The organism is Dactylosporangium sp. NPDC051485, from assembly GCF_040682015.1.
Taxonomy (GTDB): Bacteria; Actinomycetota; Actinomycetes; order Mycobacteriales; family Micromonosporaceae; genus Dactylosporangium.
This window is the reverse complement of sequence record NZ_JBFAZW010000025.1, coordinates 1-57432: the sequence shown is the minus strand read 5'-3', so window position 1 is coordinate 57432 and position 57432 is coordinate 1. Positions and strand designations below refer to the sequence as shown.

The following is a 57432-nucleotide window of genomic DNA, read 5'->3' as shown; positions in this document are numbered from 1 at the left end:
AGCCCGCGGGCCTGGGGAATGCGGTTGTCACAGCGCAGGTGCAGCCCGGCCGGCCGCTCCCCGAGCGCGTCGAAGGCCCGCAGCATCGAGCGCACCACGAGGTGCGACTCGTCGCCGGGCAGTTCGCCCGCGCCCTCCCCGCTCACCTCGACCGTCACCCCGCCCACGGTGACGCGCCCTTCGACGGTGTCGTAGAGCGTCAGCGCGAGCCCCAGCGCGTCGAACCCGGGACCGAGGTTGGCGCTGGTGGCGGGCACGCGGACGACCGCGCGGTCGAGCAGCAAGGCCATGTGCACATCTCACCATGAGGATCGAGGTACTCAATCCTCGGGATCCTCCACCGGTACGTCAGAATCTCCTCGACGCACCTCGCGCCCCACCTGGCGAAGGGCCAGGCGGAGCGCGAACTCGATCTGGGCGTTCACGCTGCGCAGGTCGTCCCCCGCCCAGCGCGCTACGGCGTCGTACACCTGGGGATCGAGCCGCAGCAGCAGCTTCTTGCGCTCGGGCACAAGCGGTTCCCGTCAGGTCAGGCGTAGAGGGTTCCGGTGTTCACGACCGGCTGGACGTTGCGGTCGCCGCACAGCACGACCAGGAGGTTGGCCACCATCTGGGCCTTGCGCTCCTCGTCGAGCTCGACCACCTCGAGCTCGCCGAGCCGTTCCAGGGCGCTCTGCACCATGCCGACCGCGCCCTCCACGATCTTGTAACGGGCCCCGACGATGGCGCTGGCCTGCTGGCGGGCGAGCATCGCCTGGGCGATCTCCGGGGCGTAGGCGAGGTGGGTGATGCGCGACTCGAGCACCTCGACCCCGGCCAGCGCCACCCGCTCCCCCAGCTCGACGGTGAGCTCCTCGCTGACGATGTTGCCCTCGCGCAGGCTGGCCCGGCCGTCCTCGTGCGACTCGTACGGGTAACTCGTGGCCAGGTGCCGCACCGCGGTCTCGGCCTGCACCGCGACGTACGAAATGTGGTCGTCGACGCCGAAGGACGCCTTGAACGTGTCCACCACCCGCCAGACGACCACGGCGGCGATCTCGACCGGGTTGCCGTCGGCGTCGGAGACCTTGAGCCGCTCCGTCTCGAAGTTGCGCACCCGCCGGGAGAGCCGCCGCTTGGTGCTCAGCGGCACGGTCCAGTGGAAGCCGGCCTCGGCGACGGTGCCGACGTAGCGGCCGAAGAACTGGATGACCCGCGCCTCGTTGGGGTTGATCACGGTGAACCCGGTCAGCGCCAGGGCGAGCACGACCGTGCCGACGCCGGCGATCAGGCCGCGCACCGTGTCGTCGCTCGCGCCCTGGGCCACCACCGCCGCCGCGATCGCGAGCACGACCAGCACGCCGAGCATCACGAACCCGGCAACTCGAAACGCCCGTCGTTCCATGACAACTCCTTGAGGGCTATCGAAGTGATATCACTACGATAGCCGACCCGCGCAAGCCCTCCACCGCCGCCCACCGGCCGCCGCCCGGCGGCGGAACGAAGGGGGACCGGCCGCCGCGTGGGCGGGCCGGTCCCCCTGGAGTCGGCGAACGGCGGGTCAGTCCGGGACGTTCCACGCCTTCAGCGAGACGTTGACCGTGCCGTCGGCGGCCACGCCGGTGACGTGCAGGAGCACGATCTTCCACTTGATGCCCTGGTGCTGCGCCGCCTCGAACGACGTGTTGATGCACAGGGTGAGGTCGGCGGTCTTGACGTTGATCTGCGTGTCGGGCGCCAGCCGCGAGGTGTCGAACTTCGCCGCGCAGTCGCTGGGCTGCACGTTGGCGCTGTTCATGGTGACGACCTTGGCCCCGCGGTCGAAGGTGAAGAACTCGCCGTTGGAGACGTACAGCTGCATGTCCGCGGCGTCGCCGGACGAGCCGACCTCCGGCTTGTCGAGGTCGATGTTGCGCGAGCCGTAGTTCGGCGGGTGGATCTCCAGGTTGATGGTCGACGGGCTCCACGACTCGGTGAAGTCCGCCTTCGGGTCCAGTTCGCCCGGCGAGGTGACGGGCCGCGGCGCCGTCGTGGTGGCCGCCGGGCGGGCGGTCGTCGGCGCCGCTGTCGGCTGGTTGTTGCCGCCCTGGTTGCCGTTGTTGGCGGTGTTCGGCTGGTTGTTGGCGGCCGGGGCCGCCTGCTGGGCTGAGCCCGCCGCGTCCTTGGCGTCGTTGGCCACGCCGAGCGCGTACACCGAGACCGCCACCGAGACCAGCGACACGAGCATCGCCACCAGGGTCACGCCGACCAGGAAGCCGCCGCGCCGGGGGGCGGGCGCCGCGGCGGTCACGGGCGCGCCGGTCACGGGCGGAACCGCACCGAAGCCACCGGCCACCGGGGGCGCGCTGAAGGGCGCCCCACCCGGGCCGGAAACCGGGGCGCCGGAGGAGGGCGGCGCGCTGAAGGGCTGCCCGCCCGGCCCGGACACCGGCGCACCGGGCGGCGGGACGAAGGGCACGGGCCCCGCGGGAACACCGGGCGGCGGGGCGACGGGCGCCGGCCCCGCGGGAACACCGGGCGGCGGGCCGGAAGGGACGGCCGGCGGGATCGGGCCCCGCGGCACGTACGGCTGCGCGGCGTACGCCGGACCGCCGGCCGGCTGCGGAGGATACGGGCCGGCCGGGGGCGGGTTCTGCGAATCGCTGGGCGGGACAGTCAACGTGGCTCCTGCGTGTGCGGAAGAGGAGAGGACCGGCGCAGCGCGCGGACGCCCCGAGCGTAATGGCACGTGTCGAAGCGGGCAGGGGCCCCAATGGCGGATTCATTCCACCTGAAAGGCAGCACGGACCGCTGGACCGACGAATGGGACCCTTCGCACGGGTCGATACCATTCGGGGCGGGAGGGTAAGGCGACCATGGATGCCAAGGACACGACTGTGCACGACGACGGAAAGCGGTTCCGCGCAAACCTGCAGGTGGCCGGCACGATCGTCGGCATATTGGCGGCCGTGACGCCGGGCGTGATCTGGGCCGTCGACCACTTCGGCCACAAGGACCCGAAGCCGGGCGCGACCACGCAGGCCCAGAGCGCGGGCCAGAGCGGCGCGGGCAAGCAGCCGGCCCCGCCCCCGGCGACCACGGCCGCCGGGCCGACCACGGTGGCGACCATGCCGGTCGTGGCCGAGAACCGGGTGTACCTCGACTCGCTCGCCCCGGACACCGGCTCGACCAACCTGGCCGACCTGCCGCGGGCGCTGAAGGAACAGCCCGGCTACGAGCACCCGGTGACGATGCCCTGCGGCTCGAACAACTCCGGGGACACCAAGCGGCTGGTCAGCTACCTGCTGGAGAAGCGCTACGTGAACCTCACCGCCGACGTGCACTCCTACAAGGCGAACCCGGACGAGTACAAGGTCCAGCTGCGCTTCTACGCCGACAACGCCCAGCCGCAGGCGGTCATGCTGACCGGGAACCAGCAGCAGCAGTTCACGATGTCGGTCGACGGGGTGAAGAAGCTGACCCTGGAGCTCACCTGCGAACGCTCCGGCGCCCTGGTCACGCTGGCCAACGCCTGGTTCGATCGCGCCTGACCACAGGCTTTCGCCCGAAATGTCGGGCGCTGGCGCGCCACGACATTTCGTATTTATAACCTGACAGGGTATAAGTCCGATAAGTCGTGGCGCGCCAGCGCCCGACTTATCGTTTCGAGGCTTACGCCCCATTTGCCGAGTGCTAGTCGGCCGGAGACGTTGCCGGAGACGTTGCCGGGGACGGGCGGCGCAGAGCGAGCGCGGACCAACCGGCGGCGTAGAGGACGGTCACCGCGCCGCAGGCGGCCATCAGCAGGCGCGGGTTCGTGTGGTCGATGAAGGCGCCCACCGCGAGCTGGCTGGCCGCGACCGACAGCGTCGCCAGCATGAAGTCGGCGGCGAAGACGCGGCCGCGCAGGGCGTCGGGCACCTCGGCCTGCAGCACGAAGTTCGACATCATCCAGTTGCCGCCGGCGCCCAGGTGGGCCAGCACCACGCCGGCCAGGGCCAGCGGGAACCACGTCACCAGGCTCACCCCGATGTAGGCCAGGCCGTAGGCAGACATCGACAGGGCGAGGCCCGGCAGCAGCCAGGCGCGGTGGGCCAGCACCCGGCGCAGCAGGATCGGGCCGATCAGCGCGCCCAGGCCGCGGGCGGCGAAGAGCAGGCCGGTGCCCATCGGGCCGGCGCCCAGCGTGACGGCCAGGACCGGGAAGAGCGTGAGGACGCCGTTGCCCAGGCCGACCGCGGACTTCACGGTGACCAGCGAGGCGACGCGGGAGTTTCCGCGGATGTACCGCATGGCCTCCGCCACGGCCGCGAAGGGCCTCGCCGGGGTCGCCTCGCGGGCGGCCTGCAGCGGGCGGCGGACCCGGCCGACCTGGAACGCGGACAGGCACAGCAGCGCACAGGCGGCGACGAAGCACGGGTACGGCCCGAACGCCTCCGACGCGATGCCGCCCAGCGAGGCGCCGATGACCAGCATCGTGCCCCACGCCGAGCCGCTGAGCGCGTTGGCGGCGGTCAGGTCCTCGGGGTCCACGACGTTGGGCAGCGCGGCCTGGGCGGCCGGGGCGAAGAACGCCTTGGCCACCGCGATCGCGCCGACGGCGACGAGCGCCACCCAGGCCGTCGACGCCGTGCGCACCAGCAGCAGGGCGAGGGCGCAGGCGGCCATCGACAGGTCGGCGGCGATGAGAATGCGGCGGCGGTCGAGGCGGTCGGCGACCGTGCCGGTATACGGCAGCAGCAGGGCGGTCACGCCGGTGTCGACGGCGAGCACCAGGGCGCCCCACAGCCCGGTGCCGGTGAGCCGGGGCAGGAGCGTCAGCAGCGGGATCATCACGAACCAGTCGGCCCCGAGGCCGATCAGGTCAGCGGCGAACAGGTTGCGGAAGTCACGGTTGCGGGTAAGGACCGAGATGCTGGCTGGCACGTACGTACCGTAGGCCCTTGGCACCGCGGCCCTGGCAGGGAGGCCCGCCAGGGCCGGCCGGTTCGCCTGGCTCTCAGGCCAGGTCCAACGCCTTCGCTGCGGCGAGGATGTCGGCGGACACGGTCGTCGGCGCCGGGGCGATGGAGATGGCCCAGTCCGGGTCCTTCAGGCCGTGGCCGGTGACCGTGCACACGATCTTCTGCCCGGCGTCGATGCGGCCCTGCTTGTGGGCCTGCAGCAGGCCGGCGACGCTGGCCGCGCTGCCCAGCTCGACGAAGACGCCGACCGAGCGGGCCAGCAGCTTGTACGCGGCCAGGATGTCGCGGTCGGTCACGGCGTCGATGAGGCCGCCCGACTCGTCGCGGGCGTCGACCGCGCGGGTCCAGCTCGCCGGGTTGCCGATGCGGATCGCGGTGGCGATGGTGCTCGGCTCGCGGACCACGGCGTTGTTGACGATGGGGGCGGCGCCGGAGGCCTGGAAGCCGAACATGCGCGGGCGGCGGGTGGCGTTGCCGGCCGCGTGGTCCTCCTTGTAGCCCATCCAGTACGCCGTGATGTTGCCGGCGTTGCCGACCGGCAGGCAGTGGATGTCGGGCGCGTCGCCGAGGTCGCGCACGACCTCGAACGCGGCCGTCTTCTGGCCCTCGAGACGGTCCGGGTTGACCGAGTTGACCAGGGACACCGGGTAGTCCAGGGACAGCTTGGAGGCCAGCGCCAGGCAGTCGTCGAAGTTGCCGGTGACCTGCAGCAGGCGGGCGCCGTGCACGAGGGCCTGGGCCAGCTTGCCCAGGGCGATCTTGCCGGTCGGGACGAGCACGGCGCAGGTGATGCCGGCCCGGGCGGCGTACGCGGCGGCGGAGGCCGACGTGTTGCCGGTGGACGCGCAGATGATCGCCTTCGAGCCGGACTCGAGGGCCTTGGAGACGGCGACCGTCATGCCGCGGTCCTTGAAGGAGCCGGTCGGGTTGGACCCCTCCACCTTGAGGTACACGTCGCAGCCGGTGCGCGCGGAGAGCTCCGGGGCCGGCAGCAGGGGCGTGTTGCCCTCGTGCAGCGTCACCACCGGAGTCTGCGGCCCGACCGGCAGCCGGTCCCGGAATTCCTCGATCAGTCCACGCCACATGGTGGCTACTCCCCTTCGACCCGCAGGACGCTCGCCACGGCGCGAACGAAATCCAATGCCCGCAGCTCGGCGACGGTCGCGGCGAGGGCGCGGTCCGGCGCGGCGTGCGTGACGATGACGAGCACGGCCTGGTTGCCGCGGCCGGACTGGTTCACGGTCGCGATGCTCACCCCGTGCCTGGCGAAGACGCCCGCGACGGCGGCGAGGACGCCGGCCTTGTCGGAGACGTCGAGGCTGATGTGGTACCGCGTGAACACGTCCCCGATCGGCGAGACCGGGAGGTCGGCGTAGGCCGACTCCGACGCGCTGCGCACGCCGGCGAGACGGTTGCGGGCCACCGCGACGACGTCGCCGAGCACCGCGGAGGCGGTCGGGGCGCCGCCCGCGCCGCGGCCGTAGAACATGAGCTGGCCGGCCGCCTCGGCCTCGACGAAGACGGCGTTGAACGCGTCGCCGACGCCCGCGAGCGGGTGGGTCCGCGGGATCATCGCCGGGTGCACGCGCACCGACACGGCGCCGTTGGCCTTGGACGCAATGCACAGCAGCTTGATCGTGCAACCCATCGCCTTGGCGCTGGCCACGTCGGCCGCGGTGACCTCGGTGATGCCCTCGCGGTACACGTCGGCGGAGGTGACCCGGCTGTGGAAGGCCATCGAGGCGAGGATAGCGGCCTTGGCCGCGGCGTCGAAGCCCTCGATGTCGGCGGTCGGGTCGGCCTCGGCGTAGCCCAGGGCGGTCGCCTCCTCCAGCGCCTCGGCGAAGCCGGCGCCGGTAGCGTCCATCGAGGACAGGATGAAGTTCGTGGTGCCGTTGACGATGCCGGTCACCCTGGTGATCCGGTCGCCGTGCAGGGATTCGCGCAGCGGGCGCAGCAGCGGGATGGCGCCGGCGACGGAGGCCTCGTAGTACAGGTCGGCGCCGCAGTCGGCGGCCGCCTTGTGCAGCGTGGCGCCGTCCTCGCCGAGCAGGGCCTTGTTGGCGGTCACCACGCTCTTGCCGGCGTGCAGCGCCTCCAGCAGCCAGGAGCGGGCCGGCTCGATGCCGCCGACCACCTCGACCACGATGTCGACGTCCTCGCGCGTGACGAGGCCGAGCGCGTCGGTCGTGAACAGCGCCGGGTCGACCGGCAGCTCACGGGCCTTGTTCAGGCGGCGGACGGCGACACCCACCAGCTCCAGGGGCGCGCCGATGCGGGCCGTGAGGTCGTCCTCCTGCTCGTGCAGCAGGCGGACCACCTCGGAACCGACGGTTCCGCAGCCCAGCAGCGCTACCTTCACCGATTTCGGCATCAGTCACCCCACGTCCAGTCGCAGCAGATCGTCCACGGTCTCCCGGCGGACGATGACCCTTGACTCCCCGTCAACCACCGCCACGACCGGCGGGCGGGGGACGTGGTTGTAGTTGCTCGCCATGCTGCGGCAGTAGGCGCCGGTGCCCGGGACTGCAAGAAGATCTCCGGCCTTCACGTCCGCCGGCAGGAATTCATCCTTCACGACGATGTCCCCGGACTCGCAATGTTTTCCCACCACGCGGGCGAGAATCGGCGGTTCGGAGGATGCCCGGCCGGCCAAGGTGGCCGAGTAGGCGGCGTCGTAGAGGGCGGGGCGGATGTTGTCGCTCATCCCGCCGTCGACCGAGACGTAGGTCCGGATGCCGTCCACATCCTTGACCGTGCCCACCTCGTACAGCGTGAACATGGCCGGCCCGACGATCGCCCGGCCCGGCTCGACGGACAGGTGCGGCACGCTCAGGTGCAGCGCGGCACACTCCTGCTTGACGATGCGCAGCATGTCCCCGGCCAGGTCGCGCGGGTCGGCCGGCTCGTCCTGCGTCGTGTACGCGATGCCGAAGCCGCCGCCGAGGTCCATCTCGGGAAGTTCCCGCCCGTGTACCTCACTGACGCGCGCCTGCAGCGACAGCAGCCGCCGCGCGGCCACCTCGAAGCCCGACGCGTCGAAGATCTGCGAGCCGATGTGCGAGTGCAGGCCGCGCAACTCCAGCACGTCGTCGGCGAGGATCTTGTCGACCGCCTCCGCGGCGGCGCCCCCGGCCAGCGAGAAGCCGAACTTCTGGTCCTCGTGGGCGGTGGCGATGAACTCGTGCGTGTGGGCCTCGACGCCGACGGTCACCCGGACCATCACCTTCGGGCGCTTGCCCGTCCTGATGGCGATCTGCGTGAGCCGGTCGATCTCGTCGAGCGAGTCGACGATGATCCGGCCGACGCCGTGCTCGACGGCCGCCTCCAGCTCGCCGACCGACTTGTTGTTGCCGTGCAGGCCGATGCGCTCCGGGGGCATGCCGCCGCGCAGGGCCACGGCCAGCTCACCGCCGGTGCACACGTCGAGGGAGAGGCCCTCCTCGGCGAGGATCCGCACGATCGCGGTGGCGATGAACGCCTTGCCGGCGTAGTAGACCTCGGCGCCGCCGAAGGCCTCCTTGAACGCCTTGCACCGGGCGCGGAAGTCCGCCTCGTCGAAGACGTACGCGGGCGTGCCGTGCTCCGCGGCGATCCGCCGGACGTCGACACCGCCGACGACAAGGCTGCCGTGTTGTCCGCGAATGACCGTTTCGGGCCACAGGATCGGCACCAGTGCGTTGACGTCGTCCGGGGTGCGGAGCCAGGACGGCCCGTTGGAGCCCAGGTCGGCGTGCAGGGCACCCGCCTCGTGTGCGCGCATGTTCTCTCTACATCCGTTCCGGCGCCGAGACGCCGAGCAGGTCCAGACCGTTGACGATGACCTGGCGGGTGGCGTCGTTGAGCCAGAGCCGCGCCCGGTTCGTCTCCGTGAACGGCTCGTCTCCCATGGGCAGCACCCGGCAGTTGTCGTAGAACCGGTGGTATGCCGCGGCCAGGTCCTCCAAATAGCGTGCCACGCGATGCGGCTCGCGCAGCTCCGCCGCGGTGGCGACGACGCCGGGAAAGTCCCCGAGCGCCTTGAGAAGATCAAGTTCCTTCTCGTGTACCAGCTGTGCCGCGTCGTAGGCGTCGCCGCGCTCGTGGCCGAGGTCGGCGGCGTTGCGCGCGACCGATGCGGTGCGCGCCCCGACGTACTGCACGTAGAAGACCGGGTTGTCGTTCTTCTGCCGGGTGATGACCTCGATGTCCAGCGTCAGCGGCGAGTCGGTCGAGGAGCGGGCCAGGGAGTACCGCGCCGCGTCCACGCCGACCGCGTCGATCAGCTCGTCGAGCGTGATCAGCGTGCCGGCCCGCTTGCTCAGGCGCACCGGCTCGCCGCCGCGCAGCAGGCTGACCAGCTGGCCGATGAGCACCTCGATGTTGCGCTGGGGGTCGTCGCCGGCGCAGGCGGCGATCGCCTTGAGCCGGCCGATGTAGCCGTGGTGGTCGGCGCCGAGCATGTAGATGCAGCGCTCGAAGCCGCGCTCGCGCTTGTTGATGTAGTACGCGGCGTCGGCGGCGAAGTAGGTCTTCTCGCCGTTGGAGCGGATCAGCACCCGGTCCTTGTCGTCGCCGAAGTCCGTGGTGCGCAGCCACACGGCGCCCTCGGACTCGAAGACGTGGCCCAGCTTGCGCAGCTCGTCCAGGGCGTGCTCGACGGCGCCGCCCTCGTGCAGGGTCTTCTCGGAGAACCAGACGTCGAAGTGGACGCCGAAGCGCTCGAGACTGTCCTGCATCTCCTTGAGCATGGTCTCGTAGGCCTTTTGCAGGAACGCCGCCTGCTGCTGCTCTTCCGGCAGGTGCAGAATGTCCGGATGGGCGGCCTTGATGGCCTTGGCGATGTCCTGGACGTACTCGCCGGGGTAGCCCTCCGGCGGGGTCGGCTGCCCGTGGGCGGCGGCCATGACGGACTCGCCGAAGCGGTTCATCTGCACGCCGGCGTCGTTGATGTAGTGCTCGCGGGTCACGTCGGCGCCGGCGGCGGCCAGAATGCGCCCGAGGGCGTCGCCGACCGCGGCCCAGCGGGTGTGGCCGAGGTGGACGGGGCCGGTGGGGTTCGCCGAGACGAACTCCAGGTTGATCTTCTCCTTGGCCAGGGTCTCGCTGTGGCCGTACGCCGGCCCGGCCTTGACGACCAGTCCGGCCAGCCCGCCGGCGGCGGCCGCGGACAGCCGGATGTTCAGGAAGCCCGGCCCGGCGATCTCCACCGCATCGATGCCGGGAGTTTCCTGCAAGTTTTTCGCGACCGCCGCGGCCAGCTCGCGCGGATTCAGGCCGACCTTCTTGCCCAGTTGCAGGGCGATATTGGACGCATAGTCACCATGCTCCGGGTTCCGCGGTCGCTCCACGCTGGTCGTCGCCGGGAGAACGGACGCGTCGAGGTCACGCTCGGTGATGGCCGCGCGAGCGGCGGCGAGGACTGCTACGGCGAGTTCAGCGGGAGTCACCGACAAATGTTATCGGGGGTAGACTCCGGTACTTGGCGGCGGCCCGTTGTGCTGGTCACAATGCGGGACGGCTGGGACTGTACTTCCCCTGAAGACGGGACCCACGGGACCAGTTCCCCGCCGTGACCCCCGACCGTTGACCAGACGAGGCCCGATGAGCGAGCACAACGCCCAGCGTTGCGAGGCGACGAGATGAGCATGAGCACCCAGCACAGTGGCGGCAACCGCAAGCCGTCCACCAAGCCCGCTGCCGGCGCGAAGCCGAAGCAGGGCGGTGACGAGGACCTTTCATCCTCGGAGGTCGCCGACGAGCTCGACACCGAGCTCGACTCGGACGCTGAGGCCACCACCGACGCCGACGACTCGGACGATTCGGACAAGCCGGCCTCGGGCAAGCCCAAGGCCAACCCGCGCAAGTCGGCCCCGGCCCGCAAGACGGCGCCGGCCGGCGCCAAGCGGCCCGCCACCGCCGCCGCGGTCAAGAAGATCGCCCCGGTCAAGGTCAAGCAGGGCATGTCCTGGGGCCCGATCGCCCTGTTCACCACGGTGGGCGTGCTGGCGCTGGGCATCGTGGGCTTCGCCGGCTACCAGGTGTACGAGAATGGCCTGGGCTGGAAGGACCGCGCCGACCAGATCAGCGGCATCAAGGACTACTACAAGATCGACAAGGACCTGGTCGGCCAGCGCGAGCACGTCTGGGGCCCGCAGACGTACAAGCTGAGCCCCCCGGTCGCCGGCAACCACAACCCGAACTGGCAGCGCTGCCTGGGCGACGTGTACCCCGCCCAGGTCGCCAACGAGCACGCGCTGCACAGCCTCGAGCACGGCGCCGTGTGGATCACCTACAACCCGAGCCTCTCCACGGACCAGGTGGAGAAGCTGGCCAAGCGGGTCCGCGGCAACGACTTCATGCTGATGAGCCCGTACCCGAACCTGGACACGCCCATCTCCCTGCAGGCCTGGGGCTTCCAGCTGAAGGTCAACAACGCCGACGACTCGCGCATCGACGAGTTCATCAAGGCGCTGCGGCAGAACGCCACCCTGGAAGCCGGCACGCCGTGCTCCAACGGCTCCATCATCACCGAGACCGGCACCACGCCGCACGACCTGGGCAAGGACAGCGGCTCGACCCAGATGGGCAGCAAATAGCCCGTGTTCGGACAACTGTCCCGGCGGGCACGCCTCAGCTTTGGCGTGCTCGCCGCGGTCCTCCTGCTGGTAACCGGCACCGCCATCGGTTACCTGATCCCGACCCTGACCCGGCCGGGCGACGACTCGATCGACGCCGGCTTCGCCCGCGACATGAGCGTCCACCACGCACAGGCGGTGGAGATGGCCATGTTCGCGTACCGCCTGGGCTCCTCCGAGGACATCCGCACCCTGGGCTACGACATCGCCGCGAGCCAGCAGTGGCAGATCGGCCAGATGCAAACGTGGCTCACGGAGTGGCACCTCTCCCCCACGTCGTCAAACCGCAAGATGGCCTGGATGCCCGCCAGCATGAACACCCTGCAGGCCGACGGCCGCATGCCGGGCATGGCCTCGGACGACGAGCTGAAGAAGCTCAAGTCCTCCACAGGCAAGGACTTCGACACCCTGTGGTGCCAACTCATGCTGCGCCACCACCTGGGCGGCATCCACATGTCCGAGATCGCCGCCAAGGACGCCAAGACCGCCGAGGTCCGCGACGCCGCCGAGAAGATCCGCGTCGCCCAGTCCTACGACATCTCCCAGCTGACCGAAAAACTGAAGGACCTGGGCTCCCAGCCCCTGTCCTCCTGATCCGCTCCCCCGCCCCACACACCACAGGGGAACCACCGCGCGGGGCGGGGAGCGGCTCTGCTACTCTGTTCAAGGCCAAGCAAGGCCCCCGTAGCTCAGGGGATAGAGCACCGCCCTCCGGAGGCGGGGGCGCAGGTTCGAATCCTGCCGGGGGCACGTCACAGAACTGCAAGCGCGCACCGCAACCGGCCGATCACTGATCGTCGAAGCCAGTTTCGCGTTCGAGTAGACGATCGAGGATGCCCCGGGCCGAACGGCCGGGGCATCCTCGCGTTGACTCGATGTACGGCGCGGAACGCGCCCGGATCGCGGCATGAGCGTGCACCTGATCAAGGCTTGCCGCTGCATCAAAGCCGTCGCCCGGCCGTACTGAGGGGTGAAGGTCCGGGCGAAGGCTGAAAGGGACGTTCCGCGTGCTGACAGTGCAGTGAGGTTCGATCCGGCCGATTGTGATGTGGTCGAGCCGGACAGCGGTGGCGGCGGGCGTGCATCAGGGGCATCGTCGTGGTTATGCGATCTTCTCACCGCGTGCGGGTGGCGGCGCTGCTTGTCGGCCTTGGTCTCGGGTTGACGGCGTGCGGCGGCAACTCCGCGCCGCAGGCCTCGTGGTCGGGGGCGCCGTCGTCGGGCCAGCAGCCGGCCGGGGGCGCGTCGCCTTCGGTGTCGCCGGCGCCGAGCGGTAAGCCGGTGCACGTGCGGCTGTACGAGAAGGACGGGGCGACGTACGGCGTGGGCATGCCGATCATCGCGTACCTGTCGGCGTCGATCACCAGCGCCAAGGACTTCGCCGCGGCGACCCAGGTCACCGTCAACGGGGCGCCGGCCCAGGGCGCGTGGTACTTCCAGAAGTCCACGATCTACGCCGGCTACCCGATCGAGGCACACTACCGCCCGGCCGAGTTCTGGCCAGCGCACGCCGAGGTCGCCATGAACCTCGACACGAAGGGCAAGTCGGGCGGGGCCGGGCTGGTGTACGACAACAGCCTGACCCTCGACATGAAGACCGGGCCGGCGAACGTCGGCAAGGTCGACGGCAAGACCCTGCGGATGGTCGTGACCTCCGACGGCAAGCAGGTCTTCGACTTCCCGGTGTCGCTGGGCAAGGCGAGTACCCCCACGTTCAACGGCACCAAGGTCGTCATGGAGAAGAAGGCGGTCGAACACATGGTCGGCGACGGCTATGACGAGCAGGTGCCGTGGTCGGTACGGGTCACCAACTCCGGCGAGTACGTCCACTCGGCCAGCTGGAACGGCGGCAACATCGGCCAGCGCAGCACCTCCCACGGCTGCACCAACCTGACCGAGGCAAACGCCAAGGCGTACTTCGACTTCGCCCAGGTCGGCGACCCGATCACCTACACCAACACCGGAGGCCCGACGATGCCGACCTGGGACGGGTACGGCGACTGGAACGTGCCCTGGAACACCTGGCAGGCCGGCGGCGCGGTGCCGGCCAACTGACACACCTCCGGGCGAACGTCGACATCGCAGCCCGCAGACGGCCGCGACGCCTCCCAGCACGCGGGTCGCGGCTATGAGCGGGCGGCCTGGGTAAGGCAGGTCAGGCCTGCAGAATTGACGTTCGGTTGATGTCGGTGAGGTCGGGATTGTGGGCAACGAGGAGTTCCTCGAACGCCCGCCATCCGCGTGCGCGGACGTATGCGGCTTCAATATCGGTGATCGGCACCAGCCACGCGATCACCACGTTTTGCCCGGGTGCCCGGAAGATCTCAGACTCTTCCGGTAGGTACAGCGGCGCGGTGACGTAAAGCGCCGTGAGGTCGCCCTCTCCAAAAAGGGGCCCGGCCGGTCCCAGGACCTGCCCGCGTTGGAGCCCGCTGCCGCGTTCCACCATCATGCCGGCGACCTGGAAGAGGATTCCGGCCACCGCGGCGGATTCGTCAGCCAATGCCACGTGGAACAGCAGTTCCTGGTGCAAGCCGCTGCGGTCCGCGTCGCCGAGGTGATAGCGGTGCAGTCCGAGTGTGGCGAGGGTCGTTACGCCTGGATAGGGCCTGTCCGGGCCGAACCACACGACCTGCACGCCCGCGGGCGTCGTCTCGTCTCCGGTACTGCCCGCGGCGATCGGCCCCAGGAGCCTCTCAAGGTGCTCGACAAGACCGCTCATACGACGATCATCGCAGCCCGGCGTCCTGGACTAACCACGGCCGACTGTGCCGACCGGACAATCGGCGCGGCCGGGACAGATGCCGAGATCCGCGCTCGCTACGCGGCAGATGCGGAAACGTGATCAAGCGCCCTTGGCGCCGGTCAACCGCTGCTCTCTGGCGACGATCCATCCGGGATCCGCTGGGTTCGCGAGGTGACCGTGCGCAAGCCTCTCGAACGTCGCTTTCCGTACTACGACTCGTTCTCCGTGGGCCTGACGCCTACCGCGCGGTGCTCGCCGTCCTGGGCGCGCCGGACTGACCCGCCCGGACCCGGCGCGGTGGCGGACGGTGTGCGCGCCGGTACCCTCACCGGGTGACCCCCAATGATGATCCAGCCAACGGGCACGCCCGTTTCGACCAGCTCAGCGCCGCCGTGCGGGAGAGCAGGCCCGATGACGACCCGGCGCTGATCGCGACCCTGCTCGCCGAGCCCGACCGGCTCATGGCGGAGTCGGTGCTGACGTCCTTGGTGGACAGCCGGGCTGAGCTGCTGGGCTCGGCGGCGTCCGTTGCCGCGTGGGCAGAGCCGCTCCTGGACGCGGTGGGTGCCGACGGGTTCGTAGCGCGGCGGGTGCGCGAGTGGGGCCTGTTCAAGGCGCTGCAGTCCGGCGCGTCGGTGGACCGCGAGGCGTTGGCGGCCGCCTCCAACTGGCTTCAGCGCAAGGTGGTCGAGGAGGCCGACTCGGCCGTGGTACTGACGGTGCTGGGCGAGGTCGCCCGCACGAAGCGGGTCCGCAACCTCGCGAAGACCCGCGCCGGGCGCCTGCGATCCGCGGGCCGGTGACCGGCAGGCTCTGCCGCACCGGCCCACCCGGCCTAGCTGATGGCTGAACCTAGCGCCCGGGTCGCGGCAGATCAGGGCGGCAGGGAGATGGTCCGTGCTGGCCGGCGCAGCCGCCTCGTCCTCGCCCTCCTGGTCAATGTCGAACCTGTTCGAAGTGGAACTCGCGAATGAAGCAATCGCGTGGCTGCCCGACCGCGAACAGTACGCAGTCGACGACCGATCGAGCGGTGAGGTCGCCGTTTGCCTGCCGCGATCCGTCCTGAACGAAGTCCGGCGGGAACAGGGAAACCACCCGGATTCCTTCCGGCCTGAGCCGGTGCGAGAGGATCTCAGCGAGCCCGGCGTGGGCATGCTTAGCAGCGTAGAACGCGGGGTGCGCGCCAGAACGACGGTGCCCGATCTCGCCGCAGGCGGAGATGATGTTGATGATGTCGGGCCTCGGTGAGGCCCGCAGCAGCGGCAGTAGATGTTTGGTCAACAGTACGGTGCCGGTCCCGCCCGCAGCCATCACGCTCTCGATGTGCTCGTCCGAGGCGTCTCCAAGGTCATCACCTTCAATGTAGGCAGCACCGTTATTGATCAGAACATCGAGATGCTCTGTTCGATCGGCCAACGTTGCAGCGAACGCGCGCACCGAATCAGCCTCGCCCAGATCGCAGCGAAATGCCTCCGCCCGACCAGGCCCGCGCTGGCTGACCACGCTGGCAACGTGCTCGGCCGCTGCCAGACTCCGGGCCGAGAGGAACAGCTGTGCACCGTGCTCGGCAAAGGCTTCTGCCAGCAACCGTCCCGTATCACGTCCAGCGCCGGTGACAGCGACGCGCAGCCCGTCAAGATTCATGGTCGGCAGCGAAGCACCTCAACTTGGGTTGAAGTCAACAGGGCCACGCCACGATCGGACATCCGCTCTTCGGCAGGACAGGAAGTCCGAGACGTTGGAGTACGACGGTGGGCGGCCGGTCACCGCCTACGTACCGGCGGCCGCGGCCGAGGCGGTCGTCTTCGCTGGCGACGGGCAATTGATCACGTCGTGGGGAGAGGTTCTGGAGGCTGCCGATCTGCCACCCACGATGATCATCGGTGCCCACCGTATCGAGGACGAGACGCTGCGGCTGCACGAATACTCACCGGGCCGTAGCACGGCTGCGTTCGCCTTCGACCCGCAACGGTTCGCGGCCCATGAGAAGTTCTTCGTCGAGGATGTCCGGCGATGGGCGGCGAACCGCCTGGCCGTCAGGCTGCCAGCCGGCCGAACCGCGGTGTTCGGCGTGTCGGCCGGTGCGGAACTCGCGCTGGCCATGGGGCTGCGCCATCCCGACATCTACGGCGCGGTCTTCTGCGCCTCGCCCGGGGCAGGGTACCGGCCGCTCGCCGCGCTGCCCGGCCGACTTCCGCGTACCTACCTCGTCGCCGGCACCGAGGAACCGTTCTTTCTCACCAACGCGACCCGGTGGGCGGACGCGTTACGCGAGGCGGGTGGGGACGTTGTCATGGCCGAACGGTCCGGCTCGCACGGCGACGCCTTCTGGAAACTCGAGTTCCCTCTAATGGTGGCGTGGGCGTTCGGACACTGATCACGCGACATTCTCATCGGCTACTTATTTACTGGTAGCACGACCGCAGCCTGGCCAGGCTGGGTCGAGGTGATCGGCAGGGTGGCTCTCTCATCGGCTGCCCACTGCTGTTTGGTGTGGCTCTCATCTGGCATGCGTCCTGCCGGTCACCGTGGCGCGGAGAGATGCCCCGGCCGTTTGGCCGGGGCATCCTCGCGTTGACCCGATGTACGGTGCCGGACAAGCCCGGATCGCGGCAGATCCGGGCACCGAAGTGGCCTAGCATGATCGCCGTGTTCGAACTGTCAGACGATCTACTGCGACTGGCACCGGGCGAGATCTGTCTACCTTTCGCCGTTGCGATCGGGTCCGGCCGCCGGTACCTGGGCAATCTCGCTGCCGCTGATGCCGTTCTCCGCCGCAGATCGCTTCAACCCCAGCACCTTCCGTCCCGGCACTGACGCGACCGAGCTCATCAAGACTGCGATCAGGGGCGAGTTCATCGATCTGCCGGGTAGCGACCTAACCGCGCTGAGCGGGCGTACCTTTGAATTCCCGATTAACCCGCACCCGGGATACATCGACGCCACTATATATCTGCGCGGCGCGCACAATCCGGTTGACATCACGCGTATCGAGTTTGGCATGGCCCGCTCGCAGTACATCGACGCAGCGCTACATGCGGCGTTCGACTTCACGCAAGAAGGCGTCGAGATCATGAACCGATCAACCATTCTTCATGCCAACTTGCGGTACGAGTATGTCAACTGATGCCGACGACGAGCAGCGACGACGGTCCTCAATTCGCAAGATCGGGTACGCGCTCATCGGCTTGAGTGCGCAGTCGTTGCCGACACAACGAGAGCCATGCCCGCGAACCCCGAGGGAGCGTCCCGATCGCCAGCGAAGTGGGCCGGGTCCGGAAGCACCAACCTGCAACCGCTTCAGCAGGGCGAATCCCAGGTCAGGCCGAGCATCTGCCCAGCTAAACCCGAGTGCCGCCACGCTCAAGTTGTGCAGGTTTGTCTCTAGCCGGGGGCACCAAAAAGAACTGCGCCACCCCCCGGGGTGTGCTAATGATCGAAGCGACCTACCCCTTGCCGCCGCTACGGCAGTCCTGACCTGCGGCACGCAACCTTCCGGCTATGGGTGGTCCGACGAACCTGGGCCACCCATAGCCAGTCCCTCCGCCGTGGGCACTGAACCGACCGATCCGACCAACCGGCAGCCGATCATCCCGCCACGATCGTTCATGCGACGACGCACTCTTCTGCCGAGAAGAGTGCGTATGGGCCGACGTCGGAGGCCATCGACTACAGCCCCTTTGCCGCACCTACCGAGTCAGACGCTGGACTCTCCACAAGCAGTCCCATCCTGCCCGTGGCAACGCTGACAGCGCCGACCGGGCAGGCTACGGGGCCTGGGACGGAACCTGCAAAATCTTGCCGAGGTCGTGGCAGCGACGGCGCCACCACGGCCACGCCATAGGGGCGCAGGGATTCGGCAATGTCCGAGCCAGGAAGTCAGCATCGAGAGGCGCAACCACCCGGGCAAGGTCGCGGCCAGCCCGCCGACCCAGCGCGGTGATGGCCCGCTCGATGAGCTCCCGATCATCCCAGAGGTCAAGGCCCGGCAGGTGCGGCTCCGGAAGATACAGTGGCCAACCGACCGCACCGAGGAAGGCCCCCCAACGCCGCAAGGCGTCCTCGACCGCCAGAGGCGGCAGGCCACGGCTCGCTTCGAAGCGGGTGATCTGGTGCCGGGTACCGGCTGACAGCGCGCGGCCCATGCCGCTTCTTTCCTAGATCCTGAGTAGAGCCACCATCGTAACCATGCCTTGTCAGAGCGGTCGATGGTCAACCGACCGGGTGCCGAGCGGGCATGCACCGAACGGCCCGACCGCACTCTATTGCCGCGTGCAGGGCGTGCCTAACCTGCTTCGTTCACTTCGGCAGGGCGACGTGGTGCCTGCGGAAGAGACTGTCGAAGAAGGCCGTGACCAGCGGGCGCGCCTGGTCCTCGTCTTGGAGCTCGTTCGTGCCGAACCGATAAACCTCGTAGCCGGCGAGGGTGAGGTCACGGCTGGCGGCCACGGTGCGCGCGTACTCGTCGCCATCCGGGAGCCAGCGTCGCTGACCATCTGCGGCCTCCCGTTCGCTCGCGTAGTGCGTCTGGCCGTCGACCTCCAGCACGATTCGGGCGCCTGCCGGTGCTACAGATGAGCTGCTTGGGCCGGCCGGTCCTGGAACCGGTGGCCACCAGGTGGAAGGTCGGGTAGCCGTCGGTGTTGCCCGTCTCCCGCAGCTCCAGCCCGATACCGGCGAGCGGCGGATTGATCGCGTCGACCAACTGGCGTTGGGCGTCTCCATCCGGCACGGTGTCGCCGGACACCATGCCTTCGAGGAAGAGAGCGAATCTGCGGTCAGATGCCTGATCAACCGCACCGAGCTCGTCGAACAGCTGCTCGACAGTCCAGTCTTCGTTGCGGTAGAAGTGCCGATCGATCTGCCCGCTGAGGCTGGTGTCCTCGAAGCCGAAGAAGAGGTCGCCGCGGCCCAAATCAAACAGCGTGGCCAGCAGGGTGTGGAATCGCTGGGCGTGGTTGACCAGGATCCACCCCGGCAAGGCCCGGGCGAGGTCGCGACGTGTCCGCTTCGGGATCGGAGGAGGGTGCTCGTCGGCCCACACGAGGTCCTGGACCGTCATGCGGTCGATCATGTGGAGGCCGGTGTTCCGTTCCACCAGGCCGACGGCGACCTCCCAGAGCCGTTCGTCCGTGACCGCCGCGGCGCTGCTCTCACCACGCTGGGCTTTGGTCTCGCCGCCTGCCGACGGCGGGAGCCCAGCCCCAACCAGGTCCTCGTCGAGCTTCGCATGAGTGCTTCCGCCAACGATCGCGCAGGCAGCCCTGAACACGATTTCACGAAGCGTCGCGACACCCGCGCCGTCAACCATCGTGTCATTCTGGCAGGCATCGCACCAAAATCATCTTCGCTCCACGGTGACCAACGCTACGGCCACGCGGTCACGGAACCACACCGGTTTCTCTGCCTACGCCATCGCGCCGACCACTGGTTCCGAGATCAGGTGCACTGTCATGCCGCGATCCGCGTGGCTTACGGGACCAGCGACGGGGTGCGGGTCGGCGGCGACAGAGGCACGAACCTGCGCCACCTTGACGGCTCGTATGCGCAGGTCATGGTCTCGATTGCCGCAGCTCAGAAGGGTCAACGACCCCTTTGGCGGGCGCAGGTGTATCTCTGGCCGGGGGCACCAAAAAGAACTGCGCCACCCCCCGGGGTGTGCTAATGATCGAAGCGACCTACCCCTTGCCGCCGCTACGGCAGTCCTGACCTGCGGCACGCAACCTTCCGGCTATGGGTGGTCCGACGAACCTGGGCCACCCATAGCCAGTCCCTCCGCCGTGGGCACTGAACCGACCGATCCGACCAACCGGCAGCCGATCATCCCGCCACGATCGTTCATGCGACGACGCACTCTTCTAGCCGCGTACAGCGTGCGTTCATGCCGGTCTTGAGGTGTCGGCCGATTGACGTGCGGTTGCTAAAAGCCTTTGTGGAGCGTGTCAGGCGGGCTCAGGTCGATCGGGTTGGGGCCGGTCAGCACGCCACCCTCTACGGGTAGGGTGTGTCCGGTGATCCATGCGGCGTCGTCGGAGCCGAGGAACGCGACCGCTGCGGCGATGTCCTCTGGCTCGCCGACGCGGCCGAGCGGGTACATCGGCTTGAGCTTCTCCAGCGCGTCCCCCTGGGAGTCCCAATTCGGTGTCCGGACGGTGCCGGGGGCGACCACATTGAAGCGCACGCCGAGCGGGCCGTACCGGGCGGCGTAGTTCTGCGACATCGCGATCTGGCCGGCTTTCGCCGCTGCGTACTCCACGTTGCCGAAGGCCGCGATGCCGTTTACCGAGCTGATCGTGACTACGTTGCCGCGAGTCTTCACCAGGTGCGGGATAGCCGCCTGAATGCAACGGGCGGCGCCGACGAGGGTGAAGTCGAGCTGACGGTGCCAGTCCTCGGCTGAGGTGTCCTCGGGCATCGAGGTGACGATGCAGCCGCCCGCGTTGTTCACCACCAGATCGAGCCGGCCAAACCGCCCGACCGCCGCGGCGACCGCGGCGTCGACGTCGGCGCGTGAGGTGACATCGACCTTGACCCCGAGCGCGCGCTCCGCGCCGACCTCCTCGGCCAGCGCTGCGACCGCGTCCTCCAGCAGGTCCGTGACGACCACCGCACCGCCCTCGGCGGCGACCCGCCGTACGACGGCCTGCCCGATGCCCTGTGCCGCCGCCGTGACGAGCGCGACCTTGCCCTCGAATCGCCGCATCACCACTCCTCCAGAATCTTTGCCGCCATTCTCCCCGCGATCCAGCCCCGGCTTGGCGGCACCGAGACCGCGGCAGAGCACAATCAAACCACCGCCCGCGATCGCCCCGCCCACAACACCCAGGTCGATCGTCGTGAGCAGCCGATCGATGAACACCATCGCCGCGGCATCCGCTATGCCGCGATCCGCGCGCTTACGGTCAACTGAAGAGATCAGCCGTCCGGACGGTCCAACACCGCGACGAGGGGCGGCGGAGGGCAACAAGGGCACGAACCTGCGCCACTCCAGCGACATCATCGCGCAGGTTGGAGGCTCAATAGCCGCTGCTCACCGGTGGTGCCGGCCGTTTCGGCTGGCGCAGGGGTATCTCTAGCCGGGGGCACGTCACAGAATTGCAAAAAGCTCAACGCGACCCTCCGATCACTGATCGTGGAAGCCGGTTTCACGTTCGAATAGACGATCGAGGATGCCCCGGCCGAGCGGCCGGGGCATCGTCGCGTTCACCCGAGGTACCGTGCCGGACGCGCCCGGATCGCGGCATGACAGTGCAGCCGATCAAGGCATTGCGGTGCGTCGAGTGAGCGGAACTTCCACGTCCAAATCTGTCCATGTGCTTCGAAGGACAGTCGAAGGCTGCTGGCCTGCTCGGGCGGAACCGGCAGGTAGTTACTGACATAGCGCCAGGGGTGCCGCTCACCGCCGCCGGTTGCGCTCGCCAAGGTGTAGTGCGTGCCGATGTTGTCGGTGACCGTCTGCCGGATCTCCAGCAGGTGTATGGCTGGCCAGTCGGGGGGATCGGTTTGCGGGTTGGCGAGCCAGGTCTCGTGCGCCTGGCGGTAGGTCCGCAGCGCTCGGTCGGCTCCCGGCCCCCTTCCTTCCAGACGCAGCGTGACATGGTTAGCGATCTCCAGACCGACCAGCCAAGCCTCGACGTCTCCCATCTCGGCCACCACCTGAGGCGCGTGCAGCACTGCCGGCGCGGTACCGCCGTCACGGTCACGAGGAACACCTGCTCTGGCTCCCCGAAGTCGACATGCACGACACCATCGGCGATGAGCTCTTTGCTCATCTCGTTCGGCCGCAAGGGATGCCGGCCGCCTGCCATGACGAGGATTTGGGTCGCCTGACGCACGTCCACCATGCAACGGACCGTAGCAAGTGGTCGTAAGCAGTCGTAGGCGAACACGTTGTGCGACCGGCGCCGGTGCTGCAACCATTGCGACATGACGATCAGCCGAAAGGACCATGCCGCGTAAGCGACCGGGAACGATTCGTGCCGCACAACGAGCTGCCGGTCATGCCATCCGCCAGTGGGCGCATGAAGGCGGCCCTGTCGACCGGCTATCTCCCACGACGACCGCCGCAGTCCGCGTGGTCGAGCACAGCGGCTATCTCGACCGATGCGCGCAGGACTGGGCGTGCTACGACCCCGACCCGTTCCACGAGCACGTCCGTCCCGGACGTACCGCGGCTTTTTCTTCTCGACTACCGGAACTTCCTACGCCAACCTGGCCGGAAGCTGCGACTTGAGGCTTCGCTGTGCTCGGCCTGTCCCGGCTGTCAGTACGAGGACGTTGCGGTTGTGAGGGACGCGCTGGAGGCCGTCACCCGCCTCCTGCCGCCGTCGGCGCGCGCGGAGATGCGTCGATTGGTGACCCGACTTGACCACGAGTTCGGCGTCGCACTCTGCCCGATTCCAGCCCCAAGGCAAGGTGGTCAGGTGAACCGTTGCCCTGGTGGCATCGCCGGATCTACCGAAACTGACAATGCCTGAGACCCCGATGCCTGCGACCGTCAGCAAGGCGCCCGTGGCCAGGTTGTCGGGCGTGGAAACGGCGCAGGGCAGGGGCGCCCCTGCATCTCTGCATGATCAGGTGAACGCTCTTCGGCTACGAGCGCACCCGATCACGGCTGAATACGCGCGGCTTGTCGAGCAGGATGCGCGACTCGCGGAGCGGGACGCGGTGGTCGCGGCGTTGACCTCCCCCGGGTCGGTCCGCGCCGCCGTTTGGGGCGCGGCCTTGCTCATACTCCTGCGCTGCACGCGACAGCCTGCGGGTTCTTTCCAAAGATCATTTGACCCTGCTCGACGTAGATCTCCGCCTTGGACAGGTCCGCCTCGGCGGGGAACGGCACATCGAGAGAGACCGCGATGCCTTTGAGGGGCTGGGAGGTGCCGTACACAATGTGGCCCGTCTTGTCCCGGGCGATGATGTGCAAAGCCGGCTGGCACAGCGGGGCTTTCGGCAGGTCCGTCACGATCTCGAATGTCATCGGCACGTAGCCGCCAGTGCCGGGCGCGCCGTAGGTGACGTTCCGCGCGGTCACGCTCCTCGGCCACGCCGCAAAGACGCTGGCCGGCAGCAGCTTGTTGTCGCGGATCTCGAACGACAGCGAGGCCACCGTCTCGGGCCCCTGCAGCACGTGGATCAGGCCCCCGATGCCAAGCCGCTGCCCGGGCAGCAGGACCGGCAGGTTGGCCAGGCCGAGCTTCGGCTCACCCACCGGCGCTCCCGTCGCCGTCATCGGCTGCACGGTGACGTAGTTCTGCACCGCCGCCTGGTCGCATGGGTTCTCCACGATGAAGCCGTACCAGAAATCGGCACCATGCCGGTCGAAGCCGGACTCCAGGACGCGCGGGGAGCAGGCCGGCGCCGTGGCCGGGGCGCTCGATGATGCGCTTGTCGGCGGCGGCGACGGCTCGTCGTGGGGACCGGTCGTGCACGCCGAAACCATGGCGGAGAACAGGCTCAGGACGAGCATGCCCGCTGCCACCCGCGACCGGCGGCGAGTTCGCAGCGCCTCTCTCGGATTCGGCTCCTCGTCAGCCATTCCGCACGCCTTGCACGGCCTCGGTGCGGAACCACTTCGGCAGACCCATACCGAGTACCTCGTCCTGCAGCAGGGTCAACTGGGCTCGGTAATCGGCCAGCAAATCGCTTGTCGCCGCCCGCAGCGCGGCAAGAAACTCGGCCTCCGTCAGCGTGCGCAGCACGCCTTCATCGATATCGAAATCCCAGCTCACCAGAGCACGGCTCTGCACCCTGACCTCGCCTCGGTCGGATGCGCCACGGACAACGAGTTGCTCAAACCGCTCCCAGTAGATGCGCTCCTCGGGGCGCCCATAGCCGTCGTCTCGCAGTCCGCCAAGATGCGCGTCGAGCGCGTGCAGATACTCGCGGCGGAACTTGGCCCACAGCGCGACGGCGAGACGGGCGAGCTGATACGACAACGTTGACGCGGCGTAACGCCGGAAAGCACCACTCACGAACCAAACCCGGACGTAGTCATCAGCGCGTGCCTCTGCGCCGATACCGCCATCCGGCGACGAAGCCGTAACGCCGAGTTCCGCGAGTCGGCCCGCGAAGCGATCCATGATCGATGATCGTTACCTACGCCCGGGCCCGGCACTACCCGATGTCCAATTTCGAGGCGAATGAGCGATTTTGCGCGTCAGGTGGCAGCGCCGTCGAGCGTGTCGGATGGCAGCGCTTCCGCCAACTGAAGACACTTGTGCGCGTCCTGCCCCCAGTTCCCGCAGCCGCACAGCGAGCGCGTAGGCGTACTCCGCGGCGTCCTGGTGGTACCGCTCCTCGTCGTACTGCTTGCACAGTGGGCGCGGGCTCACGAGGGTGCTGGCAACTCATCTGCGGCTCAGACTGCCGTTACGAGGAACCCTGCCAGAGTGATCCGGTAGAGATCCGGATCGTCGTCGAACGGTTGGCCCTCGCGCACGAAGCCGAACCACGCGCGCAGAACGTCCTCAGCCAGTTCCAGGGGGTGGAACGGCAACGGATACGGCTCCTCGTCCTCCCAATCCGGATCCGGTTCGACCGGGCGCTCACCAGCCCAATACGGCGCCTCGAACGTGAACGGCACGCCGATGTTCTCGTGGATGCCGTGGTCCGGCGACAGACCCAGCGACCGCCAGAGCTCACCGTCGCCGGTCCACACCGCGAACGCAAGGTAGTCGACAACGCTGTGCATCGCATGCAGGTACAGGGTCCGGCCCTTCGCCTCGTCCAGGAAGCGCTGATCGAGCTTCGAGGGCCGGTCCAGCGCGACGTCGCCGGTGCACACGATCGACAGGCCGGGGAAGCAGCCGGCGTAGACGTACGCGTCGGCGGGGTTGGCGTTCCGGCCGAGCGTGCCATCCCCGATCTCGGTCAGGCGGTGCTCTGGATACAGCCGCTCGACGAGACTTCTGGTTGCCGCACGGTCGATCGGCGGCGCGGCCTTGAGCACCGAGCGCACGTCGCCCTCGCTGTAGAACAGCATCCAGTCCTTCGCGCCCATGCGCTTCCCCTCCGACTCACGACGGGCAGCAGCCTACCGACGGCATGCTGGGCTGGCGGCTGATCCACAACACAACCCCAGCCGCGAGGAAGACTGCGGTACGTAGGCAGAGCGCTCAGCAGGACGCCGGCGTTCCTTGGCCGTCCTGGAGGTTCGAGAGCATGTGGCGCACCAGGCGTTCCAGCTGCTGTACCTCGGCGGGGGTGAGCCCGGCGACGGTGACGCGTTCGAGGTCGCCCCAGAGGTTCTGGACGCGCTCGTAGATGGCGCGGCCCTCGGCAGTCAGGCTGACGAGGGTCACCCGCCGGTCGGTCTCCGACGGGACCCGCTCGACGATGCCCGCCTTCTCCATGCGCGAGAGCATCTTTGCCGTCGTGGGCGGCTCCACGCCCAGCCAGCGGGTGAGCTCGGCCTGGGACCGCGGGGGCGAATCGAACAGGCGCATGACGATCAGCTCCTGACCGGCGCTGAGCCCCGTATCCCGCAGCAGCTCCTGTGACATGGCTCGATGCGCCCGCGCCAGGGTGGGGATCAGCGGGCTGATCACCCCTTGGACCGCCGAGGTGAAGTCAGCCGGTTTCGCGTTCACGACTCTCCCCGGAAATAATAGTAAGCCGGCTTATGTTCTCCTCTAGTGTCCAGCTCAACGAAGGAGAACGTCATGAACACCAGTGTCACACCTTCCACCGGCTCGCGGCTGATCGCCGTCGTCGGGGCGACGGGCAAGCAGGGCGGCTCCGTCGTCGACGCGCTGCTGGAGCGGGGCGCGCGGGTGCGCGCCCTCGTGCGCGATCCCGGGGCGCCCGCCGCGCAGCACCTCGCCGACCGCGGTGTCGAACTGACGGCCGGCGACCTGGGCGATGCCGCATCGCTCGACACCCTCTTCGACGGCGTGGATGCCGCGTTCGCGATGACCACACCGATCCCCGCCGGCACCGGGCAGGAGACCGCCGACGGTACCGCGATCGCGGACGCCGCCGCACGCGCGCAGCTGCCGCATCTGGTGTTCAGCTCAGTCGGCGGCGCCGAGCGCGAAACCGGCGTTCCGCACTTCGAGAGCAAGCGCCGGGCCGAGGAGCACATCGCAGCGCTCGGCATCCACCACACCTTCCTGCGCCCCGTCTTCTTCATGGACAACTTCGCCGGCTTCTCGACCAGCGTCGAGCATGGCCAGGTTGTCGTACGGATGGCGATGCCCGGCGACATCCCGCTGCAGATGGTCGCCGTCAGCGACATCGGGAAAGCGGCGGCGGCGATCCTGCTCGGCGCGACCGCGGTCGAAGGCACCAGCGTGGAGATCGCCGGCGACAGCCTGACCGGCAAACAGATCGCGCAGGCGATCGGCGCCCACGCCGGCCTTCCCGCACGCTACGAGGCACTGCCGCTCGAGGCCATCGCCTCCTTCGGGGACACCGCCGCGATGTTCCGCTGGTTCACCGAGACCCCCGCCTACCAGGCCGACTTCGCCGCGACGCGCGCGCTCGTGCCCAGCGTCCTCGACTTCTCCTCCTGGCTCGCCTCGTCGGGCTGGAACCCCGCCGCATCGTAAACGGAGTACCGCATGACGGCCCGCCCGGTCGAGCACGGACAGCGGGATCACGATGCCGCCTCGACGGTCTGGTGGAAGCGTTCGCGGAGCGTCGCCTCGCGGTACTCGGTGCGGAACAGGCCCCGGCGTTGCAGCAGCGGTACGACGTGCTCGACGAACGCGGGCAGGCCGTCGGCGATGACGTCCGGCATGAGGGTGAACCCGTCGGCGGCGCGGGCCTCGAACCAGTGCTGGACGACGTCGGCGACCTGCTCGGGCGTACCGGCGGCGACGAGGTGACCGGAGCGCCACAGCCGCCGCAGGATGTCGCGGACGGTGCGGCCCTGCCGGGCCAGTCGCAGCGCGCCGGTGTGCAGCACGTGGACGTCGTCCGCGCCGGGCAGCAGCCGTTGCGGCACCGGCCGGTCCAGGTCGAGCGCGCCGGGGTCGACGCGCAGTTTCGCGGCCAGGCCGGGCAGGGCGCCGGGGTGCTGGGCGAGGTCGTCGAGGGCGGCTAGGCGGTCGAGGGCCTCCCGTTCGGTACCGCCGATCGTCGTCATCAGCCCCGGCAGGACCGCGACCGCCGCCGGGTCCCGGCCGTGACCCCGGGCCCGGGCGCGGATGTCGGCGGCGTACGCGGCGGCGTCGGGGACGGTGACCGCGCCGGAGAAGACCGCGTCGGCGGTGCGTGCGGCCAGGTCCCGGCCGGGGTCGGAGGCGCCGGCCTGCACGATGAGCGGGTAGCCCTGCGGCGACGGGGGCAGCGGCAGCGGTCCCCGGACCTGAAAGTTGGTCCCGCTGTGCTCGATGGGCCGCAGCAGCGCCGGGTCGGTGAAGCGGCCGGACGCGACGTCGGCGACGACCGCGCCGGCCGGGAAGCTGCGCCACAGGGCGAGCACGACGTCGACGAACTCGTTGGCGCGGGCGTAGCGGTCCTGCCGGGCGGCGATGCCGCTGCCGCCGAAGTTGCCGGCGACGACCGGCACGAACGTCGTCACCGCGTTCCAGCCCGCCCGGCCATTGCTGATGAGGTCGAGGCTCAGAAACCGCCGGGCGATGTTGTACGGCTCGTTGAACGTCGTCGACGCGGTCCCGATCAGCCCGATGCGTTCGGTGGCGCGGGCGATCGCGGTCAGCACGAGGGTCGGTTCGAGGTAGTAGGCGCCCTGCGGGTCGTGGGTGATGTCGCCCCACAGTCCCGGCACGTCGGACAGGAAGACGGCGTCGAGCAGGCCGCGTTCGGCGACCCGGGCCGCCTCGACCCAGCGGTCGACGTCGGCGTAGGTCGCCGGGTCCGCCGCGGGCCACCGCCACGCGCCCGGGTGCACGCCGAGGCCGGCGCCGACGAGGTGGACGTTGAGATGCAGCTGCCGTTGGCCTTCGCGCTGGGGGACGACGCGCTTCGTACCACTCACGAGGCCGCCCCCGCGCGCTGCGGCCGGCTCGGGATGAACCACGCGGCGGCGGCCAGCAGGGCGGCGAGCCCGGCGACGACCGCGGCGCCGAGAAACGCGTCCGCCACGCCGGCCCGGCCGGTGGCGACGCCGAGCAGGACCGCGAGTCCCAGGGCACCGCCGATGGCGAGCGTGGCCTGCAGGAGCCCCGACGTGACGCCCGCGTCGGCGGGATCGGTGCGGGTGAGGACGATGACGTTGAGCGGCACGATCGTCAGGCCGGCGGCGAGGCCGAGCAGCACCTCAGGGCCGGCGACCGCGGTCAGGTAGCCGCTGTCCGGACCGACCCGGGCGAGCAGCAGCAGCGCCCCGCCGCCCAGCAGCAGCCCGGTGACGGCGAGGAACTCGGGCCGCAACCGGCGAAACAGCGCGGGCGCGGTCCGCGCGCCGACCATGAGCGCCGCCCCGAACGGCAGGAACGCCAGGCCGGTGCGCAGCGGGTCGAGGCCCATGGCCCGCTGCAGCAGCAGGGTGAGGAAGAACAGGAACCCGGTCAGCACGAACGCCAGCAGCACCAGTACCGCGAACGCCCCCGCCTTGGCCCGGTCGGCGAACACCCGCGGCGGCAGCAGCGGCGACGCGACCCGCCGCTGCGTCACCGGCAGCGCGGCCAGGGCGGCGACGGCGCACGCCAGGACCGCGACGGCAACGGCGTCCCGCCAGCCCGCGTCGGCGACCCGCACGAGCCCGTACACCAGCGCCGTGGTGCCCGCCGCCGACAGCGCCGCACCGATGATGTCGAGCCGCCCGCGCCCGGCCGCACCCTCGACCGGGGCCGGCGGGCGGGGCAGGAGGCGGGCCGACAGGACGAGCACGAGCAGGCCGATCGGCACGTTGACCAGGATCGTCCACCGCCAGTCGCCCGCCCAGGTCAGCACCCCGCCGAGCAGCATGCCCGCGCCCGCGGCCAGCCCGGTCACCGTCGAGTAGACGCCCAGGGCGCGGTCGCGGCGCTCCCCCTCGAAGCTCAGCGACAGCAGCGCCAGCCCCGCCGGTCCGGCCAGGGCCGCCCCCGCGCCCTGCACGACCCGCCCCGCGGCGAGCCAGCCGATCGCCGGCGCGAGCCCCGCGGCCGCGGAGCCGAGCGCCAGCAGGGCGATGCCGGCCAGGAACGCGCGCCGGTGCCCGATGAGGTCGCCGACCCGCCCGGCAACGAGCAGCCCGCCGCCGAACGCCAGCAGGAACGCGTTGACGACCCAGGTCAGCTCGCCGGTTGCCAGGTGCAGGTCGCGCTGCAGGTCCGGCAGCGCCACGGCCACGATCGTCCCGTCGAGCTGGAGCATGAACTCCGCGCCGACCACCGCTACCAGCAGTAGCCCGCCCTTTTGTACGGTCATGACAATCATATTGAACTGATAAGTTCAAACTGGCAAGTTCAAGGAACTGGTCGTTGCGGTAGGCTCAACCCGTGGCGACGACGCAACCCGGCCGCGGCCGGCTCGACAAGCGCTCGGCGATCCTCCAGGCGGCCGGCACGGTCTTCACCGAGCAGGGCTTCACGTCCGCCAGCATCGACGCCATCGCGCAGCTCGCGGGCGTCGCCAAACCCACGGTGTACAACCACTTCCAGGACAAGGAATCCCTCTTCCGCACCGTCATGCGGGAGGGCGCGGACCGCACCGCCGCGCGGATCATCGCGGCGCTGGACACGATCGACGACGACGCCGACCTGACCGCCGAGCTGACCCGGGTCGCGCACCAGGTCATCGAGTGCCAGCTCAGCGACGAGGGGTGGGCGCTGCAGCGGCTGCTGTACGCGGAGGTGGCCCGCTTCGCCGACCTGTACGACGACGTGGTCAGCCAGGGCGGCGTCCCCATCCTCAACGCGCTGGCCGGCCGGCTCGCCCGCCTCGCCAACCGCGGCCGCCTCGACGTCGACGACGTCATGCTGGCCGCCGCGCAGTTCATGAGCCTCGTCGCCGGCAACCTGCCCGCCCTGTCCGCGCTCGGCACCCGCCCCGTCCCCGCGGGCGAGCTGGACCGCGCGGTCAACGCCGGCGTGCGGACCTTCCTGCGCGCCTTCGCCCCGGCCCGCACCTGAAGGCGCTATCGGCCGCGGAAGGCGACCTCGCCGTTCGTCGCGGTGAGTGGCAGCTCCACGCGCAGGCTGGTGCCCGCCCCGCGGGGGCTGTGCAGCACGATCCGGCCGCCGAGCGCCTCGACGCGGTCCTTGAGACCGACCAGGCCGGTGCCGCGGGCGAAGTCGGCGCCGCCGATGCCGTCGTCGCTGACCGCGAGGCGTAGCACGGTGTCGGCTTCGACGGTGACCGTGACGGCCGACGCCTGCGCGTGCTTGGCCGCGTTGGTCAGCGTCTCGGCGACGACGTAGTACGCGCTGACCTCGACCTGCTCGGGCAGCCGCCGTTTCGTGCGCATGTCGAGGTCGACCGGGATCGGCGAGCGGCGGGCAAGGGAACGCAGTGCCGGGCCGAGACCGCCTTCGGACAGGATGGCCGGGTGGATGCCGCGGGATATCTCGCGGAGCTCGTCCAGGGCGCTGGCTGCCCCGGTGACGGCGCGCTCGAGTTCGGTGGCGAGCGCGTCGAGCTCCGGCGGCAGCGCCTCCTGGGCCGCGCGCAGTTGTAGCGCCAGTGCGACCAGCCGCTGCTGGGCGCCGTCGTGCAGGTCCCGCTCGATGCGGCGGCGGATCTGATCGGCGGTGGCGACGAGCCGCGCGCGGGAGGTGGTGAGTTCGGCCTGGCTTTCGGCGTTGGCGATGGCGGTCGCGATGAGCTCGGTGAAGTCGGCCAGCCGTTGTTCGGTGTCCTGGGGGAGCCGTCCGCGGCGGGACCCGACGTCCATGGCGCCCCAGACCCGGCCCTCGACCAGGATCGGGCTGGCGACCGCGGAGCGCAGTCCCGGGAGAGCGGCGTCGGGCAGGCTCTGCGACTCCGGGTCGTCCACGTCGCGGCGAGCCGCGCGGCCGGTGGCCTGGACCGCCGCCATGGCCGAGTCGGGATGGGGCTTGCCGCGCACCCCGGGCTGGCTGCTGCCGAAACCGTAGTCTCCCAGCAGCGTCGCGTCCCCGTCGGGCTCGAACCGCACGATCGCCGTACCGTCGGCGTCGAAGAGCGTGGCGACCTCTTCGGCCACCGTGGCGAACACAGCATCCGGACCCACCCCGCGGGCGACCAGGGTCGCCACCCGCCGCAACGCCGCCTGCTCGTCGGCGATCCGGTGGAACTCGGCGTACAGCTGGGCGTTGTCGAGGGAGACGGCGAGCTGGCCGGCGATGAGCTTGACGCCGTCGAGCCGTTCGGTGGTGAAGGCGCCGCGGATGAGCCGGTTCTCCAGCAGCAGTATCGCCCGCAGCGTGCCGCGGCTGAGGATGGGCACGGCCAGCAGCGCGCAGCAGGTGACGCCGGTGAAGTAGGGGTCGCGGGCGAAGCGGTCGTCCTGGGTAGCGTCGGGCACGACGAGCAGTTCACGCATTCGCTGGGCGTATCGCAGCACGGACATCGGGACCGGGGGTTCGCTGGCCGTTGCGCAGAGCCGGGCGGTGCCACCGCTGCCCGGGGTCGGCAGCAGCCAGTGCTGCCGCTCGTCGCTCCACAGCGGCAGGTGTACGGCGGTGGCGCCGGTCATCGCGCTGAGCAACTGGGCCACGCGGGCGTGCAGCCGTTCGACGCTGGTCTCGGAGCTCAGCGCCTGCGACGCGGACAGAATGCCGAGCAGGTCGAGCGTTCCGGTGGTGACGGTGACCCGTTGGTGCCGCACGTCATCGGGCCGGCCGTCGCGCTGGTCGCCGCCCGGCGCGGTGGTCGCGTCGGATTGTGGCCGCAGGGTCGGGTAGGCCCAGTCGAGTTGGCGGACTTTCGCGGTCGCGCCCCAGGCGCGATACTCCTCGCGCGCCTGCATGAGCAGGCGGTAGCCGCCGTATTCGAGGCCATGGGCGAGATGGAAGCGGGCCGCGCGTTCGGTGATCAGGGCCCGGTGCCAGGGCCGCCGGTGCTGGGCGGCCTCGCGCCGGGCGGCGTCGAAGGCGAGGGCGGCGGCGCGGAAGTCGCCGACCGCCCAGGCCCGCTCGGCCTCGAGCAGCCGCAGCAGGGGCAGGAAGTTCGCCGGCGCGTCCGCGGCGTGGCCGGCCAGCCACCGCGTCGCCTCCTCCAGTTCGGACAGCAGATCGTCGCGTTCGTCACCGTGGCTGTCCCGGGCCTGTGCGGCGAGGGCCAGCCCGCGCAGGAGGTGGGCCAGGGCGGTCGGGTAGAGGCCCAGGGCCGTCGGCAGCAGCGGCATCGCCGCCGCGGTGTGCCGGGCCAGGGCGACCGGGTCATCGAGGACGGCGGCGGCGAGCGCATGGTTGACATGCGCGTGGAACAGCACGAACGGGTCCACGTGCCCCTCGGCCGCCACCTCGTCGGCCGCCGCCGCCGCACTTTCGCCGCGCAGCACACCGGCCAGCCATCGGTAGGTGTCCAGCCACTGACCAACCCGCTCGCTGCCGGTACGCCGCACGAAGGCCAGCCCTGTCTCCACCTCGGCGACGAAGCTGTCGAGCGTCGGCGTGCAGTCCAGCATGCCGACCGCGACCGTGTAGTAGGTATAACCGGCGCGGGCGAGGTCACCCGCCGCGATCAGCCCCTCCCGGGCACGCCGGCCTGCTCGGACAGCGTTTTCGACCGGCTCGAACCAGCCACAGGCGTACGCGAACCGGTAGCGTATCTGCGAAGCGTCGGGCTCGTAGCCACGGGCCTCGGCCAGCACCAGGCTCCGCCGCAACGCCCGATACGCGGCGGCATATTCGCCCAGCATCAGGACCTCGGAGGAGGCGTGGCTGGCGGTCGCGAGCAGGGTGGGGCACAGGCCGTGCTCGAGCCAGATCTCCAGCGCTTCCAGGCTCAGCCAGCGGCACGTCACGAAGTCGGGGGTGACGTAGGCCGCCGGCAGGATCGTATTGAGCAGACGGGCCGTGGCGATCAGCGTCGGGTCGGTGATGTCCGGGCCCATCCCGTCGGTGCTGTCGGTGTCGTCCAGCCACCGGCGCAGATGACGGTGCAGGCGATCGAACCGTTGGTCGAGTTCGGCCTGGAGCCGGTCCGCCGCCGGCACGGTGACGCCGAGCTCCCGCAGCGACTCGAGACCGAGCCCGATCGCCTCCGCGAGCCGGTTGCGGTGCGTCAGGCTGCGTATCTGCACCACCGTGGCGTCGACCCGGTCGATGACGTTGGCACACAACCCCGTGATCGTGTGGTACTCCTCGTCTGCCTCGTCCAGGCGGCCCAGGCCGTACAGCGCGGCGTGCCGGCCGGTGTGCACCTCGATCAGCGTGGCGGTCTCAGCCGGGTCGATGAGCTGCAGCGCCGCGGCCAGCAGCTCGTTCACCAGTGCGTGGTTGCCGACCAACGCCGCCTGATCGACGGCGCGCCGCAGCAGCAGCACCACCCGGCGCCGCTCCGCCGGGTCGTGGACCGCGTCGACCACCCGCAGGTACTGCTCCGCCGCGACCGCGAACCACTCCGGCACCTCGGCCAGCCGCCGCGCCATGGCCAGCTGCAGGCTGCGGCGCCGCTGCCGGTCCTGCCCGCGCAGAACCGCCTCGCGGATCCGGTCGTGGCGAAACCGCACCGCCTCCCGCGCTCCGGGCTCCACCAACAGCAGGCCCTCGTCGAGGGCGGGCGCCAGCCGCTGTTCCACCACGTTCGCCGGCACGGCGGTCGCGGTCCCCAGCAGGCGCAGCTCAGCTCGCCCGCCAAGACACGCCATCGCCTCCACCAGCGCCGGGACGGGCTCGACCCGCGCCCCCAGCGACCCGGCCACCTCCGGCCGGCCCAGGTAGGCGCACACGGCCGCCGCGTCCCACCACCATCTGCCGGCCGCCGCCGTCAGCGCGCCGTCGCGGCGCAGCGCATTGAGCAGCTGCACCGTCTCGTACGGGTTGCCGGACGTGTGCGGCCTGATCATCCCGGCCAGATCCGCCGCCGCGCTCTTGTCCACGTGCAGCATCTCGGCAACCATGGTGACGAGATGCGGCATCGGCAGGTTGTCCAGCCGCAGGTGCCGTACCGCCGGCTGTTCCCGCCACGGCGACAGCGCCGCCGCCAGTGCATTCCCCGTGTCCGCGCCGTTCTGGCGATAGGCGCCCACCAGCAACAGCCCTTCGATCGACTCCTCACTGAGCACCACATCGACGAAGCCCAGCGGTGTGCGTCCCGCCCACTGCAGGTCGTCGATGAACACCACCACCGGCCGGTGCGGCGAGGCGATCGCGCGCAGCACCTGCGTCGCCGTGCGCTGCGTGCGCACCTGCGCGGTCAGCGGATCGCCCGGATGTGGCGGCACCTCGAGCAGCGCCGCGAACTCCGGCACCAATGCGGTCAGCAGGCCCGCGTTCGGGCCGACCGCCGCCAGGATCCGCTCCCGGATGGCGGCCAGCTCCTGCTCCGGCTCGGCCAGCAACAGCCGGCCCAACGCGCGAAACGCCTGATGCACCGCGTCGAACTCCAGATCCCGCCGGTACTGGTCGAACTTGCCCACCAGGAACCAGCCGTCCCGGCCCGTCACCACCGGCCGCAGCTCATCGACCAGCGTCGTCTTGCCCACCCCCGCCGCTCCGGCGACGAGCACCCCGCGGCACCGGCCCGCCAGCGCGTCCTCGAACGCCGTACGCAGCGCCGCCACCTCCGCGTCGCGACCCACCAGCCGCGACGGCGGCGACAACCGCGGCGCAACGTCGCGCTCACCCACCCGCAGCTCGGCCGCCGCCCGCGGATCCGCGTCGCGCAGTCGCTCGAGGTCGTGGACCACGCCCTCGGCGGTCTGGTAGCGGTTGTCCGGCTCCTTCTCCAGCAGATGCATGATGATGTCGGACAACGGCCTCGGCACGGCCGGGTTGACCGCCGCCGGCGGCACCGGCACCCGAGCCAGGTGGTCGTGCGTGAGCCGCAGCGGGTCCGCGGAACCGAACGGCGGCGCGCCCGTCGCCAGCTCGTACAGCGTCGCGCCCAGCGAGTACAGGTCGGCCCGTTGGTCCACCGGCCGGCCGGTACGCCCGGTCTGCTCCGGCGCCAGGTACGCCAGCGTGCCGACGATCTCGGTGTGCAGGGTGAACTCGGGACGAATCTCGGCCAGCGACGTCGCCAACGCGAAGTCCACGAGGCACGGCACGCCGTCGCGGGAGATCACGACGTTCGCCGGGGCGATGTCCCGGTGCAACACACCCCGCCGGTGCATCCCCGCCACCGCTCGGGCCAGCGCGACCGCCAGCCCGATCAGATCACCGACCGGCAGCGGCTTCGCCAGCCCGGCGAGGTTCGTGTCACCGGCGTCCGCCAACACGATCGACCCCGGGTACCGCGGCGCCTCCACCAGCCGCGCCACCCCGTCGACGCCGCGCAACCGCTCGAGGATCGCCAGCTCGTGCCGCAGCCGGCGCGGAGCGCTCGGCCCCAACGGCTCCTTGCGCACGACGGCGGCCCCGGCCGAGACGAGGCGCGCGACACGTGTCTGTTCGCTCTCATGGACTATCTCGCCGCGCCACATCTCGCTCCGCCGGCTCTCATCAGGACAAGTCCGTATACGCTGCCGGATACGCCTCATGTCCCTACCTACACCTATTTGTGCGCAACGGCGAGGGACGCGGTCAGGCCGGGAGAAGTCGCACCTGCGGGCCCGGACAAATCCTGGTGTCACAGCTCCTGTCGTCCGATCTGCCAGGTGTACCGCCGCCTCCCAGAGCTGCGACGATAAGCTTCCCGATCAGCAGGGCGCCCGCGTCAGCCATCGCTCAGGGCCGGCCTGACGGGCGAAAACGCGGGCCGCAGGGATCGGCCGCGGCGCGGTGAAAGATTCTCCGGGGCCGTGTCGATCCGCTAGCCGCTCGTTCGACGTGTGGGTGCGAGGGCCGAGGGACGGCCCCGCCGGAGGAGAAGAACACGATGGCGAAGTACATGCTGATCATGCGGGGCACCGACGAGTCGAACGCGGCCCTGCTGGCCGGGTTCGAGGAGCTGGCGGCCTCGACCTACAAGTACATCGAGGACCTGGTCAAGGCCGGCGTGTTCGTCGCGGCCGAAGGACTGGACGATGCGCGCCAGGGCGTCGTGGTCGACTTCAGCGGCGAGACCCCGGTGGTCACGGACGGGCCGTACGGCGAGACCAAGGAACTGTTCGGGGGCTACTTCCTGCTCGACGTCGCTTCGAAGCAGGAAGCGGTCGAGTGGGCCAAGCGGATCCCGACGGTCACCGGGGCCAAGATCGAGGTCCGGCGGGTGGCCGGCGACGACGAGACGCCGCTGGAGACCGCGGGGTCCGGGCTCGAGAGCAACGGCCAGATCTGATGGGTACGGCCGACGTCGAGGCCGTCTGGCGGATCGAGTCGGCGCGGATCGTCGCCGCGCTGACCCGGTTCACCGGCGATTTCGGGCTGGCCGAAGACGCGGCCCAGGAGGCGGTGGCCGAGGCGCTGGTGTCGTGGCCGCTCGCCGCTCCGGCGAATCCCGCCGGCTGGCTGATGGCCACGGCCCGGCGGCGGGCGATCGACGCGATCCGCCGCCGGACCGCCCTCCAGGACCGTTACGCCCTGCTGGCGGCCGACGCGGCGGTCGACGAAGAACCCGACCCCGACCGGATCGACGACGACATCCTGGCGCTGATGTTCATCAGCTGCCACCCGGTGCTCTCGCCCGAGGCCCGGGTGGCGCTGACCCTGCGCGTGGTCGGCGGCCTGTCCAGCGAGGAGATCGCCCGCGCGTTCCTCGTGCCCGTGCCGACCGTGCAGGCCCGCATCACCCGGGGCAAGAAGACGATCGCGGCGGCCGGGGTACCGTTCGAGCTGCCGCCGGCCGCCGAGCGCCGGGAGCGGCTGGGTGGCGTGCTCAGCGTCATCTACGTGATCTTCAGCGAGGGGTCGACAGCCACGTCGGGCGACCGGCTGCTGCGCCCCGAGGTCGCGTACGAGGCGATCCGGCTGGCCCGCACGCTGGCCGCGCTGCAGCCGGCCGAGCCGGAGGTGCACGGCCTGCTCGCGCTGTGCGAGCTGACGGCCGCGCGCTTCCCGGCCCGGACCGCCGCGGACGGCTCGCCGGTCCTGCTCGAGGACCAGGACCGGCGGCGGTGGGACTTCTCGGCGATCCGCCGTGGGCTGGCGGCGCTGGCCAAGGCGTCGACTCGCGGCCTCGGCCCCTACGGCCTGCAGGCCGCGATCGCCGCCACCCACGCGTCGGCGCTCTCCGTCGAGGCAACCGACTGGGACCGGATCGTCGTGCTCTACGAGGCACTCGGCCGGGTCGCACCCTCGCCGGTGGTCGAGCTCAACCGGGCGGTCGCCGTTGCCATGGCCTCGGGCCCGGCGCAAGCGCTGGCCATCGTGGACGAGCTGATCGCCTCGGATCGGCTCCCCGGTTCGCACCTGGTGCCGACCGTCCGCGGTGAGCTGCTGGCCCGACTCGGACGGCGCCCGGAAGCGCGCGCCGAGCTGGAGCTGGCGGCCCGGCTGTGCGCCAACCAGCGCGAACGCTCAGTGCTGCTGCGCAAGGCGGCCACGCTGGGCTGACGTCTCCAGCTCGGCCGGCCGGGACTCGGGGGCGGCCCGTTCGAGTGGAGATCGAGATGCCCCGGGCCGACAGGTCCGGGGCATCTGCGCGTTCGCCTTCGACGCCGGTTGGATACGGGCGGCGTGGGGCGCTGCGAGTGGGCAAGCGAAGCTCAGGGCGAATCATCCGGCGCGGGGGCGAGTCGCGCGGTCCAGCGGTCTTCGACGCGGCCGAGTTTCCACACGGCGATCGCGACGGCCCAGGCGAGGACGAACAGCCCGACGATGGCGTAGCCGGCATAGTCCAGGGGGATGTCCGCGATCGCGGCAAGGGGGCCGTGGGTGATGCCGGCCTGGTCGGCGAGCACCCCGATGAGCTCGATCGTGCCGATGATCAGCGCCACCGCGACGGAGATCGACGTGATCGTGATGTTGTAGAAGACCTTCCGGACGGGCTTGGCGAACGCCCAGCCGTAGGCGGCGTTCATGAACACGCCGTCGATCGTGTCCATCAGGCACATCCCGGCGGCGAACAGGATCGGCAGCACGAGGATGGCGTAGAACGGCAGGTTGAACGCGGCGGCACCGCCGGCCAGGACGAGCAGCCCGACCTCGGTGGCCGTGTCGAAGCCCAGGCCGAAGAGCACGCCGATCGGGTAGATGTGCCACGGCTTGCGCACGGATCGGGTGAGGCCGCCGAGGATGCGGTTCATGAAGCCGCGCTTGTTGAGCTGGTCTTCGAGGGCCTGCTCGTCGTAGTCGCCGACCCGCATGCGGCGGAAGACGCGGATGATGCCGACCAGGACGACCAGGTTGAGCACGCCGAGAATCCACAGGAACACCCCGGACACGGAGGCGCCGATGACGCCGGTGACGGAGTGCAGCTCGGAGTCGTCGTTCTCGACCTGGCCGGCGAGGGTCTTCACGCCCACGGAGAGCAGGAAGGCCAGGCCGAACACGATGGTGGAATGGCCGAGGGAGAACCAGAACCCGACGGACAGCGGCTTGCGCGCGCCGGGGATGCCGGTGTTGTCGGCCATGAGTTTTCGGGTGGTGTTGTCGACCGCGGCGATGTGGTCGGCGTCGAAGGCGTGGCGCAGGCCGAACGTGTACGCCAGCAGGCCGACGCCGGCGGTGAAGACCGGATGGTCGCCACCGAGCTGGAAGTGCTCCGGCGCGACCAGCCCGAACAGCACGCCGAAGCCGACGACGTGCAGCAGGGCGATGAACGCGGCCATGCCGCTCAAGGACCGCCAGTCGGTGCGGTTGAGGCTGCGCCGGAACCGGGTCAGCCCGGAGCCGTCCTCGGCAATGGTGTCGGGGGAACCCATGGGGACCTACTTCACGAGTGAGGGACGAACACGAGCGGCCGGCCGGCGCTCCACTGTTGCAACTTACTGGCAAATACCGCACAGTGGCAGTGGTGAAGCGAGACGATCGCGGCGGAATCCTGGTCGAGGTGCTGATCGCGGCGTCGGTGGCTTCACTCGTGGACGCTCGGTAGGTGGCCGTGCGCCGGCCGGGCAGGGCGGCGCCCAGTGCGATGGTCCTCAGCCTGTCTGGGCGCCGCCACCGACGTCGATTCTGCACTCCGCGCCGTGGCGCCGCGCCGAGGAGCTCGGCGACAGCGGCCCTGCGGCCACGCCGGGCCGCGGTGCCTACTGCACGGCTTCGAGCTGGTAGCCGCCGGCCTGGGTGCGGAACAGGGCGGCGTAGGCGCCGTCCAGGGTCATCAGCGCGTCGTGGGTACCCTGCTCGGCGATGACGCCGCCGTCGAGCACCACGATGCGGTCGGCGGCGCGGACCGCGTTGAGGCGGTGCGAGATCAGCAGGCTGCTGCGGCCCTCGCGCAGCCGGCGCAGGCTCTGGTGGATCAGGTGCTCGGCGGCCGCGTCCAGGCCGGCCGACGGCTCGTCCAGGATGAGCAGGTCGGCGCCGCCGCGCAGGACCGCGCGGGCGATCGCGAGGCGCTGCCACTGGCCGCCGGAAAGCACCACGCCGGCCGTGGGGTCGTCGGTGGGCTCGTAGACGCGGCTCAGCATGGTCCGGTAGCCGCGCGGGAGGGCCGACAGGGTGTCGTCCAGGTCGACCTCGGCCGCGGCCGCGCGCAGGCGCGGCTCGTCGCCCAGCGCGCCGAGGTCGCCGAGCGCGATGTTCTCGGCGGCGCTCAGCTCGTAGCTCATGTAGTCCTGGAACACCACGCCGACGCGGCGGCGCAGCTGCGCCACATCGCAGGCGGCCAGGTCGACGCCGTCCCAGGTGATGGTGCCCCGGGTCGGCTCGTAGAGCCGGCAGATCAGCTTGACCAGGGTCGACTTCCCGGCGCCGTTGAGCCCGACGAGCGCCACCGACTCGCCGGCCGGGATGGTCAGGTCGACGCCGCGCAGCACCCAGTCGTGCTCGGGGTGGTAACGGAACCACACGTCGCGCAGCACGATCGCGCCGCGCAGCGCGGGCAGGTCGCCGGGGGCCGCGACGGCCGGCTCGGCGACGGTGGTGACGTGCCGGTAGTGGCCGAAGAGCAGCAGGAACTCGTTGACCGTGGCGATGTCGGTGACGATGCCGGCCAGCCCGCTCTGCACGCCGGCCAGCGCGGCGATCAGCACCGCCATGTCGCCCACGCTGCCGTGGCCGGCGGCGATCCGCCCGACGTGGACGAGCAGCGCCGCGGCCGAGACCGCGCCGGTCAGCAGGGACAGCAGGCCGTTGACGCCCAGGGTGGCCCGGTCCAGGCCGCGCTCGCCCGCCTGGGCCTGGGACAGTTCGCCGAGCATCCGGCCGCGCAGGAAGGCGCCGAGGCCGAAGAGGCGGATCTCCTTGGCCGCCCGGGTGTCCAGCAGCAGCATCGAGTAGAACATCTGTCGGCGCAGGTTCGGCGTGATCCGCAGGCTGGTGTCCACGCTGCGGCGGGACAGGCGCAGCTGGGCCCACAGCATCGGCAGGGCCGAGAACAGCACCAGGGCGGCGACGGCGGGAGCGGCGACGACCAGCGTGGCCAGGAAGGCGGCGACGAGCAGGCCGGACTGGGCCAGGCCGAAGAACGCGCCGACGAGCTGCTGCGGGCCGCCCTGGCCGACGCGCTGGGCCAGGCGCAGCCGATCCTGGAACTGCGGGTCCTCGAGCTCGGCCAGGCCGGGGCGGCGGGCCAGCGCGGTGAACAGGTCGGCCTGGGTGCGCAGGGTGACCCGGCGGGCGATTTCCTGGTCGGCGTACCGCGACACGTGCTGCAGTACCGCGAAGAGCGCCCCGCTGGCGGCCAGGCCAGCCGTGGCCAGCCAGGCGCCGGACGCGCGGTGGGCGACGAGCTGGTTGATCAGCTCGCGGGTGAGCCAGGCGCTCAGCACCGGGATCAGGCCCGCCGCGGCCGCCGTCGCCACCCGCAGCGCCAGCGGCCCCGGGGCGGCCCGCGCGTAGAGGCCGAGGGCGGGGCGCAGGTTCATCCCGCCACTCCTGCGGGCAGGACCGGATTGCGCAGCGCCTCCATGCCGTGGCCGCTCACCACGATGCTGCGGTCGGGGCTCACGACGTACACGGTCGGGAAGGTACTGGTGCCGAAGGCGGCGGCGAGCGCGCCCGGGCGCGGCTCGGTCACCACCCGGGACACGCCGGCCAGCGCGGCCGCCTTGACGGAGCCCTCGCCCTCCTCGCCGACGAGCACGGCCACCACCCGGGAGCGGCCACCGGGCAGCGAGGCGGCGTAGTCGACGAAGTCGGGCAGCATCTGCTCGCAGGGCGCGCACGTGGTGGAGAAGAAGCCGACGACCGTGCCGTCGGGGTCGTCCAAGGCGATCCGCTCGCCCGCGGTCGAGACGGCCTCGAAGGCCGGGACGGTGGCGCCGACCGGCAGGGCCCCGCCCCCGCCGCCCGCGCCCGCCGCGAGCAGCGCCAGCTGCTCGGTGTGCTCCCGCAGGCGGCGCACCACCCCGACGGTGAGCAGCAGGTCGAGCAGGCACAGCAGGCCAACGAGCGCTACGGCGGCAACGAGGAACGGCATGGGCGGCACGTTATGCGCGGTGGATACACCGGGCGCACGCGGCCGATATACCGGACCGGTCGCGGGTGTGCAGGAAAACACTCGTCGATGTACGCGCCGTGGCTACGGTCGCCGCGTCCCGTTTCCCTCAGCTGCAAGGAGACAGACCATGTCGATCACCTCGCTGGCCGACCGGATGCTCGCGAAGGTCGCGCCGAAGAAGACCGCCGCGGCCTGCGGCGGCTGCACCACCTCGGGGCCGTACTCCGGCCCGTGCCAGGGCGGCTACGGCTACTACCGCTGCTGCCAGTACTGGGTCGCCGCGGCCTGCAAGACCGTCTGCAACTTCGTCTGCTGAGGCAGGCACCGGCTTCTGAGGCAGGCACCGGCGCCGCGGCGGCTCCCTTCCCCAGGGACCGCCGCGGTCGTCGGGCGGCCACCAAACCAGGTCCCCTCGGGGCACCCCAGCGGTCGTCACGCGGCCGCAAACCAGGCCCCCTCGGGGCACCCCAGCGGTCGTCACGCGGCCGCAAACCAGGCCCCCTCGGGGCACCCGCAGCGGTCGTCACGCGGCCGCAAACCAGGCCCCCTCGGGGCCTCGCCGCGGTCGTCAGGCGGCCGCGGACCGGTACGAGATGCGCAGGTCGCCGCAGGCCAGCGCGCGCTGGTGGCGGCGCTCGTGCACCAGCTGCGCGGCGAGACGCTCCAGCGGTACCTCGGGCGCGCAGGCCAGCCGGGCCGCCACGATGCGCAGGGCGAGCGGCAGCCCGCCGCACAGGTCCACGAGGGTGCGCAGCGACTGCTCGGCGCCGTCGACGTCCGCGATGGTGGCCAGCAGCCGGGCCGCGTCGCGGTCGCTGAGCGGTGCCACCTCCACGTGCGCCGTGGCGTCGAGCGCGGCCAGCTTGCGCGCGCTGGTGATGATGACCGCGCTGCCGCTGCTGGCGCTCAGCAGCGGGCGCACCTGGGCCTCGTCGGCGGCGTTGTCGAGCAGGATGAGCAGCCGCCGGTCGGCCGAGGCCGAGCGGAAGCGGGCCGCCGCCTCGTCCACGCCGCTGGGCACCTGCCCCGCGGGCGTGCCCAGGGCGCGCAGGAACCGGCCGAGGATCCCCGCGATGCCGGTGGCCGGGTTGATCACGACGGCCGCGCGCACGTCGGCGTACAGCTGCCCGTCCGGGAACAGCGCAATGAGCTCCGTCGCGGCGCGGACGGCCACCGCCGAGGCGCCCACCCCGCCCGGCCCGTGGATCGCCACGACGGCCGGCACGCCGGCCGGGCCGCCGTCCTCCCCGCAGCGCGCCGCGACGGTGGCCACGACGGAGGCGACCTCGCGATCGCGGCCGATCAGGGCCGGCGCGGCGACCGGGAGCTCGCGCGGGGTCCACATGGCGGCCACCGGGCGCACGCTCGCCGCCGGGCGGCGCTCCGCGCGCGGGTAGGCGGCCGGGCGCCCCAGCGCGGGGTCGCGGGCCAGCACCGCCTGGTGCAGCCGGACCAGGTCGGGACCGGGCTCGACCCCGAGGTCCTCGATGAGCACCGTGCGGGCGCGCTGGAAGGCGGCGAGCGCCGCGCCGATATCGCCGACGCGGTACAGCGCCAGCACGAGATGGCCCCAGAGGCGCTCGCGCAGCGGATGGGTCTCGGTGAGCCGGCGCAGGTCGGCGATGAGGTCGGCGTCGTCGTGGGCCTGCTGCCGCGCGTTGATCCACTCCTCGACGACGGCGAGCCGCTGCTCGTCCAGGGCGGACAGGCGCCGGTCGAGGTACCGCGACCGCGGCACGTCCTCCCCCGCCGCGCCCTGCCACAGGTCCAGCGCCTCCCGGAAGTAGCGGGCCGCCCGGTCGGGCTGGCCGGCGGTGAGCGTGGTGTACCCGGCGCCGGTGAGGTTGGCGAACACGGCCGTGTCCAGCTCGTCCTCGTCGGCCTCGATGAGGTACCCCGGATTGCGCCCCAGCACCCGGGGCCGGCGCCACTCGTCGACGATCGTGCCGCGCAGCCGGGACGCGTAGGTGCGGATGTTGGAGACCGCCGAGTTGGGTGGCTCGCCGTCCCATAACGCCTCGAGCAGCCGCTCCATGGGCACCACGTGGCCGCGGTCGAGCAGCAGGGTGACCAGCAGCGACCGCTGCTTGCTCGGCCCCAGCGGCAGGCTCTCCTCGCCGCGACAGGCACCAACCGGTCCCAGCAGTCGAAATTTCACGATTGCTCCCCGTATGCCGACAGATATTGCAGCGAAAATTGCAAGCCGTCGTTCAACATCTGATGCAAAGCTCGCAAACGGGCGTGAGAATGTAAAGACCCCGCCACCGGCTGGAAACATCGGTCGGGCATTGACGCCGGGCGCTACCGGCCCGCGGCAAGCCGGCGCACCATCACGCCGATGACCTGCGTCCCGTCGGCGTAGCCGCGCTGGCGGGAGTCGGAGCTCTGCACGCCGTCGCCGACGATCACGAGCTTGCCGGCGGGCACGGTCGCCTCCGCCACGCCGGCCAGGGCGGGCACGCTCGCGCGGGGCACCGGGTCGCCCGGCACCGCCACCGCGCGCTTGATGATCCCGTCGGCGGCCCGGCCGGGCGCGCCGAGGACGACGATGTCGCCGGCCCGGACTTGGCCGAGGCCGGCCCGGCGGGCCAGCACCCGGTCGCCGCTGAGCAGGGTCGGCTCCATGCTCGGCCCGCGGACGGTCACGACGAGGTACCGCACCCGGACCCACGCGACGGCCGCGGCCACCGCGAAGGCCGGCACCGTGAGCGCGACGAGCAGCGCGGCCATCAGCGGGTGTACGCCGGGCCGGCGGCGAAGAGGTCCACGATGCCGTCGGCCCGCACCACCAGCAGCCCGCCGACCGGCACCGCGGCCGGCGACACGGGGACCGGCACCAGCCCCGCGAGGGAGCGCCGCACGCCCGCCCGGTCGCGCAGCTTCGCCACCCCCGCCACCGCGAAGGTCAGGCAGAGCAGGACCCGGGCCCCGAACGCGACGTACCCCATACCGCCGCAGGTTATGAGGGGGCGGCACACGGCACGCACATCGTCGATACATCACCGCCCGCGGTCGCGGCTCTGCGCCGGCGGCCGGTCTCCGGCCTCGACCGCCGCCCGGACGCGGCCGAGCGGGCCCGGCTGCGCGCCGAGCAGCGCGACGTGGTGCTGGCGACGATCCAGCGGTACAACCCGGGGGCGGTCGTCTGCGCGGGCGTCCCCTTCGGCCGCACCCGGCCGCAGTGGATCCTGCCGCACGGCGGGACGATCACCGTCGACGGCGCCGCGCGGCGGATCGTCGCCGACTACTCCTGACCTGGCACCACGCGGCGGGGTCGCGAGCGATTCGCAGTCCCGCTCAGCGGGCCCGCTCGTCCATGACGTGCTCGAAGTTCACGCCGTTGATGAGCACCGTGCCGCGCGACGGCAGGCTGCTGACCTGGGTGTGCTCGGCGCGGCGGTACTTGATGACGTACTCCAGCCCCTCCCGGTTGGCAAAGCCGCGCGGCACCCGCTTGGCGATCACCTCGGCCTCGCCCTGCAGGCCCCGCCCCTCCAGGCGGGACTTGCGGCCGCTGAGCTCGAAGCGGGCCTGCTCCAGCCCGGTGGTGGTGTCCAGGGCGAGCAGCGTGCCGGACTGCCTCGGCCGGCGGGTCGCGAACAGCACGCCCAGCACCACCAGCAGGACCAGCACCAGCCCGGCGGCCACGCCCTGCACGATCCAGGTGCCGACCGAGGCGGTGGCCTCGACCCGGGCCGGCTGGACGGCCGGGGCGGCGGGCACGTTCAGCGCGATGTCGGGGGCCAGCGGCGCGGCCCAGTCCGACGCGACCGCGCCCTGCAGGCTCAGCGTGGCCGTCGCCGAGCGCTCCCGGTGGTACGGCACCGGGCCGGCGCCGGGCGCCCAGTGCAGGCGCAGGTCGAACGACTTGCTCTCGCCCGGGCGCAGGTCCACCCGGTCGGGCACGTCCCCGGTGAGCGTCGGGCCGCCGTCGGCCCGCACGGCGAGGCCGGTGACGGTCAGCGGCATCTTCGCCGCGTCCGAGCGCAGGGTCAGCTTCACGGCCGCGTCGCCGGAGCCGAGGTCGGCCCCGGCCGGGGCGGTCCAGGTGGCGGTCACGCCCTTGCCGACGTCGCCGGCCAGGGCCAGCCGCGCCTTCTCCACCCGGGTGCGCTGCTTGCTGCGGTCGAGGTACTCCCCCATGTCGGCGATCTGGTTCGGGTCCAGCGTGTCGGTGGACTTGAACACGAGGCCCAGCAGCGCCGCGCCGGTGGTGGCGGTGCGGGTGAGCGGCAGCGCGTAGCCGTGCACGGAGCCGGCCTTGAGCTTGCCGGCCCGGTCGGTGAGCGCCTTCCACGAGGGCGCGTCGGTGCTCACCGGGTACAGCGAGCCGGCCGGCGGCTCGTGGGCGCCGTCGGTGATCAGCACGACGGAGGCGACCGGGGAGGCATCGGCGCGCTCGAGCTCGTCGAGGGACTTGGCGAGGGCGGCCCCGATGTCCGTCGAGTTCTGGCTGGGCGTGTCCGGCAACGCGCCGATGATCCGGTCGGGGTCCCCGCCGCGCCCGATGTAGCGCGCCGTCGGGGTGTTGTCGAAGGTGTACACCGCCACGTGGTCGGTCCGGGTCAGCCCGGCGACGAACGTGCGCAGCGTGCTCTTCACGTTGCCGTAGAGGTTGTTCGTCGTCATCGACCCGGAGGTGTCGACGAGTATCACGTAGTCGGCCGGTACCCGGTCGACCTCGAGAAGGCCGAATATCTCGTCGCGCCCGGGCGCGGCGGCGGCGGGCCGTGCAAGCCCCGCCGCCGCGCCGAGCCCGACGAGGACGGCGAGGACCGCCCGCAGCGGCCGCGACAATTGCTGGTTCATGCTTGCTCCTCGGGAGTTGTTCCTCGTTCCCCACTGCCGCGTGCGCCCCGCCCGCGTTCCCCGTCGTTGCCGTCCCCGTTCGCGCCGACGCGCGGCCCCGCAGCCTCGAAGAGCCAGCGCAACGACGAGCGCTGCCGGCGGCCGGGTGGCGGCCGCTCCGGCGCGACGGGCGGTGGCGCCGCCCGGCCGGGCGGGACGGACGCAGGTGCGGCCCGGTCCGCCGCGGCGAGCACCTGCTGCAGCAGCGGGGCCATCCACCGGACGGCGGCGATGAAGTCCGGCGCGAACTCCCGCAGCGGACCGGCCGGATCGATGGCGCGGGCCTGGAGCGCCTCGCCGAACGCCTTGTGCCCGGCCCCGGCGTTCGGCGAGAGCCGCAGGTAGCCGATCAGGTCGATGACGGCGCTCTCGCGGCCGGGCCGCAGCCACGGCCGCAGCGCCTCCAGCACCTGCTCGTGGTGCAGCTCCGGCTGCTCGAGCAGCGACCAGAGCGTCTTGAGCACCTCCCGCGGCGGGGCGGCCGGATCGGCGCACACGCGGGCCAGGTCGGTCAGGCCCGCGAGCCACGGATCGATGGCGGCGCGCCATTCGGGGCTCAGTTCGAGCGAGGCGCGCTGGTCCGGATTGGCGGTGAGGTAGGTGCCGATGAGGCCGGCCGCCCACGGCCGCAGCGACGGCTCGATCCGGTCGACGACGGCGACCAGGTCGCGGGCCTCGGCTTCGTCGCCGATCCGGGCCGCGCGGGTGGTGAGCGCCTCCCGCAGCCGCTCGACCAGCCGCTCCTTCGCCGGCCGCAGCGCAGGGAAGCGCCACGCCTGCTGCATCCCGTCGAGATAGGGCTCGGGCAGGCCGCGCAGGGACAGCAGGGTCTCCGGCCGCTGGTCGCTCAGCAGCGCCAGCACGTCCAGCCGGCCGATGGCGTCGAGGTCCTTCTTCGGCCGCAGCTGGGCTCGCAGCGTCGCCAGGTGCCCGCGCAGCAGCGCCCGGCGCCGCTCGTCCGCCTCGCCGCCGCCCAGCCGCGCCGCCAGCCCGGCGAAGTCGCGCCAGTGCAGGCGGAACAGCTCGGCCAGCCGCTCGTGCTGTTCGGCGACGGCCAGCAGCGTGAGCACCGCGTCCGCCCCGCCCCCGCGCAGCGCGGCGAGGTCGGGCGGCGCGACGGCGGCGAGGTCGCCGCCCACCACGGCCACGATCGGCCGGGCCCACCGCGTGTCGTCGGTGACGAGCGACTCCCACAGGGCGAGCACCGGCGCGACGGCGCCGGGCCGCTTCATCAGGTGGGCCACCAGCTGGACGCCCGCCTCCGGGCGGCTCAGGAACCGGCGGTGCAGGTCGGGGTCGCCGGCGACCTCCGGGTCGAGGTGGGCGAGCAGCCCGACGTAGGCGGCGATGCCGGCCGGGCGGGGCTGTTGCACGACCTCGTCGGTGAGCAGGCCCACGAGCGCCCGGGCGGCGCCGGGCCGGGCGCCGGCCACCTCGGCCAGCCGGCGCAGGCCCTCCTGGTCACCGTCGGACAGCAGCGCGCGGGCCCGCTCAGCGAGCGCCCGGGTCACGGGCGGCGACCACAGCTCGGCGAGCGCGCGCCCCGCCGGGTCCGCCTCCGGGCCGGGCCGGGCGGCCCGGTCGACCAGGAACCCGCAGTACACCTGGCGCATCTCGTCGTCGTCGAGCCCCTCCAGGCCGAGGCGGCGCAGCACGTCGAGCACGTCGCCGAGGCCGGCCCGCCCGGCGCGGATCGCCTGCAGCACCGCCGCCGGCAGGTCCAGCCGCTGCAGCAGGCCGGCCACGTCGGCCGCGTCCCGGTTGCGCTCGGGCTCGCGCTGCGTCATGAGGTACTGCACGAGCTGCTCGACGCTGCGGCCCCGGCGCAGCAGGGCGGCCAGCGTGCGCAGGTAGGCCTCCGCCGGCGCGGTGCGCGGCGCGGGCACGGCCCACGTGTCCAGCGAAACCTCGCGCTGGCCCTCCGCCGCCCGCTCGGCGAACGTCAGCGAGATCCGGTGCCGGGCCCGGTGCCCGGCCCAGGTGGCCGCGGTGAGCTGGGCCCGGTAGCCGTACGGCAGCAGCGCGCAGACCGCGTCGAACAGCCGGATCCGCTCGACCACCGACGGGTACTGGCCGGCGGACGAGGTCAGCACCACCTGCGCGCCGTCCAGCAACAGCGCCGCGATCCCGGCGACGAACTCGACGCCGAGGCTCTCGATGTCGCGGACCAGGGTCGCGACGTCGAGCGGCGGCGGGGCGAGGCGCATGCGGTTGTCGCCGACGCCGGGCGGGCCGGTGTGCACGTCGCGCCAGCCCAGGTCGAACAGCGCGGCCGCCAGCCCGGTGTAGGTCAGCGCGCCGCGGGCGGCCCCGTCGAAGTCGGCGATCAGCAGCCGGGCCGGGGTGATCGGCCGGCCGGTGCCGTCGAGCTCGTCGCTCCAGCCGAACTCCATGAGCCCGAGCACCGGCCGGTCGCCGAGCCGCCCGGTGAAGCCGTACCACGGCAGGGCCTCGGGCCGCCCGGGCGCCGGGCCGTCCGCGGTGCCGGCCAGCAGCGTGCGGACGCACCGCTCCGCCGCGCCCGGGTCCATGCTGGCCGCGCAGATCTCGCTGTCCATGGTCCGGCCGGGCACCTTGCTCAACAGCGCCCAGTCCGCGATCACCGTCGGGGTGCCGACCGTCATCGCCGCCCCTACCCGCGCCGGCGGCCGGCACGCCGCCCCGACTGCTCGCGCGTCACAGCTGCTCCTCGCCGCCGGTGGAGCCGCCGAAGAACCCGAACCTCTTCTTCTTGCCCTTCTTGGGCTGCGGCGGGACCTGGGGCAGGGCCTGGTGCGGTACACGGGCCTGCTGCGACCAGGGCCGGTCGGCCAGGGCGGGCTGGGCGGACGGGGGCTGGTACCGGTCGACGGAGCGCCGCACCTCCTCCAGCACGCGGGTCATCGCCCGCACCTCGTTGTTGAAGTGCGGCGCGAACTGCCGCAGCGGGCCGCCCGGATTGGTGAGGCTGTCCAGCAGCACCTGGCCGAACTCCTCCTGCTGGGCGTCCCCCGACCACCGGAACGCCCGGATCAGCTGGATGGCGTCGACCTCGCGCCCGGGCTGCAGCCACGGCCGCAGCGCGTCCAGCACCTGCGCGTAGTCCACAACGGGCTCGTCCATCAGCGTCCTCAGCACGCTGACGACCTGGTGCAGGGTGCTGCCGGGGTCCGCGCACACGCGGGCCAGGTCCACGATGCGCCGCAGCCAGGGATCGATGAGCGCGGCCCAGTCCAGGCTGAGCTCGAGGGCATTGCGCTGCTCGATGTTCGTGCCCAGGTAGGCGCTGATCAGGGCGGCCGCCCGCGGGCGCAGCGACGGCTCGACCCGATCGACGACGCCCACCACGTCGTACACGTCCTCGTTGTCGCGCAGCTGGCCGCCCCGGGCGACCAGCGCGGCCTCCAGCTGCTGGACCAGGTACGGGCGAACCTGGTCCAGCACCTTGTTCCGCCAGAGCTGGCCCATCGCCGAGAGGAAGGCGGTCGGCAGCCTGGTCAGGTTCAGCACGCCCCACGAGTCCATCCCGGCCAGCATCAGCACCACGTCCAGCCGGCCGTGATCCTTGAAGTCCGCCGCCCGCAACCGGCCGACATCCGTGTAGAGCGCCGTGCGCAGCTCGATCAGGCGGGCGCGGAACGTCGCCCTGGACTCCTCGCTGCCGGTCAGGCGCAGCCGCTGCCCCAGGGTGGCGAGGGCGCCCGAGTGCACCTGGAACAGCGGCACGAGCCGGTCGTTGCGCGACGCGAGGGTCATCACGGTGAGGGTGGCCTCCGGCAGCAGCTCGTTGAGCCAGACGAAGTCCTCGCCGCTGGTGCTCGTCATCTCGCCGCGCGCGGCCGCGATGATCGGGCGGGCCCACCGCGTCTCGTCGCCGGTGGCGAGCGGCTCCCACCGCGCGAGCACCTGCTCGAGCGCGCGTGCGGTGCCGAACAGGCACAGCGCCAGCTCGATGCCCGCGGGCGCGTTGAGCAGGAACGTCCGGTGCACCTCCTCGTCGTTGCCGACGTCCGAGCTGAGCTGGGCCAGCACGGCGGTGTGGGCGGCGATGTCCTCCGGGCGCGGGTGCGCCGCGACCGCCGCGGTCAGCCGCCGGACGACCTGCTTCGCCGCGTCCGGCGGCAGGCCGGCGAGCAGCGCCGCCAGCCGGTCGAGGGCCGCCCGGTCGCCCGCGGTCAGGGCGGCGTAGAGCCGGTCGGTCAGCGCCGCCGCCACGTACGGCGACCACGCGCCGGCCAGGACCGTCCACGCCGGCGCCGCGTCCGCGCCGTCACGCACGACCTTGTCGAGCAGGTATCCGCAGTACCGCTGCCGCATGTGCTCGTCGTCGAGGCCCTCGAAACGGAAGCGGTCCAGCACGGCGGCGACCTCGCCGAGGTCGGCCCGCCCGTCCTCGATCGCCCGCAGGACCAGGCCCGGCAGGTCCATCCGCTGCAGCAGGTCGACCGCGTCGGCCGGGCCGCGACACAGGTCGAGCTGGGTCTGCGCGGCGAGGTGCTGCGCGATCTGCGTGACGGTCTTGCCCTTCTTCAGCAGCCCGGCCAGCACCCGCGCGTAGGCCTGCGCCTCGTCGCTCTGCGGCTGCGGCATGGCCCGGCCGTCCAGCGGCACCTCGACCTGGCCGGTCGCCGCCCGCTCGGCGAACGTCAGGGAGATCCGGTGCCGGGCCCGGTGGCTGGCCCACGTGGCCGCGCTGAGGTAGTGCCGGTAGGCGTACGGCAGCAGGGCGTACACCGCGTCGAGGATCCGCAGCCGCTCGGCCACCGCCGGGTACTGGTGCTCGGCCGCCGTGAACACGATCTGCGCGCCGTCGAGCACGAGCGCGGCGACGGTGCCGACGAAGTCCACCCCGAGGCGCTCGACGTCGGCGGCCGGGGCGTCGGCCGCGCCGAGGATGAGCCGCATCGGGCGGTCCCCGATGCCGGGCGGGCCGGCGTGGATGTCACGCCAGCGAATCTCGAACAGCGCCGCGGCCAGCCGGGTGCACGTCAGCGACTCCCGGGCCGCGCCGGCGTGATCGGCCACCAGCAGCCGGGCGGGCGTGATCGGCTGCCCGGTGAAGTCGCGCTCCTCGCTCCAGCTCAGCTCCATGAGCGCGAAGGCCGGGCGGTCGCCGAGCCGCCCGGTGAAGCCGTACCACGGCAGCGCCTCCGGCCGGCCCTCGGCCCGGCCTTCCGGCGTGCCGGCCAGCACCGAGCGGATGCAGCGCTCGGCCAGAGCCGCGTCCATGCTGGCCGCGCGGATCTCGTAGTCCATCTTCCGGCCGGGCACCTTGCTGTACAGCGCCCAGTCCGTGACCACCGTGCCCCGGCGCTCGGCCGAGGCGAGGGGCATGTGTGACATGTGCGGACCTACCGGCGCCCGGCGCGGATGCGCTGCTCGAGGAAGATGAGCGGCTCGAGCACGTTGATCGGGCGCGGGCGGTCCCGGACCTCGTCGCGCTGGCCGGCCCGCTGCACGACGTTGCTGAAGTCACGGAAGTCGAAGATCTGGTTGTGGTTGAGCCGGAAGCCGACGGACGACGTGGCGAAGTACTGGATGCGGTCGGGCAGGAAGTGCGCCCGCAGCCCCTCCTGCACCATGCCCGCGGACCCGCCGAGCACCCGGGCGCAGACCCAGTCGAAGAACTCCTGCGAGCGCTCCTGCGGCACGCGCGGCAGCCGATGGCCGTCCGAGTCCTGGGTGACCAGGTCGGTCTGGGTCACCAGCCGGCGAAAGAAGTTCTCGTCGTCGAACTTGGTCACGCACACGGCGATGGCGTGCGGCAGGCGGCCCTTCACCAGCCGGCCCTCCGCGGCCATCCGGGCGGTGAGCAGCTGCAGGGCGCCGTAGAAGTACTGAAAGCTGTCGTCGCCGTCGCGCTTGCCCTCCATGACCGGGTCGACGAGGTAGATCAGCCCGTTGGAGTTGGCGAGGTGGTCCAGCGCCTCCGGGTCGACGTTGTTGGAGCGGTAGTACTGGCCCGGCGGGTCGTAGAGGTCCAGCGTGAAGCTCACGTCGGTCTGGCGCCGCACGCCGATGGAGCGCAGGATCGAGTTGAACCCGCCGGGCGGTGGCGTGCCGTGGAAGGTCCAGCTGATGCCGTCCATGCTCGTCGTGCTCGCCGGGAAGTGCCGGTCCCCCGCAAGCTGGCTCACGCTCGCGTTGAGGAACTGCGCGGCGACCTCGTTGGTGCCGGCCACGACCCACGTACCGTGACGGCCCTGCATCGCCGCCAGCGGCAGGGCGGCCAGGTAGGTGCTCTTGCCCGACCGGCCGGAGCCCCACAGCCCGATGCGGACCAGCGAGTCGCCGCGGGCACCACCCTGGCCGGGGATGGGCAGCGGCATCGGGTCGGCCATGCTCCGCGAAGGGATCGGTGCCGGGCTGTCCGACTGCAGGTTCGGCAGGCTGATCCGCAGCCCGTCGTTCGGCGGCGACTGGCGGGGCACCGAGGTGGCCGGCGGCGGCGTGTAGGAGGGCGGCACGGAGCTGGCGGGCGGCGCCGAGGTCACCGGCGGCACCGTGGCGGCCGGCGGGGTGGTGGCCGTGCGGGGGGTGCCGCCGTTGGCCGGCGGGGCCGTCGCGGCGGCGAACGGGTTCTGCCGGTCGGCGGAGGCGTTCGGGCGCGCCGCCGACTGGTTCGGGCGGTCCGCGGCCGCGGCGAAAGGGTTCTGGGTCGTCGGCTCCGGCGGGTCGTAGGACGGGCGCGGGTCGTCGGCGTATGGGTCCTGCGGCGTGGTCATCGACGCTCCTCGTATCTCGTTCGGTACTTCACGCGCCAAGGCTCTGGCGCATCACGGCGACGGCCACCTCGAGGCCGACCTTCTCGGCGACGTCGAGGATCCAGCGCCCCGCCCCCGCCAGGAAGCCGCGCACCCCGGCCTCGTCGCCGCGCTTCGCCGCTGCCGTTGCCTGACGGACGAGTTCGACGGACTCCAGCTCACGGGGGCTGCGGGGGCCGGCGCCGAGCACCTCCGCGAGGTCCTCGAGCTGGCGGGCCAGCACCCGCAGGTCAGTCCCGGCGGCCTGCGGCTGGTGCTGGACCTGGTGGACCGGGCCGACCCGGTTGTGGCTGCCCAGGGCGCCGGCGACGTTCACCGGGCCGTTGAAGTGGTTGGTGTCGCCCATCGTGGTCTCCCGTCGGTTCTCGGCTGCGGCGTTCGCGCTCGCGATGACTTGGATGTTGCTCAGCTGGCTGCGGTGCAGGGACTCGCGCAGGTCGTCGATCTCGGCGCGCAGGCGGCGGTCGCGCTCGAGGCGGCGCATGGCGCCCTGCAGCAGAAAGTCGTGGCTGGTGCTGTCGGGCCGCTGGGCCAGCACGCCGACGTGCAGGTTACGAAGGCCCAGGCGGGACATGGTGGCCCAGTGCTCCCGGGCGGTCCGGATGCCGGACACCGCCGCGTCCCAGTCGGCGCGGTCCATCGCGGTCTCGGCGCCGGCCAGGTGGACCCAGCCGCGCACGTACTCCAGCTCCATCTGCCGCAGCGCGACCATGTTGCGGTTGGGCCCGGCGGCGCGGGCGGCCAGGATCGAGGTCTCGAACGACTGCACGGCCGCGCGGCCGTTGTCGATCACCTCCAGGAACCGGCCGTCCTGGGCGGCCTGGAGCATGTCGTTGACCGCGCCGAGGGTGGTGACGTCGACCAGCGCCGAGGTCAGCTCGCGCACCACCTCGGCGAGGATGGTGCGAAACGGCTCCTCCGGCTCCTCGATTTCATGAGCGTCGGCGAGCAGCTCCTCGTAGACCACCCGCACCTCGTCCAGTGCGTCGTGCGCGCCGCGGTAGCTGCCGATGCGGCTCTCGGCGATGGCGGAGTACAGCGTGAGGTGGGCCAGACCGATGCGCCGGCGCAGCTCGCCGACCCCCGCCTGGGGCAGCTCGCTGTCGGCCAGGGCGCCGTAGTACTCCAGCGACTCCCTCATCAGCTGGGCCGCCCCGTCGAGGTCGCTGGCCAGCCGCCGGGCCTCGGCCAGGTTGATCAGCCGGGCGCCCTCCACGATGAGGATCAGGCCGTCGGCGAGGTCGCGCCACTGCGCCAGGTCGCGCGACTCCTCGCAGTCGTCGTCGTTGATCCGCAGCCGCTCCCGCTCGGCGATGCGCCGCAGCGTGCGGTTGAGCTCCAGCACCTGGTCGAGCAGGCCGACCGCCTCGTGGTGCTCGCAGTTGGCGGTCAGCGCCGCCGAGTGGCCCAGGAGCAGGTTCTCCAGCGTGGTCTCGGCCTCGGCGTAGGCGCGGAACTGCCCGGCGTCGAGCTCGTCGAGGCTCTCGAAGCGGGCGATCTCGGCGATGAGCAGCTGCGGGTCGGGCTCCTCCGGGGCGGTCACGGGTGCTCGCCTTCGCCGATTTCCCCGGGGTACCGCTGGATCCCGAACGGCGGCGAGGAAGCCGTGCGGTGCACGAGGATGCGCGTGCCCGGCCCGGGGGCGTTGGCCATGATCCAGCGGTTGAGCGGCACGCGGATCCACTGCTCCAGCAGCGGGTCGCGGATCGGGCGGGCGCCCAGGGCGGCGCCGCTGGTCATGACGTGCTCGACGATCGCGCGGTGGATCGCCGGGGCGTCGAAGACCAGCTCGTAGCCGCGCGCGGCGGCCGACGCGGTGATCTGGCCCAGGAACTTGTCGGTGATGCTGCGGATGACCTGCTCGCGCAGGATGTCGAAGACGACCACCCCGCTGCCGAGGCGGCCCAGCAGCTCGGGGCGCTGCAGGTCCTCGGTGAAGAAGCGGCCCACGGCCTGGTGGAAATGCTCCTGCACGAACTGGTACGGCGGCACCCCGCCCGGATGCGAGCGGTGCAGGGTGGCGGCGCCCTGGTTCGAGGTGAAGATGACGATCGAGTGGGAGAAGTACGCCGTGCGGCCGTGCCCGTCGGTCAGCCGGCCGTCGTCGATGATCTGCAGGAACTTGTCGAAGACCTTGCGGTGGGCCTTCTCGATCTCGTCGAACAGGATCACGCTGAACGGCCGCTCCCGCACCCAGTTGGTGAGCACGCCGCCCTGCTCATGGCCGACGAACCCGGGCGGCGCGCCGGTGAGCCGCTCGCTCGCGTGCTCCTGGCTGAACTCGCTCATGTCGAAGCGGCGCAGCGCCGACTCGTCGTCGAAGACCAGCTCGGCGATCGCCTTGGCCAGCTCCGTCTTGCCCACGCCGGTCGGGCCGACGAAGAAGAACACACCCTTGGGCCGGTTGCCGGTCTCCGCGTCGCCGGCCACGAAGTCGACCCCGACGCGGGCGTTGACCAGCACGTCGGCGACCGCGCGCACGGCCGCCGGCTGGCCCATGACCCGGGCGCCCAGCATCTGCTCGGCCTGCCGGACCTTGTCGATGTCCAGCTGCTCCCACGGGTCGTCGCGCACGCCGAAGCGGTGCCGGGCGACCAGCCGTCGCGGCGCGCCCGGGCCGATGCCGGTGAGCCGCGAGGTGACCTCCAGCGTCTGGATGTCCCGCACGGTCATGCCGTCGGTGAGGTTGGCCAGGGTGGCGACGGCCTGGTGCAGTACCGCCGCGGGGGCCTCGACGGCCCGGTGGAAACGCCCGATCTGCCCGGCCAGCACGTCGGCGCGCTCGGCCGGGCCGGGCCGCTCGGCGAGCACGGCCGCGACGTCCGGCCGCTCGGTGAGCCAGGCCGGCAGCTCGCCGAGGTCGCGCACCACCAGCACGACGACGTTGCGCAGGCCCGGGCCGCACGGCGCGACGGCCGCCTCGGTGAGCATGTGCCGCAGGTGCGCGACGTTGGCGCGGTGGTGCTCGTCGAGCTGCCCGGCGGCGCCGACGATGAGGTCGGCCGAGTCGATGACCATCGCCACCGGGGCCTCGGTCTGGGTCATCAAACGGCGGATCGCGCCCAGCGCGTCGGGCGTCGTGCGCGGCTGGGCCGGGGGCGCGGTGCGGATCGCCCGCTGCAGGCTCTCGTCGGCGCGCGCCACCCTGTCCGCCCTGCCTGCGTCCTCGCGGCCCGCGCCGGCCGGTGGGGCGGCCGCGAACGGGTTCCAGGCCTGACGCGACGACGACTGGGCCGGGACGGGCTCGGGCGCGGGCGGCACGGGCGCGGCGGTCAGCGGCTCGGCGGTGCCGCGCATGGCCTCGTCGCGGTACGTGATGCCGTCCACCAGGCTGTAGCGGCCCACGGCGCGGTAGCCGGTCATGGTGAGGAACTCGCCGAGCACCGCGGCCAGCGGCTCGTAGCGGTTGTTCCACCGCACCACGTCGTCGACGTTGCCGTGCACGATGAGATGGCGGTGGCGCTGCAGCTCCTGGTAGGCGCGCACCAGCCACGGGGCGGCGCGCAGGCCCTCGGCGGCGGCGGTCACGCGGCGCCCCGCGCGGTGCGGCCCTGTTGCCCGGTGTGGCCCTGTTGTCCTGGCGGCACGGCCCGGCCGGCCGGCGGCGGGCGGTCCGGGTCGTCGGCGTCGTCCCAGCGCACCGCGCCCGGCTCGAAGCCGTCGCCGCGGGTCTCCTCGCTGAGCCGCTCGATGATGTCCAGCAGCGGCGCGCACGAGCGCCCGGGCTCGCCCGCGGCGACCTCGCCGGCCATCGCGTCGGTGGTGTAGAGCACCTCGGTGCGCGCGTCGGGGTTGTCCCGCACGAGCACGGCGAAGGCCTGGCCGGCGTGGCCGTACGCGCGCAGCTCCAGGGCGCCGTCCGCGCCCTCGCGGTAGCTGGCCGGGTCGACCTGGAAGCCGGTGCCGGGCAGCGCGGCGACGATCGACTGCAGCACCTCGCGGCGCTCCACGATGCGGTCGCAGAGGTCGTCGAGGCCGCGCTCGGCCGCCTCCAGCGCCCCGTGGAGCGGCCCGGCCGCGGCCCGGACCGCCTCGAGCTCGCCCCGCCGCGCGGCCGCCTGCAGCCCCTCCACGGCCTGGCGGGCGTCCTC

48 protein-coding genes, 1 tRNA gene and 1 pseudogene (1 of these 50 only partly in view) are annotated in these 57432 nt (G+C 71.7%); 14 read left to right on the top strand and 36 right to left on the bottom strand.

Going from position 1 to position 57432, the window contains the following annotated elements:
* From thrB to AB0M46_RS16980, 4 genes are all read right to left on the bottom strand, one after another.
* A protein-coding gene (gene thrB / locus AB0M46_RS16995) for a homoserine kinase (protein WP_363336877.1) crosses the window boundary here: on the bottom strand, positions 1–290 show its 5' portion. Its footprint begins 631 nt before the window's first position; only the first 290 of its 921 coding nucleotides appear in the window; it begins with the start codon at positions 288–290; its stop codon lies beyond the left edge, outside the window.
* Between the two features lie 30 nt (positions 291–320).
* Positions 321–512 carry a hypothetical protein gene (locus AB0M46_RS16990; RefSeq protein WP_363336875.1) on the bottom strand — a complete coding sequence of 64 codons (192 nt, stop codon included), beginning with the start codon at positions 510–512 and terminating at the stop codon, positions 321–323.
* A 17-nt stretch (positions 513–529) separates the two neighbouring features.
* Positions 530–1384, bottom strand: a complete 855-nt coding sequence (locus tag AB0M46_RS16985) for an SPFH domain-containing protein (protein WP_363336873.1) — start codon at positions 1382–1384, stop codon at positions 530–532.
* Positions 1385–1540: 156 nt separating this feature from the next.
* Positions 1541–2284 (bottom strand): hypothetical protein, encoded by a 744-nt coding sequence (locus AB0M46_RS16980; protein ID WP_363336871.1) that lies wholly within the window; start codon positions 2282–2284, stop codon positions 1541–1543.
* Between the two features lie 571 nt (positions 2285–2855).
* Between AB0M46_RS16980 and AB0M46_RS16975 the strand changes: the two genes are divergently transcribed.
* Positions 2856–3509, top strand: coding sequence for a hypothetical protein (locus tag AB0M46_RS16975; RefSeq protein WP_363336869.1), 654 nt, complete (start codon positions 2856–2858; stop codon positions 3507–3509).
* 142 nt (positions 3510–3651) lie between these two features.
* Here AB0M46_RS16975 and AB0M46_RS16970 read toward each other — a convergent pair whose 3' ends face one another.
* The 5 genes from AB0M46_RS16970 to argS form a co-directional block, all read right to left on the bottom strand.
* Complete coding sequence (locus AB0M46_RS16970; RefSeq protein ID WP_363336867.1) at positions 3652–4884, bottom strand: MFS transporter; 1233 nt, start codon at positions 4882–4884, stop codon at positions 3652–3654.
* 73 nt (positions 4885–4957) lie between these two features.
* Positions 4958–6007, bottom strand: a complete 1050-nt coding sequence (thrC, locus tag AB0M46_RS16965) for a threonine synthase (RefSeq protein WP_363336865.1) — start codon at positions 6005–6007, stop codon at positions 4958–4960.
* A gap of 5 nt (positions 6008–6012) precedes the next feature.
* On the bottom strand, positions 6013–7284 hold the full coding sequence (locus tag AB0M46_RS16960) for a homoserine dehydrogenase (protein ID WP_363336959.1): 1272 nt from the start codon (positions 7282–7284) through the stop codon (positions 6013–6015).
* A gap of 15 nt (positions 7285–7299) precedes the next feature.
* Positions 7300–8685, bottom strand: coding sequence for a diaminopimelate decarboxylase (lysA, locus tag AB0M46_RS16955; protein ID WP_363336863.1), 1386 nt, complete (start codon positions 8683–8685; stop codon positions 7300–7302).
* Positions 8686–8692: 7 nt separating this feature from the next.
* Complete coding sequence (gene argS, locus AB0M46_RS16950; RefSeq protein WP_363336861.1) at positions 8693–10351, bottom strand: arginine--tRNA ligase; 1659 nt, start codon at positions 10349–10351, stop codon at positions 8693–8695.
* 198 nt (positions 10352–10549) lie between these two features.
* Here argS and AB0M46_RS16945 point away from each other — a divergent pair, with 198 nt between their 5' ends.
* The 4 genes from AB0M46_RS16945 to AB0M46_RS16930 all read left to right on the top strand — a co-directional run bounded on the left by AB0M46_RS16945 (position 10550) and on the right by AB0M46_RS16930 (position 13594).
* Positions 10550–11500 (top strand): DUF3105 domain-containing protein, encoded by a 951-nt coding sequence (locus tag AB0M46_RS16945; protein ID WP_363336860.1) that lies wholly within the window; start codon positions 10550–10552, stop codon positions 11498–11500.
* Positions 11501–11503: 3 nt separating this feature from the next.
* Complete coding sequence (locus tag AB0M46_RS16940) at positions 11504–12133, top strand: DUF305 domain-containing protein (RefSeq protein WP_363336858.1); 630 nt, start codon at positions 11504–11506, stop codon at positions 12131–12133.
* 84 nt (positions 12134–12217) lie between these two features.
* Positions 12218–12289, top strand: a tRNA-Arg gene (locus AB0M46_RS16935).
* A 354-nt stretch (positions 12290–12643) separates the two neighbouring features.
* Positions 12644–13594, top strand: a complete 951-nt coding sequence (locus AB0M46_RS16930) for a L,D-transpeptidase (protein ID WP_363336856.1) — start codon at positions 12644–12646, stop codon at positions 13592–13594.
* A gap of 100 nt (positions 13595–13694) precedes the next feature.
* Here AB0M46_RS16930 and AB0M46_RS16925 read toward each other — a convergent pair whose 3' ends face one another.
* Positions 13695–14261 (bottom strand): suppressor of fused domain protein, encoded by a 567-nt coding sequence (locus AB0M46_RS16925; RefSeq protein WP_363336854.1) that lies wholly within the window; start codon positions 14259–14261, stop codon positions 13695–13697.
* Between the two features lie 356 nt (positions 14262–14617).
* Between AB0M46_RS16925 and AB0M46_RS16920 the strand changes: the two genes are divergently transcribed.
* Positions 14618–15088 (top strand): hypothetical protein, encoded by a 471-nt coding sequence (locus tag AB0M46_RS16920; protein ID WP_363336853.1) that lies wholly within the window; start codon positions 14618–14620, stop codon positions 15086–15088.
* 133 nt (positions 15089–15221) lie between these two features.
* Here AB0M46_RS16920 and AB0M46_RS16915 read toward each other — a convergent pair whose 3' ends face one another.
* A complete protein-coding gene (locus tag AB0M46_RS16915; protein WP_363336851.1) occupies positions 15222–15929 on the bottom strand; it encodes an SDR family oxidoreductase in 708 nt (235 codons plus the stop codon).
* Positions 15930–16023: 94 nt separating this feature from the next.
* Here AB0M46_RS16915 and AB0M46_RS16910 point away from each other — a divergent pair, with 94 nt between their 5' ends.
* Both AB0M46_RS16910 and AB0M46_RS16905 read left to right on the top strand, forming a co-directional pair.
* Positions 16024–16662 carry an alpha/beta hydrolase-fold protein gene (locus tag AB0M46_RS16910; RefSeq protein WP_363336849.1) on the top strand — a complete coding sequence of 213 codons (639 nt, stop codon included), beginning with the start codon at positions 16024–16026 and terminating at the stop codon, positions 16660–16662.
* 336 nt (positions 16663–16998) lie between these two features.
* The gene (locus AB0M46_RS16905) at positions 16999–17412 is read left to right on the top strand and encodes a hypothetical protein (RefSeq protein ID WP_363336847.1); all 414 of its coding nucleotides are present in this window, start codon (positions 16999–17001) and stop codon (positions 17410–17412) included.
* Between the two features lie 640 nt (positions 17413–18052).
* On the opposite strand, the gene AB0M46_RS16900 is transcribed toward AB0M46_RS16905, so the two are convergent.
* The 9 genes from AB0M46_RS16900 to AB0M46_RS16860 all read right to left on the bottom strand — a co-directional run bounded on the left by AB0M46_RS16900 (position 18053) and on the right by AB0M46_RS16860 (position 25873).
* Positions 18053–18430, bottom strand: a complete 378-nt coding sequence (locus AB0M46_RS16900) for a hypothetical protein (RefSeq protein ID WP_363336846.1) — start codon at positions 18428–18430, stop codon at positions 18053–18055.
* Positions 18431–18584: 154 nt separating this feature from the next.
* Positions 18585–18734 carry a hypothetical protein gene (locus AB0M46_RS16895; protein WP_363336844.1) on the bottom strand — a complete coding sequence of 50 codons (150 nt, stop codon included), beginning with the start codon at positions 18732–18734 and terminating at the stop codon, positions 18585–18587.
* Positions 18718–19596 carry a hypothetical protein gene (locus AB0M46_RS16890; protein WP_363336842.1) on the bottom strand — a complete coding sequence of 293 codons (879 nt, stop codon included), beginning with the start codon at positions 19594–19596 and terminating at the stop codon, positions 18718–18720. The genes AB0M46_RS16895 and AB0M46_RS16890 overlap by 17 nt, the downstream gene beginning before the upstream one ends.
* A 609-nt stretch (positions 19597–20205) precedes the next feature.
* Positions 20206–21147, bottom strand: coding sequence for an SDR family NAD(P)-dependent oxidoreductase (locus AB0M46_RS16885; RefSeq protein ID WP_363336840.1), 942 nt, complete (start codon positions 21145–21147; stop codon positions 20206–20208).
* Positions 21148–21488: 341 nt separating this feature from the next.
* Positions 21489–21929 carry a hypothetical protein gene (locus tag AB0M46_RS16880; protein ID WP_363336838.1) on the bottom strand — a complete coding sequence of 147 codons (441 nt, stop codon included), beginning with the start codon at positions 21927–21929 and terminating at the stop codon, positions 21489–21491.
* 1084 nt (positions 21930–23013) lie between these two features.
* Positions 23014–23820 (bottom strand): hypothetical protein, encoded by an 807-nt coding sequence (locus AB0M46_RS16875; protein WP_363336836.1) that lies wholly within the window; start codon positions 23818–23820, stop codon positions 23014–23016.
* Positions 23813–24364: a hypothetical protein gene (locus AB0M46_RS16870; protein ID WP_363336834.1), complete on the bottom strand. Its 552-nt coding sequence runs from the start codon at positions 24362–24364 to the stop codon at positions 23813–23815. Before AB0M46_RS16870 ends, AB0M46_RS16875 begins: the two co-directional genes overlap by 8 nt.
* 278 nt (positions 24365–24642) lie before the next feature.
* On the bottom strand, positions 24643–25284 hold the full coding sequence (locus tag AB0M46_RS16865) for a hypothetical protein (RefSeq protein ID WP_363336832.1): 642 nt from the start codon (positions 25282–25284) through the stop codon (positions 24643–24645).
* Positions 25285–25399: 115 nt separating this feature from the next.
* Complete coding sequence (locus AB0M46_RS16860; RefSeq protein WP_363336830.1) at positions 25400–25873, bottom strand: MarR family winged helix-turn-helix transcriptional regulator; 474 nt, start codon at positions 25871–25873, stop codon at positions 25400–25402.
* 72 nt (positions 25874–25945) lie between these two features.
* Here AB0M46_RS16860 and AB0M46_RS16855 point away from each other — a divergent pair, with 72 nt between their 5' ends.
* Positions 25946–26833: an NmrA/HSCARG family protein gene (locus tag AB0M46_RS16855; RefSeq protein WP_363336828.1), complete on the top strand. Its 888-nt coding sequence runs from the start codon at positions 25946–25948 to the stop codon at positions 26831–26833.
* A 47-nt stretch (positions 26834–26880) separates the two neighbouring features.
* Here the strand turns inward: AB0M46_RS16855 and AB0M46_RS16850 are convergent, their stop codons facing one another.
* Entirely contained in the window at positions 26881–28227 is a 1347-nt protein-coding gene (locus tag AB0M46_RS16850) for an NtaA/DmoA family FMN-dependent monooxygenase (protein ID WP_363336826.1), read from the bottom strand.
* The gene (locus AB0M46_RS16845) at positions 28224–29603 is read right to left on the bottom strand and encodes an MFS transporter (protein WP_363336824.1); all 1380 of its coding nucleotides are present in this window, start codon (positions 29601–29603) and stop codon (positions 28224–28226) included. Before AB0M46_RS16845 ends, AB0M46_RS16850 begins: the two co-directional genes overlap by 4 nt.
* Positions 29604–29674: 71 nt before the next feature.
* Here AB0M46_RS16845 and AB0M46_RS16840 point away from each other — a divergent pair, with 71 nt between their 5' ends.
* The gene (locus AB0M46_RS16840; protein ID WP_363336822.1) at positions 29675–30307 is read left to right on the top strand and encodes a TetR/AcrR family transcriptional regulator; all 633 of its coding nucleotides are present in this window, start codon (positions 29675–29677) and stop codon (positions 30305–30307) included.
* Positions 30308–30312: 5 nt separating this feature from the next.
* Here the strand turns inward: AB0M46_RS16840 and AB0M46_RS16835 are convergent, their stop codons facing one another.
* Positions 30313–35655, bottom strand: a complete 5343-nt coding sequence (locus AB0M46_RS16835; RefSeq protein WP_363336820.1) for an AAA family ATPase — start codon at positions 35653–35655, stop codon at positions 30313–30315.
* 485 nt (positions 35656–36140) lie between these two features.
* Here AB0M46_RS16835 and AB0M46_RS16830 point away from each other — a divergent pair, with 485 nt between their 5' ends.
* Entirely contained in the window at positions 36141–36542 is a 402-nt protein-coding gene (locus AB0M46_RS16830; RefSeq protein WP_363336818.1) for a YciI family protein, read from the top strand.
* Entirely contained in the window at positions 36542–37756 is a 1215-nt protein-coding gene (locus AB0M46_RS16825; RefSeq protein ID WP_363336816.1) for a sigma-70 family RNA polymerase sigma factor, read from the top strand. Before AB0M46_RS16830 ends, AB0M46_RS16825 begins: the two co-directional genes overlap by 1 nt.
* A gap of 152 nt (positions 37757–37908) precedes the next feature.
* On the opposite strand, the gene AB0M46_RS16820 is transcribed toward AB0M46_RS16825, so the two are convergent.
* From AB0M46_RS16820 to AB0M46_RS16810, 3 genes are all read right to left on the bottom strand, one after another.
* Entirely contained in the window at positions 37909–39066 is a 1158-nt protein-coding gene (locus tag AB0M46_RS16820; protein WP_363336814.1) for a HoxN/HupN/NixA family nickel/cobalt transporter, read from the bottom strand.
* A 327-nt stretch (positions 39067–39393) separates the two neighbouring features.
* Positions 39394–41175 carry an ABC transporter ATP-binding protein gene (locus tag AB0M46_RS16815; protein WP_363336812.1) on the bottom strand — a complete coding sequence of 594 codons (1782 nt, stop codon included), beginning with the start codon at positions 41173–41175 and terminating at the stop codon, positions 39394–39396.
* Positions 41172–41729, bottom strand: coding sequence for a TlpA disulfide reductase family protein (locus AB0M46_RS16810; RefSeq protein WP_363336810.1), 558 nt, complete (start codon positions 41727–41729; stop codon positions 41172–41174). Before AB0M46_RS16810 ends, AB0M46_RS16815 begins: the two co-directional genes overlap by 4 nt.
* Positions 41730–41877: 148 nt before the next feature.
* Here AB0M46_RS16810 and AB0M46_RS16805 point away from each other — a divergent pair, with 148 nt between their 5' ends.
* Positions 41878–42066: a hypothetical protein gene (locus AB0M46_RS16805; RefSeq protein WP_363336808.1), complete on the top strand. Its 189-nt coding sequence runs from the start codon at positions 41878–41880 to the stop codon at positions 42064–42066.
* Between the two features lie 252 nt (positions 42067–42318).
* Here the strand turns inward: AB0M46_RS16805 and AB0M46_RS16800 are convergent, their stop codons facing one another.
* The 3 genes from AB0M46_RS16800 to AB0M46_RS16790 form a co-directional block, all read right to left on the bottom strand.
* Positions 42319–43908: a BTAD domain-containing putative transcriptional regulator gene (locus AB0M46_RS16800; RefSeq protein ID WP_363336806.1), complete on the bottom strand. Its 1590-nt coding sequence runs from the start codon at positions 43906–43908 to the stop codon at positions 42319–42321.
* A gap of 143 nt (positions 43909–44051) precedes the next feature.
* Positions 44052–44480 (bottom strand): signal peptidase I, encoded by a 429-nt coding sequence (gene lepB / locus AB0M46_RS16795; RefSeq protein WP_363336804.1) that lies wholly within the window; start codon positions 44478–44480, stop codon positions 44052–44054.
* On the bottom strand, positions 44480–44698 hold the full coding sequence (locus AB0M46_RS16790; RefSeq protein ID WP_363336802.1) for a hypothetical protein: 219 nt from the start codon (positions 44696–44698) through the stop codon (positions 44480–44482). The genes lepB and AB0M46_RS16790 overlap by 1 nt, the downstream gene beginning before the upstream one ends.
* Positions 44699–44803: 105 nt before the next feature.
* On the opposite strand from AB0M46_RS16790, the pseudogene AB0M46_RS16785 reads away from it, so the two are divergent.
* Positions 44804–45004: pseudogene (locus tag AB0M46_RS16785) on the top strand (LD-carboxypeptidase); the annotation flags it as partial.
* Positions 45005–45047: 43 nt separating this feature from the next.
* Here AB0M46_RS16785 and AB0M46_RS16780 read toward each other — a convergent pair.
* From AB0M46_RS16780 to AB0M46_RS16750, 7 genes are all read right to left on the bottom strand, one after another.
* The gene (locus AB0M46_RS16780; protein WP_363336800.1) at positions 45048–46559 is read right to left on the bottom strand and encodes a vWA domain-containing protein; all 1512 of its coding nucleotides are present in this window, start codon (positions 46557–46559) and stop codon (positions 45048–45050) included.
* The gene (locus AB0M46_RS16775) at positions 46556–49222 is read right to left on the bottom strand and encodes a hypothetical protein (RefSeq protein ID WP_363336798.1); all 2667 of its coding nucleotides are present in this window, start codon (positions 49220–49222) and stop codon (positions 46556–46558) included. Before AB0M46_RS16775 ends, AB0M46_RS16780 begins: the two co-directional genes overlap by 4 nt.
* Before the next feature lie 52 nt (positions 49223–49274).
* On the bottom strand, positions 49275–51920 hold the full coding sequence (locus AB0M46_RS16770; RefSeq protein ID WP_363336796.1) for a hypothetical protein: 2646 nt from the start codon (positions 51918–51920) through the stop codon (positions 49275–49277).
* Positions 51921–51928: 8 nt separating this feature from the next.
* A complete protein-coding gene (locus AB0M46_RS16765; protein ID WP_363336794.1) occupies positions 51929–53302 on the bottom strand; it encodes a hypothetical protein in 1374 nt (457 codons plus the stop codon).
* Between the two features lie 28 nt (positions 53303–53330).
* The gene (locus AB0M46_RS16760) at positions 53331–54884 is read right to left on the bottom strand and encodes a hypothetical protein (protein ID WP_363336792.1); all 1554 of its coding nucleotides are present in this window, start codon (positions 54882–54884) and stop codon (positions 53331–53333) included.
* Positions 54881–56869: an AAA family ATPase gene (locus AB0M46_RS16755; protein ID WP_363336791.1), complete on the bottom strand. Its 1989-nt coding sequence runs from the start codon at positions 56867–56869 to the stop codon at positions 54881–54883. The genes AB0M46_RS16760 and AB0M46_RS16755 overlap by 4 nt, the downstream gene beginning before the upstream one ends.
* The coding region (locus AB0M46_RS16750) for a hypothetical protein (RefSeq protein ID WP_363336789.1) at positions 56866–57432 on the bottom strand (567 nt) is incomplete at its 5' end. The genes AB0M46_RS16750 and AB0M46_RS16755, both read right to left, overlap by 4 nt.

What these genes read in the sequence shown, in the direction of transcription:
- thrC (WP_363336865.1), bottom strand. Translation starts at nt 6,007, where the DNA reads ATGTGGCGTGGACTGATCGAGGAATTCCGGGACCGGCTGCCGGTCGGG.
- AB0M46_RS16845 (WP_363336824.1), bottom strand. Translation starts at nt 29,603, where the DNA reads ATGACCGTACAAAAGGGCGGGCTACTGCTGGTAGCGGTGGTCGGCGCG.
- AB0M46_RS16820 (WP_363336814.1), bottom strand. Translation starts at nt 39,066, where the DNA reads ATGGGTTCCCCCGACACCATTGCCGAGGACGGCTCCGGGCTGACCCGG.
- AB0M46_RS16985 (WP_363336873.1), bottom strand. Translation starts at nt 1,384, where the DNA reads ATGGAACGACGGGCGTTTCGAGTTGCCGGGTTCGTGATGCTCGGCGTG.
- AB0M46_RS16870 (WP_363336834.1), bottom strand. Translation starts at nt 24,364, where the DNA reads ATGGATCGCTTCGCGGGCCGACTCGCGGAACTCGGCGTTACGGCTTCG.
- AB0M46_RS16915 (WP_363336851.1), bottom strand. Translation starts at nt 15,929, where the DNA reads ATGAATCTTGACGGGCTGCGCGTCGCTGTCACCGGCGCTGGACGTGAT.
- AB0M46_RS16880 (WP_363336838.1), bottom strand. Translation starts at nt 21,929, where the DNA reads ATGGGAGACGTCGAGGCTTGGCTGGTCGGTCTGGAGATCGCTAACCAT.
- lepB (WP_363336804.1), bottom strand. Translation starts at nt 44,480, where the DNA reads ATGGCCGCGCTGCTCGTCGCGCTCACGGTGCCGGCCTTCGCGGTGGCC.
- lysA (WP_363336863.1), bottom strand. Translation starts at nt 8,685, where the DNA reads ATGCGCGCACACGAGGCGGGTGCCCTGCACGCCGACCTGGGCTCCAAC.
- AB0M46_RS16815 (WP_363336812.1), bottom strand. Translation starts at nt 41,175, where the DNA reads ATGAACCTGCGCCCCGCCCTCGGCCTCTACGCGCGGGCCGCCCCGGGG.
- AB0M46_RS16945 (WP_363336860.1), top strand. Translation starts at nt 10,550, where the DNA reads ATGAGCACCCAGCACAGTGGCGGCAACCGCAAGCCGTCCACCAAGCCC.
- AB0M46_RS16865 (WP_363336832.1), bottom strand. Translation starts at nt 25,284, where the DNA reads ATGGGCGCGAAGGACTGGATGCTGTTCTACAGCGAGGGCGACGTGCGC.
- AB0M46_RS16855 (WP_363336828.1), top strand. Translation starts at nt 25,946, where the DNA reads ATGAACACCAGTGTCACACCTTCCACCGGCTCGCGGCTGATCGCCGTC.
- AB0M46_RS16770 (WP_363336796.1), bottom strand. Translation starts at nt 51,920, where the DNA reads ATGTCACACATGCCCCTCGCCTCGGCCGAGCGCCGGGGCACGGTGGTC.
- AB0M46_RS16875 (WP_363336836.1), bottom strand. Translation starts at nt 23,820, where the DNA reads ATGGCTGACGAGGAGCCGAATCCGAGAGAGGCGCTGCGAACTCGCCGC.
- AB0M46_RS16765 (WP_363336794.1), bottom strand. Translation starts at nt 53,302, where the DNA reads ATGACCACGCCGCAGGACCCATACGCCGACGACCCGCGCCCGTCCTAC.
- AB0M46_RS16810 (WP_363336810.1), bottom strand. Translation starts at nt 41,729, where the DNA reads ATGCCGTTCCTCGTTGCCGCCGTAGCGCTCGTTGGCCTGCTGTGCCTG.
- AB0M46_RS16930 (WP_363336856.1), top strand. Translation starts at nt 12,644, where the DNA reads ATGCGATCTTCTCACCGCGTGCGGGTGGCGGCGCTGCTTGTCGGCCTT.
- AB0M46_RS16825 (WP_363336816.1), top strand. Translation starts at nt 36,542, where the DNA reads ATGGGTACGGCCGACGTCGAGGCCGTCTGGCGGATCGAGTCGGCGCGG.
- AB0M46_RS16890 (WP_363336842.1), bottom strand. Translation starts at nt 19,596, where the DNA reads ATGGTTGACGGCGCGGGTGTCGCGACGCTTCGTGAAATCGTGTTCAGG.
- AB0M46_RS16805 (WP_363336808.1), top strand. Translation starts at nt 41,878, where the DNA reads ATGTCGATCACCTCGCTGGCCGACCGGATGCTCGCGAAGGTCGCGCCG.
- AB0M46_RS16885 (WP_363336840.1), bottom strand. Translation starts at nt 21,147, where the DNA reads ATGGTGTTCATCGATCGGCTGCTCACGACGATCGACCTGGGTGTTGTG.
- AB0M46_RS16925 (WP_363336854.1), bottom strand. Translation starts at nt 14,261, where the DNA reads ATGAGCGGTCTTGTCGAGCACCTTGAGAGGCTCCTGGGGCCGATCGCC.
- AB0M46_RS16790 (WP_363336802.1), bottom strand. Translation starts at nt 44,698, where the DNA reads ATGGGGTACGTCGCGTTCGGGGCCCGGGTCCTGCTCTGCCTGACCTTC.
- AB0M46_RS16900 (WP_363336846.1), bottom strand. Translation starts at nt 18,430, where the DNA reads ATGGGCCGCGCGCTGTCAGCCGGTACCCGGCACCAGATCACCCGCTTC.
- AB0M46_RS16780 (WP_363336800.1), bottom strand. Translation starts at nt 46,559, where the DNA reads ATGAACCAGCAATTGTCGCGGCCGCTGCGGGCGGTCCTCGCCGTCCTC.
- AB0M46_RS16775 (WP_363336798.1), bottom strand. Translation starts at nt 49,222, where the DNA reads ATGACGGTCGGCACCCCGACGGTGATCGCGGACTGGGCGCTGTTGAGC.
- AB0M46_RS16830 (WP_363336818.1), top strand. Translation starts at nt 36,141, where the DNA reads ATGGCGAAGTACATGCTGATCATGCGGGGCACCGACGAGTCGAACGCG.